The sequence below is a fragment of the Streptomyces sp. OZ13 genome, from assembly GCF_052068155.1.
Taxonomy (GTDB): domain Bacteria; phylum Actinomycetota; class Actinomycetes; order Streptomycetales; family Streptomycetaceae; genus Streptomyces.
The window spans coordinates 228,032-283,794 of the sequence record NZ_JBQHCZ010000004.1 but is presented as its reverse complement, the minus strand read 5'-3'; the positions used below and the strand labels follow the sequence as shown (position 1 = coordinate 283,794).

Genomic DNA, 55,763 nt, shown 5'->3' with positions numbered 1-55,763 from the left:
CGCCCTGGTGCACCCACGGCTTCGGCACGATCCTGCCGACGCCGAGCATCGCGGCCTCGGGGTGGTTGATGATCGGCGTGGATCCGTCCACACCGAACACTCCGTAGTTGTTCAGCGTAAAGGTGCCGCCGGTCAGGTCCGCCGGGGTGAGCGCCCCTTGGCGGGCTGCCTCGGTGAGCCTGGCGAACTCGGCCGTCAGCGACTCCGCCGAGCGCTTGTGGGCGTCCTTCACGACGGGAACGACCAGTCCGCGGTCGGTCTGCGCCGCGAAGCCGAGGTGCACTCCGGGCAGCCGCACGATCTCCCGGGCGTCCATGTCGACCGTGGAGTTGAGCTCCGGGTGGCGCTCCAGGGCGGCGGTGCAGATGCGGGCCAGCAGCGCCAGCAGCGAGATCTTCGGTCCGCCCGCGGCGTTCATCGCCGCGCGTGCGGCCATCAGTTCGGTCGCGTCCGCGTCGACCCAGCAGGTGGCGTCCGGGATCTCGCGACGGCTGCGCGACAGCTTGTCGGCCACCGCGCCGCGCACCCCGCGCAGCGGGACACGCTCGCCCTGCGCCTTGCCGGCAGCTGCCGCGGCGGCGGGCGGCGCGGCGACCGTCTCGGGAGCACGCAGGGCACGCTCGACGTCGGCCCGCAGGATCAGGCCGTCGGGGCCCGAGCCGGTGAGCGCCCGCAGGTCGACGCCGTGCTCGCGTGCGAGCTTGCGGACCAGGGGAGAGATGACGGCCACCGGACCGTCCTGCGGCACGGCCGCGGCGCCGTGGACCTTGCTCGGTGCGACGGTGGACGTCCCGCCGGCAGTGTGGGACGTGGCGGACGACCGGACCTGAGCCGGAGCTGCCGTGTGTCCGGCGTCCCGGCCGGGGCCGTGCGTCTGCTCCACGACCGAGGCCGCCGGAGCCGCGGGCCGGATACGGCGTCGCCGCGCAGCGGGAGCGCCGGTCCCGTAACCGACCAGGACGTTGCCGGACGACTCCGCGCCGTCTCCGGACGACGGGGAGGCTTCCGGACGCGCGGGCGCCGCTCCTCCACCGGCGGAGGCGTCCGCGCCGGGGGTCTCCGTCGCCCCTACCGCCACGGTGATCAGCGGTGCGCCGACGGGCAGCTCCGTGCCTTCCTCGCCGAAGCGAGCGGTCACCACGCCGCCGTACGGGCAGGGCACTTCCACCATGGCCTTGGCCGTCTCGACCTCGACCACGGGCTGGTCGATCGCGACCACGTCGCCGACCGACACCAGCCAGCGGACGATCTCCGCCTCGGTGAGCCCTTCCCCGAGATCGGGAAGCTTGAATTCGAGCACCTGGGCCATCAGCTCGCCGCCTCCCACTGCAACCGCGCCACCGCGTCCAGCACGCGGTCGACTCCCGGCAGATGATGCCGCTCCAGCATCGGCGGCGGGTACGGGATGTCGAAACCGGCGACCCGGAGCACCGGCGCCTCCAGGTGGTGGAAGCAGCGCTCGGTCACCCGGGCCGCGATCTCTCCACCGGGTCCGCCGAAGCCGGTCGACTCATGGACGACGACCGCCCGGCCGGTGCGCCGCACCGACGCGCAGACCGTCTCGTCGTCGAACGGCACCAGGGAACGCAGGTCGACGACCTCCAGGTCCCAGCCCTCCGCCGCCGCGGCCTCCGCCGCCTCCATGCACACCGGCACGGAAGGGCCGTAGGTGATGAGCGTGGCGCTGCGCCCGGAGCGGCGCACCACGGCACGCCCGATCGGCTCCACGGCGGCCGGCGCCTCCGGCGACCACTCCGCCTTGGACCAGTACAGCCGCTTGGGCTCGAGGAAGACGACGGGGTCGTCGGAGGCGATGGAGGCACGGAGCAGTCCGTACGCGTCCTCGACCGTGGCCGGAGTGACGACGTGCAGGCCGGGGGTCGCCATGTAGTACGCCTCGGAGGAGTCGCTGTGGTGCTCGACTCCGCCGATCCCGCCGCCGTACGGCACGCGCACGGTGATCGGCATCGGCATGCCGCCCTTGGTGCGGTTGCGCATGCGGGCGACATGGCTGATGAGCTGCTCGAACGCCGGGTATGCGAAGGCGTCGAACTGCATTTCCACGACCGGCCGCAGTCCGTACATCGCCATGCCGACGGCGGTGCCGAGAATGCCCGCCTCGGCCAGTGGGGTGTCCGTGCACCGGTCCTCGCCGAACTCCTTGGCGAGTCCGTCCGTGACCCGGAAGACGCCGCCGAGCGTGCCGACGTCCTCTCCCATGACATGGACGGTCGGGTCCTCGGCCATCGCGTCGCGCATCGCGCGCTGCAGGGCCTGGGCCATGGTTGCGGGCTTCACCGCGGCCGTGGTCATCGTGCCTCTTCCTCAGCGTCCAGCTCGGCCCGGAGCAGCGCGGCCTGCTCACGCAGCTGCGTGGTCTGCCGGGCGTAGACGTGCTCGAAAAGATCCATCGGGTTCAGTACCGGGTCGGCGTTCATCCGCTCCCGGAGATCGGCCGCCATGGTCTCCGCCGCCTCGGCGGCGGCCTGCCTGGTCCCGTCGTCGAGCAGTCCCCGCTCGGTCAGCTCCCGCTCCAGGAGCTGGATCGGGTCGTGCGCCCGCCAGGTCTCGACCTCGCTGTCCGCGCGGTAGCGGGTGGCGTCGTCCGCGTTGGTGTGGGCGTCCATGCGGTAGGTGACCGCCTCGATCAGGGTGGGTCCGCCGCCGCGACGGGCGCGGGCAACGGCCTGGCCGAGCACTTCGTGCACCGCGACCGCGTCGTTGCCGTCGACGAGCCGGCCCGGCATGCCGTAACCGACGGCCTTGTGGGCGAGGGAGGGCGCAGCGGTCTGCTTGGCCAGCGGGACGGAGATCGCGAAGCCGTTGTTCTGCACGAGGAAGACCACCGGGGCGTTCCACACGGCGGCGAAGTTCAGGGCCTCGTGGAAGTCGCCCTCGCTGGTGCCGCCGTCTCCGATCATGGCCAGCGCCACGACGTCGTCGCCCTTGAGCCGGGCGGCGTGCGCGAGTCCCACCGCGTGGGGCAGCTGCGTGGCGAGGGGTGTGCACAGCGGTGCGACGCGGTGCTCGTGCGGGTCGTATCCGGTGTGCCAGTCGCCGCGGAGCAGTGTCAGGGCCTGGACCGGGTCCAGGCCGCGGGCCACGGCCGCGAGGGTGTCGCGGTAGCTCGGGAAGAGCCAGTCCCGCTCCTCGAGCGCGAGCGCGGCACCGACCTCGCAGGCCTCCTGCCCGGTGCTCGAGGGGTAGACGGCGAGCCGGCCCTGCTTGGTGAGCGCGGTCGCCTGGGTGTTGTACCTGCGGCCGCGCACCAGCTCCGCGTAGAGCCGGAGCAGCAGCTCGGGGTCGGCGGAGGCAGCGGCTTCCGTGCCGAGCACGCGGTACGGCTCGGGATCGGGGAGCAGCGGCGCAGGGTCGGTGCGGGGCTGCCACGCCGGGGGCGGTGTGGGCCGGTAGGCGGCGGCAGCGGAACCGGGCAGCTCCTGGACCGTCATGCTGCTCTTTCTCAACGCGAGCACCTCCTCGTGGGAGCGACGACGAAAGCGATGAAGAACACGGGGCGGCGGCGCACGGGTGTGTGGCGCGCCTCACCTACCGATTGTTCGGTCGTGGACGCATTTTGGCTACAGGCACGGGCAGCCTGTGGACAAACGGTTCTCCACAGCATGAGATGGAGGCAGGTCGTCCAAGCTAGGAAGGCGGGGGGACATGGCAGCTGAACAAATGGCCGACGGTGGGGACCGCACGGGGCAGACCCCGCCGCCGCGCCCGCTGGACGCCATCGACCGCGACATCCTGCGCATGCTCCAGACGGATGGCCGCGCTTCCATACGCTCCGTCGCCGACCGGGTGCATGTGTCCCGTGCCAACGCGTACGCCCGGATCAACCGGCTGATCGACGACGGCGTGATCCGCGGGTTCAGCGCGCGGGTGAACCACGAGCGGGCCGGCCAGGGGGCCTCGGCCTACATCACCCTCAAGATCGTGCAGAACTCGTGGCGGACGGTCAGGGAACAACTGCAGGCGCTCCCCGGCGCCGCGCACATCGCGCTCGTCAGCGGGGACTTCGACGTCCTTCTGCTGGTGCACACGCCCGACAACCGCACCTTGCGGGAACTGGTACTGACCAGGCTCCAGGCCATCCCGGAGGTGCTGTCGACCCGGACGCTGCTGGTGTTCGAGGAGACGGACCTCGATCCCGGCCCGGGCCCGGCCCCCGGTTCCGGGGCCGCGGCGGGTCAGGATGCCGATCCGCTCTGACGGCCGGCCCGGGGAAACCTTCTGATGCCGCTCCCCCGTGCGGCCGGACGGATCAGGTGCGCAGCCCGTCGAACGCGATCTGCACGACCGTCTCCGCCACCTGGTCCGCGTCGTAGCCGCCGCCCGGATGCGGGCGATACCACTCGACCAGCGAGTTCACCATGCCGAAGAGCAGTCGCGTCGCCAGCCGGATGTCGACGTCGGCCCGCAGGTCGCCGTCCGCGGCGGCCGCCTTCAGCAGGTCCGCGACGCGCTGGTCGAACTCACGGCGACGCTCGAGCGCCCAGCGTTCGGTCTTCGTGTTCCCTCTGACCCGCAGCAGCAGTGTCACGTAGGGCAGTTCGGCCACCAGCACCTCGACCGTCCGCCGGGTGACGTACTCCACCCGCTCGATGGCGCGACCATGCCGGGCGCCGTTCTCGTCAAGGATCGCGAACAAGGATTCCAGCGCCCGGCTGACGGCCCGGCGAAGCAACTCTTCCTTGCCCGCGACGTGATGGTAGATCGACGATTTGGAGATGCCGGCCGCCTTGGACAGGTGCTCCATGGAAGTGCCGTCGTAGCCACGCTCGTTGAAGATCCGCACCGCGACGGTCAGCAGCGTCTCCGGCGTGTACGCGTCCCGCCTGACTGTGGTCATCGGCCGGCCGCCTCGTCGTTGTCGGCGTGGGCGCGGCGCGCGGTCGCCAGGGACGGTGCGTACCGGCCGGTGGGGTAGCGCTCGTGAAGGGCGTCGAGCAGCGCACGCACCCGCTCGAAGCCGAGCTTCTCGCCCCACTCCAGCGGCCCGGCCGGGTAGTTGACGCCGAGCTTCATCGCGGTGTCGATGTCCGGGCCCGAAGCGACATCGCGGTCGACGGCGTCGGCTGCCAAATCCGCCAGCATCGCCACCGTACGGGCGACGATCATGCCCGGTACGTCCCCGATCAGCGAGACATCCTTGCCGATGGCCTGGAAGAGGCCGACGGCCTCCTCCACCGCGCCGGGCATGTTCCTGAGCGTGCTCTCGGACGTGGAAAGGGCGATGCGCGTCGCCTTCTCGTAGTCCAGGGCGAGGTCGAAGTACACGATCCCGTCGTCGAACTCGAACGAAGTCTCCCCGTCCACCAGACCGAGTTCCGCGCCGCCGGGGAGGGATATGCAGCCGTCGCCCTCCCTGCGGTGGACGGTGATTCCGGCCCGCTCGATCAGTTCCGCCAACGGCTCCGCGGGTCCGAGACCGCCTTGCACGACCACGCTCGTGGGAGCCGCGGCGGGCGGCTGAGTCTGCGGCCGGGGGCGCTCGGCGCCTTGTGCGTACGAGAACCAGCCGTGCCCGGACTTGCGGCCGTGGCGGCCCGACTCGACGAGCCGGCGCTGCGCCAGCGACGGCGTGAACTTCGGGTTCTGGAAGAAGGAGTCCCAGACGGAACGGGTGACCGCTTCATTGACGTCCTGACCGATCAGATCGGTCAGCTCGAAGGCCCCCATCCGGAAACCGCCGCACTCTCGCAGCACCGCGTCGATGGTCGCCGGGTCGGCGCCACGCTCCTCGTGGACGGCGAAGGCCTCCGCATAGAAGGGGCGCGCGATGCGGTTGACGATGAAGCCGGGCGTGTCCGCGCAGCGCACGGGGGTCTTGCCCCAGGCGGTGACGGTGGCCAGGGCCCGTTCGGCCGCCGCCTCGTCGGTGGCGTGGCCGCTGACGACCTCGACGAGGGGGAGGAGGGGCGCCGGATTGAAGAAGTGCAGGCCGACGAAGCGGCCGGGCCTGCGCAGCGTGCCGGCGACGGCCGTGACGGAGAGAGAAGAGGTGTTGGTGGCGAGAAGGCAGTCGTCGGCGACGGTCTCCTCAAGCGCCGTGAACAGTTCCTGCTTGACCGGGAGCTGTTCCAGTACGGCCTCGATGACGAGCGCCGCGTCGGCGAGCTCCGAGATGTCCGTGGCTGGGAGCAGCCGACCGCGGGCGTCGTCGCGCTCCGCGGGCGTCATCCGCCCCTTCTCGACGAGCCGGTCCAGGCGCCCGCCGATCGTCTCCGCGGCCTCCTGGGCCCGGCCGGGAACGGCGTCGTGGAGGCGTACGGGATGGCCTGCGACCAGGGCCACCTGTGCGATCCCCTGGCCCATGGTTCCGGTGCCGACGACGGCGACGGTGCGGCTCGTGCCGATCGCGGTCGTGGAGTCGATGGCGGTCATGGAGGCGATCCTCCCCGATGAGTTGTCCACAGGTTCGACAGGCCCCCTTGTACCGACCGATCGTTCGGTTACTCTAACTCTGTCATCACTCCCCTGCCCAGCTCGACGAGGAGTTGGTCCGCATGCAGCTGACCGAGACCCACCGGCCCACGCTCGACCAGGCCCTCGAGGCGATCCGTACGCGGGCGTACTGGTCTCCGCACCCTGAGCACCCCAAGGCCTACGGCGAGAGCGCACCCGCCGACGGCCTGGCCGCCTTCGAGGCGCTTCGGGGCTCCCGCTTCGACCTGGACCAGCCGGGCACCGACGGCTGGACCGGCAGCGAGGTCTCTCCGTACGGACCGGAGCTGGGGATCGAGTATCCGCACCCGGACCTGGACGTACTGCTCCCCGCGATGCGCGCCGGGACGGCGGGCTGGCGCGAGGCCGGCCCCGAGACGCGAGCCCTTGTCTGCCTGGAGATCCTCTCCCGGATCAGCGCCCGCACCCATGAGTTCGCGCACGCGGTGATGCACACCAGCGGGCAGGCCTTCATGATGGCGTTCCAGGCCGGCGGCCCGCACGCCCAGGACCGCGGCCTCGAGGCCGTGGCCTACGCGTACGCGGAGCAGACCCGCACCCCCGCCGCCGCGGACTGGTCCAAGCCCCAGGGCAAGCGCGACCCGCTGCAACTCCGGAAGACGTTCACGACCGCTGGACGCGGCATCGCGCTGGTGATCGGCTGCAACACCTTCCCGACGTGGAACGGCTACCCTGGCCTCTTCGCCTCCCTGGCCACGGGCAACCCGGTCCTGGTGAAGCCTCATCCCCGTGCCGTGCTCCCGCTGGCCCTGACCGTGAAGGTGGCCCGCGAGGTGCTCGCAGAGGCCGGCTTCGACCCGAACCTGGTCTGCCTCGCCGTCGAGCGTCCGGACGAGGGCATCGCGAAGATCCTCGCGACTCGCCCCGAAATCAAGATCATCGACTACACGGGCTCCACCGACTTCGGCGAGTGGCTGGAGGCCAACGCCCGTCAGGCGCAGGTCTACACGGAGAAGGCCGGCGTCAACACGATCGTCATCGACTCCACCGACGACTACAAGGGAATGCTGTCCAACCTGGCCTTCTCGCTGTCCCTGTACAGCGGCCAGATGTGCACCACCCCGCAGAACGTCCTGATCCCGAGGGACGGCATCTCCACCGAGTCGGGCCCCAAGAGCTACGACGAGGTCGCATCGGACCTGGCGGCCGCCGTCGGCGGTCTGCTCGGCGACGACGCCCGGGCGAACGCGCTGCTGGGCGCCCTGGTCAACCCCGACGTGAAGGCGCGGCTCGAGGCTGCGGCCGACCTGGGCGAGGTGGCTCTCGAGTCGCGGGAGGTTCCCAACCCCGACTTCCCGGGCGCGACGGTACGTACCCCGGTGATCGTGAAGCTCGACGGCGCCCGTAAGTACTGGGAGTCCACGGACAACGAGCCCGCGTATCTCTCCGAGTGCTTCGGCCCGGTCTCCTTCGTGGTGGCCGTGGACTCCACGGCCGACGCCCTGGACCTCCTGCGCCGCACGGTCCGCGAGAAGGGTGCGATGACGGTCGGGGCGTACACCACGTCAGCGGAGACGGAGCGCGCGATCGAGGACGTCTGTTTCGAGGAGTCGGCGCAGCTCTCGTTGAACCTGACCGGCGGGGTGTACGTCAACCAGACCGCCGCGTTCTCCGACTTCCACGGCTCCGGCGGCAACCCCGCCGCGAACGCGGCCCTGTGCGACGCCGCGTTCGTCGCCAACCGCTTCCGTGTGGTGGAGGTCCGCCGCCAGGCCTGACGCGCCGCGGGGACTGCGGGGGCCGCACCCCCGCAGTCCCTCAGGGCGGGGCCGTGCTCCACCGCACAGGCCCCGTCCGGCAGGTCGCCCTGCCCCCTGAGTTCTCGCTCCCGGGTTCTCAGATGGAAGCCGCGGTCATTCCCGCGGAGCCGGCACATCGGCGTACCGCTGCACCCAGGCATGCATCGCGATGGCAGCCGCCGCGCCCGCGTTGATGGATCGCGTCGAACCGAACTGCGCGATCGAGCACACCATGGACGCGTGCTTGCGGGCCTCCTCGGTGAGTCCGGGGCCCTCCTGGCCGAAGAGAAGCACGCACCGGCGAGGCAGCTCCGTCCGCTCGATGGGCACGGCCCCCGGCAGATTGTCGATTCCGATGATCGGCAGGTCCTCGGCGGCCGCCCAGTCCGTCAGCGAGGCCGTGTCCGGATGGTGCCGCACGTGCTGGTACCGGTCGGTGACCATCGCGCCGCGCCTGTTCCAGCGCCGGCGTCCGACGATGTGGATCTCCCTGGCCAGGAACGCGTTGGCGGTGCGCACCACTGAGCCGATGTTGAAGTCGTGGCCCCAGTTCTCCACGGCCACATGGAACCCGTGCCTGCGGGTGTCCAGGTCGGCGACGATCGCCTCGCGTGTCCAGTAGCGGTACCGGTCCACGACGTTGCGGCGGTCGCCCGCGGCCAGCAGCTCGGGGTCGTAGCGCTCGTCCTGCGGCCAGGGCAGCGGGTGGGGGCCGACGCCGATCTCGGGGGCGTAGCCCTCGTCGTACTGCAGCGGTTCTTCGGTGGTGCTCACCCGACGAGCGTACGGGGCTGGTCCTCGCTTCTGCGCCGCAGCTGGGACGGAACGGCGCTGCCGGCCAGCAGCCGGTCCCGTCTGCGCACCACCACGGCACCCAGGCCGACCAGGAAGCCGGTCGGCAGGAACACGGCGTCCGCCGCGATCATCGCCAGCGAGAAGAACGGCAGCCCCAGCAGTACGGCGATGCCGGCGTGCTCGAGCATCATGATCACCAACAGCACGTTCTTGACGCGCCGGTTGAACAGGGTGAAGGGGAAGGCCACCTGCACGATGACGGTGCCGTAGGTGAGCAGCATGACCACCACCCCGCCGGACGCGAGAAGCCCGGAGAGCGCCGGCCACGGAGCGAAGTAGTCCAGCTTGAGCGGGTAGTACAGGGCGGTGCCGTCCTGCCAGCGTGAACCCTGGATCTTGTACCAGCCGGCGGTCGCGTAGATCACGCAGACCTCGGCCATGATCACGGCGAGGGCGGCGTTGTGCACGAGGTTCGCCAGGACGTCCAGCAAGGTGCGGGGCTCGCTGTCCGGCGCGTAGCGGTTCAGGGCCCACCACAGGCCCTGTGCCGTCCACACGCCCCACAACAGGACCATGATCCATGGCTGCCCGCCGGCTCTGCCCACGATCGTTTCCACGGAGAGCATGGCGCCCAGCACGGACCACAGGACCGGGCCCGTACGGTCCCTCGCGGAAGGGCGTGCCGCACGCCGCGCGTCCAGGGACCAGACCTGCGCGCAGCGCGTCATCACCAGGTAGACGGCCATGAGGTGGACGACGTTGTCGCCCCCGTCGCCCACGAAGATCGACCGGTTCTGCAGGGACAGCACACCGATCATGAACAGCACGGACACGGCGCGGGTACGCCAGCCGAGCACCATGAGCAGGCTGGACAGCACACCGACGCCGTAGACGACTTCGAACCAAAGGGTGCTGTCGGACCACAGGAGGGCGCTGAACGCGTCGTTGTCCGCGATCAGCTCCTTGCCCATTTCCCAGCTCCACGGACCGTCGGGTCCGTAGAGGTCGTGCCGGTGGGGGAACTCGGTCAGCAGGAACAGCAGCCACGTCGCACCGAACCCGATCCGGACGACGGCGCTCTGGTACGGGCCGAGTGCCGTGGACGTGACGCGCTGAACGGCGCGGGCGAACCTGCGCTCCTGGGCCTGCTTCACCGCGCCGCCTCCGTCCGGCCGGTGGCGCGGTCCTTGTTGTCGGCGCCTCCGGGCAGATCCGCCGGGGTGACCGTCCACCACGGGAGCTCCCGGTGGACGGGCCGGGTGTCGATCTTCTCGTCGCTCCACCGAGGGGCCTCGATCGATGTCGTCGAGGCGCGGAGCTGGATGCGCTCGACGGGACCACCGAGGTCGTGCCGCTCGAGGCGCAGCATGACGATGCGGCGGATGTAGCTCTCCGAGAGCCGGCCGCGGAGGCCGTTGGGACTGTCACCGGTGTCGTGGGAGCCCACGTAGAAGTCCCAGGCCCGGCGGAGCTGGTTCTGGTGGACGTGGCTGGGAAGAGGGTTGCCGCGGATTTCCGCACCGTCCTCCGCGGACAGGTCGATCCAGTCGCTGGTGCGGCGGCTGCCGTCGTCGGCCGTGTACTGGGCACGCACCTGAACGGCGATGTTCTGCTGGAGCGGGTTGGGGGCGAAGAGTTTCCAGTTCTGCTCGAACTCGGGATAGACCCAGAAGTCCACCAGCTCGCCGTGCTGCTTCGTCACGGTGTTGGACGGGGCCACGTGGAGGAAAACCATCGCCAGGTGGGTGCAGGCCACCGCCGCTATCAGCGCGAGTGAAAGGGCTGCCGCCACCTGGTACGGGAGGGACAGCCCGGCCATTCCTCGGCCGGAGCCGACCGGCCCGGAATGAGCCGGGACGGCGGCGGAGGATTCGGCGGGATCCTCCGGGCCCGGAGGGTCCACCGGCCCTGCGGGACCGGGGACATGCACGTGGCCCGCGGTGATGCAGGGAGGAGGCTGGAGCCGGGCTATCGGCCAGCTCTCGTGGCGATCGTCCGGACGGCCGCCTTCCGGCTGCCGGTCGGGGGGAAGCGGAGGCGGTTCGGCACCCGGAGAACCGGCGCCTTTGCCTTCCTCATCCTGGTAGGAGTCCATCCCCGCCCCGATCCCCGTCGGTCACCTCGGTCATCCACAGGGGTGACACCCTACGGGCCATCGCCCGACCATTGAAGCCGATGAACCGAACGACCGGTCGGTCGGGGGGTCCGGGCCGGGGCCGGCCACAGCCTCCGTCTTCACAGCGCCGCCGAGACCCTGGGCACCAGCCGCAGCGACACCAGGAGAGCTTCCACGTCGACCACGGTTCCGCGCTGACTCGCGCCGCGACGACCGCGCCCGCCACGCCTCCCTCGACCGACAGGGCCCTCCCGGCCCCCGCGCCCATTCCCTTCCCGCCCCACCTGACCTATCTTGACGGTCCGTCAGAAACGGCGGGTCGCTGGAAGGAGCGGGCAGTGGACTTCACCTTCACCGAGGAACACCTGGCGGCCGCGGAGGCGGCGAAGGCCGTGTTCTCGGCAGTGGCGCCCGACGCGGTACCGAGCCCCGCGATGACCGCCGGTGCGGTCGCCGAGGACTTCGACCGTGGGCTGTGGGCCCAGCTTGCCGATGCCGGCCTGCTGGGGCTGATGCTGTCGCCAGATCACGACGGCGCCGGTCTCGACCCCATCGCGCTCTGCCTGGTACTGCGCGAGTCGGCCAAGGTGCTGGCACGCGTGCCGCTGCTGGAGACGAGCGCCGTCGCCATGGCCGTGGAGCGGCACGGCAGTGCCGAGCTCTGCGAAGAGGTTCTGCCCCGTGTCGGAAGCGGCGGCCTGGTGCTCACAGCCGGAGCCAGCGGCCGCACCGGCCACGATGCCGCCGAACTCGCCGTCACCGCACACCGTGAGGCGGAGTCGGCGGGCGGCTGGATCCTCGACGGGGCGCAGACCGCGGTGCCCTGGGCACAGTACGCGGACCTTCTCGCCGTCCCCGCCCACACGGGCGGCGGCAGGACGGTCCTCGCCCTCGTGCCGCGGATCCACGACGGCCTCACCCTGGCCGAGCAGATCTCCACCAACGGCGAGCGCCTGGCGGAGGTCCGCCTCGACGGGGTGCGGATCGACGAACACCGTCTGATCGACGACAAGCAGGCATGGGAGTTTCTCCGCGGCCTTCTCGCCACGGGCACCTGCGCCCTGGCGCTCGGCCTCGGGGAGCAGGTGCTGGCCATGACCGGTGAATACACCGGCAGGCGGGAGCAGTTCGGCTTCCCGGTGGCCACTTTCCAGGCCGTGGCCGTTCAGGCTGCCGACCGGTACATCGACCTGCGCGCCATGGAGGCCACACTCTGGCAGGCCGCCTGGCGTATCGGCACCGACTCCGGCGGAGCACTGCCGCCCGCGGGTGACATCGCGGTGGCCAAGATCTGGGCGTCGGAAGGGGTGAGGCGTGTGGTGCAGACCGCTCAGCATCTGCACGGCGGGTTCGGCGCCGACGTCGACTATCCGCTCCACCGGTACCACGCCTGGGCAAAGCAGCTCGAGCTCTCACTCGGTCCCGCCGCCGCCCACGAGGAGGCTCTGGGCGACCTTCTCGCCGCCCACCCGCTCGACTAGGCGCCCCGGCGCCGGCGGATCGCGGTCCGCCGGGCCGCGGGCGGTCAGAGCACGAAGGCGGGGCTGCCGTTCTCGGTGACCATGGGGCGTCCCGCCCCGTCCCAGGCGAGCATGCCCCCGTCGACGTTCACCGCGTCGAGGCCCTGCTGCACCAGATACTGAGTGACCTGCGCGGAGCGACCGCCTACCCGGCACATCACAAAGGCACGGCGCCCGTCGGCCAGCGCCTCCGTCACCTGTCCGAACCGGGCCACGAAGTCGCTCATCGGCACATGCAACGCGCCTTCGACATGCCCGGCAGCCCACTCGTCTGACTCCCGGACGTCCAGCACCAGGGCGTCGTCCGGTACCGCCGCGGCTTCCACGGAGGGCAACGGGGCGAAGTTCATGGTGATGCCTTCTCTCTTACGTGTGGGGGGCCGGCCCCGTACCGCAGCGGTCCGGTCCGGGATCCCGACTGCCGAGGGCTCCGGAAAACCTACTGCACGAGCGCGGCCAGCTCGGCCTCACGCTCGGCCACCTGCGCCAGAAGCTGCTCGGCGATCTCCTCCAGCAGCCGGTCCGGATCGTCGGGCGCCATCCGCAGCATCGCGCCGATCGCGCTCTCCTCCAGCTCCCGGGCGACCACGGTCAGCAGCTCCTTGCGCTGCGCCAGCCACTCGAGCCGGGCGTAGAGCTCCTCGCGCTCGCTGGGCCGCGGGGCGGCCGGCGCGGGGCCCGCGGCCCATTCCTCCGCGAGCTCCCTCAGCTTCGCCGCGTCCCCGAGACCGTAGGCGGCGTTCACGCGCGCGATGAACTCGTCGCGCCGCGCCCGCTCCGTCTCGTCCTGCGCCAGGTCCGGGTGCGCCTTGCGGGCCAGCTCGCGGTAGAGCTTGCGTGCCTCTTCGCTCGGCCGGACCCGCTTCGGCGCCTGCACGGGCTGATCGGTGAGCATCGCCGCGGCCTCGGGGGAGAGGCCGTCGGAGTCCATCCAGTCGTGGAACAGCTCATCGACGCCGGGCATCGGAAGCACCAGGGCCCGTGCCTCCTGCGCCTTCCGCAGATCTTCCGGATCGCCGCTGCGCGCCGCCCGGGCTTCCGCGATCTGCGCGTCGAGCTCGTCCAGCCGCGCGTACATCGGTCCGAGCTTCTGGTGATGCAGCCGCGAGAAGTTCTCCACTTCCACCCGGAACGTCTCCACCGCGATCTCGAACTCGATCAGCGCGTGCTCCGCCGCCCCCACTGCCTTCGCCAGCCGCGCCTCGGGCCGGTCCTGCTCGGTAGTCTGTGCGGCATCCTGCACGGACTGGTCGTCGTCGTTGTGGGTCGTCGGTCCCCCGGCGGCATCCTGAGTCACCGCTCCAGCCTACGGGCGTGGCCGGCCGCGTTGTCACACACCCAGCTCAGCGGCTGTCCGGCCACTCTTGATGGCCGTCAGCAGGTCCGCGTGGTCCGCTTCCGTACGGTCCGCGTACGTCACTGCGAACGCGGCGACCGCCTCGTCGAACTCCTCGTTCTTGCCGCAGTAACCGGCGAGCAGCCGCGGATCCGCGCTGTGGGCGTGGGCACGGGCGAGCAGCGCCCCCGTCATCCGGCCGTAGTCGTCGAGCTGGTCGGGGGTGAGAGCCGCGGGGTCGACACTGCCCTTGCGGTTCCTGAACTGCCGCACCTGGAAGGGGCGACCCTCCACCGTCGTCCAGCCCAGCAGGCTGTCGCTGACGACCTGCATCCGCTTCTGTCCCTGCACGACCCGGCGTCCCTCGTGCTCCGGGTCCGGCGCCGGCAGGCCGACGGACGCCAGGTGCGGGAGGAGCGCGGAGGCACGGGCCTCCTTCACCTGCAGCACCAGCGGATCGCCGCGGTGGTCGAGGAGGAGCACCACATACGAGCGCGTCCCTACGCTTCCGGTCCCCACGACACGGAAGGCCACATCGTGGATCGCATAGCGGGCGAGCAGCGGACGACGGTCTTCCGCGACGGTGGTCAGATACTCCCCGAGCGAGGCCGCGACGGCTGCCGCCTCCTCGTCCGACACGCGGCGCAGGACCGGCGGAGCGTCCACGAAGCGACGCCCACCTGCCTCGTCACCCTCCTCGATGACCTCGGTCGACCTGGCCGCGAAGCGCGCACTCGTGTTGTTGCGGGCCTTTGCGGCGACCCGCTCCAGCGTGCCCAGAAGATCCCGCGCGTCCGTGTGCGAGACGAGTTCCTCGTCGGCGATGGCGTTCCACGCGTCCAAGGCCGGCAGCTTGGCCAGCAACCGCATGGTTCGGCGATAGGCACCCACGGCGTCGAAGGCCGCCGCGCGGCAGGAGTCCTCGCTGCCGCCAGCGACCCGCCCGGCCAGCACCAGGGACACCGCCAGCCGCTTGAGGTCCCACTCCCACGGGCCGACGACGGTCTCGTCGAAGTCGTTGAGGTCCATCACGAGCCGGCCGCGGGCGTCTCCGTAGAGGCCGAAGTTCGCGGCGTGCGCATCACCACATATCTGTGCGCCGATACCGGTGACCGGAGTGCCCACCAGATCGTGGGCCATCAGACCGGCCGCGCCCCGCAGGAAGGCGAACGGTGAGGCCGCCATCCGCCCCACCCGTATCGGAGTGAGCTCCGGCACACGTCCGCGGCTCGACTCCTCCACCGCCTGCACGGCGTCGGGACGCCCCGCCGGAGACCGAAGCCCGTCGTGCGAGGACCGTGACACCTTCTTACGCAGCGCCTTGCCGGCGTCCTTCGGAGACGCCACGCCGGCCGACGCCTTGCGCGGCGCGAAGCCCGGCACCACGGGGATACGCGGACGCGGCCCCCCGCCGGAACCGCCGGTGGCCGTGCCACGACTCTCCCCGCCGGACTCGGCCCGACCCTCCGACACCGTCGCCATGGTTTCGCTCATGTCCGCGGCCTCCCCCGGCGACGTGCGCCATCAACATCAAGTGCCCTGACGGTACCGCCGGGTCCCGACGGCCGTCTGCCCCTGTGGAAAACCCCGGTACGGGCCGAGCCGTCAGGGCAGAGTCAACATCCGGATCAGTTGCCGGGCCGCGGACGTTCCACGTGAAACATCAACGGAGCCCGGCGTATCGACGCATGCGTCCCAGCCCGCGCCGAGGCATGCGAAAAGGGCCCCCACCGGGACTTTCGTCCGGTGGAGACCCTTCTTCGCTGTGCGCGAGGGGGGAGTTGAACCCCCACGCCCTTTCGGGCACTGGAACCTGAATCCAGCGCGTCTGCCTATTCCGCCACCCGCGCATTGGGTGTTGTGCTCGAGTGCCTCACCTGTTCGGTGCGACCCCCTGGCGACATGCAGAAGATTAGCACGCTGCACAGGGTGGATTCACATCCGTTTGTTTGGGTGGCCCAGGGAAGGAACAGGGAACGAAGCGAGCGGTCGGGGGAACGAACGGCGGCGCCCCCCACTCCTCCTGTATGCACCCCGGGTGCGGGACACTGTCAGGAGGCCGCCTCTACGATCCGGTGTGAGAGGTGACACTCATCGACGGGGCAGACAAGGGGAACCAGCCGATTTCCCGACGCGTGGATACGATCAGTAAGCAGTACCAGGACGACAGCAACGGAGGAGGTGCCCCATGGGAGTCCTGAAGCGTTTCGAGCAGCGACTCGAAGGTCTGGTCAACGGCACCTTCGCCAAGGTGTTCAAGTCCGAGGTCCAGCCTGTCGAGATCGCGGGCGCCCTCCAGCGGGAGTGCGACAACAACGCGACGATCTGGAACCGCGAGCGGACCGTCGTCCCCAACGACTTCATCGTCGAGCTCAGCGCGCCCGACTTCGAGCGCCTGAGCCCGTACTCGGGCCAGCTCGGCGACGAGCTCTCCGGCCTGGTCCGTGACTACGCCAAGCAGCAGCGCTACACCTTCATGGGCCCGATCAAGGTCCACCTGGAGAAGGCGGACGACCTCGACACGGGTCTGTACCGGGTACGCAGCCGCACTCTCGCGTCGAGTACGTCACAGGCTCCCGGAGGACGGCCCGCCGGAGGCCCTCAGGCAGTGGCCGGCCCCGCCGGAGGCTACGGTTACCCTCCGGCCGGTGCTCCTCCGATGCCGGCCGCACCACCTCCCGGCATGGCAGCGGGTCCGCGTCCCGGCCCCGCTGCGGGCCAGCGCGCAGCCGGCCCGGGCGCCATGCCGAACACACAAGTACGACGCTGGATCGAGATCAATGGCACACGCCATCAGATCTCCCGCCCGACGCTGGTGCTGGGTCGCAGCACCGACGCCGATGTGCGGATCGACGACCCCGGCGTATCGCGCCGGCACTGTGAGATCCGGACCGGAACGCCCTCGACGATCCAGGATCTCGGGTCCACCAACGGCATCGTGGTGGACGGGCAGCACACCACCCGCGCTACGCTCCGCGACGGCTCGCGGATCGTCGTGGGCAGCACCACCATCGTTTACCGGCAAGCCGAAGGGTGAAGCGGGGGCAATGTCAGAGCTGACCCTGACGGTCATGCGGCTAGGTTTCCTGGCCGTTCTGTGGCTGTTCGTCATCGTGGCCGTCCAGGTCATTCGCAGCGATCTGTTCGGTACGCGGGTGACGCAGCGCGGTTCGCGCCGCGGCGCCGACGCGCGTCCGCAGCAGCAGCGCCAGAACGCCGCGCCGCCGCAGCAGCGCCAGCAGGCCGGCGGCCGCCAGCGGCGGGGAGCGCCGACGAAGCTGGTCGTGTCCGAAGGCACACTCACCGGCACCACCGTCGCCCTCCAGGGCCAGACCATCACCCTGGGCCGGGCGCACGACTCCACGATCGTGCTGGACGACGACTACGCGTCCAGCAGGCATGCCAGGATCTACCCGGACCGTGACGGCCAGTGGATCGTCGAGGATCTCGGGTCCACCAACGGCACATATCTCGACCGGACCCGACTCACCACCCCGACACCGATTCCGCTGGGCGCGCCGATCCGCATCGGCAAGACCGTCATCGAGCTGCGGAAGTAGTACGACAATGAGCGAGCGGAGCGAGCGAGCCGCAGCGGTCCCCACCGGCGACCGGCACGGGCTCCCGACCGGAGGGTGGGCAGTGTGGCTCGAGACCGGCTGGCGCGACAGTCGACCGGCGAGCCGACGGGTGAGGTGCGCATGAGTCTTTCTCTGCGTTTCGCCGCCGGATCGCACAAAGGCATGATCCGCGAGGGCAACGAGGACTCCGGTTACGCCGGCCCCCGTCTGCTGGCCATCGCCGACGGCATGGGTGGCCAGGCGGCCGGCGAGGTCGCCTCCTCCGAGGTCATCTCCACGCTCGTCACCCTCGACGACGACGTGCCCGGCTCCGACATCCTCACCTCGCTCGGCACCGCCGTTCAGCGGGCCAACGACCAGCTCCGGATGATGGTCGAGGAGGACCCGCAGCTCGAGGGCATGGGCACCACGCTCACCGCCCTGCTGTGGACCGGCCAGCGTCTCGGCCTCGTCCACGTCGGCGACTCCCGCGCGTACCTTCTGCGCGACGGCGTGCTCACTCAGATCACACAGGACCACACCTGGGTGCAGCGGCTCGTGGACGAGGGCCGGATCACCGAAGAGGAAGCCACCACCCACCCGCAGCGCTCTCTGCTGATGCGGGCGCTCGGCAGTGGCGACCATGTGGAGCCCGACCTCTCCATCCGCGAGGTCCGCGCCGGTGACCGCTATCTGATCTGCTCCGACGGGCTGTCCGGCGTCGTCTCCCACCAGACCATGGAGGAGACGCTCGCCAGCTACCAGGGTCCGCAGGAGACGGTTCAGGACCTGATCCAGCTCGCCCTGCGCGGCGGCGGTCCCGACAACATCACCTGCATCGTCGCCGACGTCCTCGACACCGACTCGGGCGACACCCTGGCCGGGCAGCTGAGCGACACCCCCGTCGTCGTCGGCGCGGTCGCCGAGAACCAGCACCAGCTGAACGACGGCGGCGCCATGCAGACGCCGGCCGGCCGTGCCGCCGGTCTGGGACGTCCCTCGGCACCGGAGGCCCCGGGCGGGAGTTTCGGCCCGCCCGGATCCGGCGACGGCGGCTACGGCGGCATGCCCCCCGAGGGCAGCTTCGGCGCCTACACGGACGACGACTTCGTCAAGCGCGGCGGACGCAAGTGGCTGAAGCGCTCGCTGTACATCGTCCTCGCCATGGCGGTCGTCGGCGGCGGTCTGTACGGCGGCTACCGCTGGACCCAGACCCAGTACTACGTCGGCACCAAGGGCGAGCACGTGGCCCTGTATCGCGGCATCAGCCAGGATCTCGCCTGGCTGTCGCTCTCGGAGGTCGAGAAGGACCACCCCGAGATCGAACTCAAGTACCTACCGCCCTACCAGCGCAAGCAGGTCGAAGCGACGATCACCGAGGACAGCCTCGTCACGGCCCGCGCGAAGATCGACGAGCTCGCCAAGCAGGCAGGCGCCTGCAAGAAGAACGAGGAGCGCCGCGAGGCGGCCGATCGCGCGAGCACCCCGCCTCCGGGCGAGGGCGAGGCCGGCGGCACCGCCGGGACGCCCACCACCCAGGGCGCAAAGACCAAGCCGACCGCAGCCTCTCCCTCCCCGGGTCCCACCCTCTCGGAGGAGGAGCAGAAGCTGGCCTCGAACTGCGGCAAGCAGTAATCGTCCGTAGGGGGCCTTCTCCACCATGAGCGTTGTCACCAACACGACCACGATCGGCGCGATCGACGCACCGAGCCGGCGGAACACCGAGCTGATGCTGCTCGGCTTCGCCGTCGCCATCCCGGTGTTCGCCTACATCAACGTCGGCCTCGCCCTCGACGGCGAACTGCCGGCGGGCGTCCTCGGTTACGGCCTCGGCCTCGGCCTGCTCGCGGGCGTGGCCCACCTCGTGGTGCGCCGGTTCGCCAGGTACGCCGATCCGCTGATGCTGCCGCTGGCGACACTGCTGAACGGTCTCGGCCTGGTGCTCATCTGGCGGCTGGACCAGTCTCCCCGGCTGCTCGCCCGCAGCGACTTCGCCCCGCAGGCCACCAACCAGCTGATGTACTCGGCGCTCGGCATCGCGCTGTTCGTCGGTGTGCTGCTGGTCATGAAGGACCACCGGGTCCTCCAGCGCTTCACATACATCTCGATGGCGGTCTCCATCGTCCTGTTGCTGCTGCCGCTCGTCCCGGGGCTCGGTGCGGACGTCTTCGGCGCCAAGATCTGGATCCGTGTGGGCGGCTTCTCCATCCAGCCCGGTGAGTTCGCGAAGATCGTGATCGCGGTGTTCTTCTCCGGCTACCTGATGGTGAAGCGTGACGCGCTCGCCCTCGCCAGCCGCCGGTTCATGGGGCTCTACCTGCCTCGCGGTCGTGACCTCGGACCGATCCTCACTATCTGGGCGATGAGCCTGCTCATCCTGGTCTTCGAGAACGACCTCGGCACCTCGCTGCTGTTCTTCGGCATGTTCGTGATCATGCTGTACGTCGCCACCGAGCGGACCAGCTGGATCGTCATGGGTCTGCTGATGTCCGCGGGCGGAGCTGTCGTCGTCTCTTCGTTCGCCAGCCATGTCCAGTCCCGCGTGGCAGCGTGGCTCGACCCGTTCGGATGCCTGGAGTCGGCTCCCGAAGGCTCGAACATGCTGAACGCCTGTGACCAGATGACCCAGGTGCTGATGTCGTTCGGCGCCGGCGGAACGCTGGGTACCGGCTGGGGTCAGGGCAACTCCGACCTGATCGCCTTCGCCGCCAACTCCGACTTCATCTTCGCCACCGTCGGCGAAGAGCTCGGCCTGGCGGGCGTGATGGCGTTCCTGCTGCTGTACGGACTCATCATCGAGCGCGGTGTCCGCACCGCCCTCGCCGCGCGCGACCCCTTCGGAAAGCTCTTCGCGATCGGCCTCTCCGGCGCGTTCGCGCTCCAGGTCTTCGTCGTCGCGGGCGGTGTGATGGGCCTCATCCCGCTGACCGGTATGACGATGCCGTTCCTCGCGGCCGGTGGTTCTTCCGTGATCGCCAACTGGGCGCTGATCGGCATCCTGATCCGTATCAGCGACACCGCGCGCCGCCCCGCACCGTCCCCCGCACCGTCCCCTGACGCCGAGATGACCCAGGTGGTCCGACCGTGAACAAGCCTCTGCGCCGGATCGCGATCTTCTGCGGAATCCTGGTCCTCGCCCTGATGATCCGGGACAACTGGCTCCAGTACGTCCGGGCCGACGAGCTCAACGCGAACAAGTACAACAAGCGCGTCGAGATCGAGCGTTACGCGCACGAACGCGGCAACATCATCGTCGACGGCAAGTCGATCACCGGCTCCGTCGAGACGGACGACAACTACTACAAGTACAAGCGGACCTACACCAACGGGCCCATGTGGGCCCCCGTGACCGGTTACGCCTCACAGGTCTTCGGCGCCAATCAGCTCGAGAAGCTCGAGGACGGCATCCTCAGCGGCAATTCGGACCAGCTCTTCTTCGACCGCACGATGGCGATGTTCACCGGCGACAAGAAGAAGGGCGGCAACGCCGTCACCACCCTCAGCGGCAAGGCTCAGGAAGCGGCCTACAAGGGACTCGGCGACAAGAAGGGCGCCGTCGCGGCGATCGACCCGAAGACCGGCAAGATCCTCGCCCTCGCCTCCACCCCTTCGTACGACCCCTCCTCCTTCGCCGGCCGTCTGGAGAAGGACGGGAAGGCGTGGACAGCGCTGACCAACGACCCCGACAAGCCGATGCTCAACCGCGCGCTGCGCGAGACGTACCCTCCGGGTTCCACGTTCAAGGTGCTCACGGCCGCCGCCGCACTCGAATACGGTGCGGTCAAGGACATCAACGCGCCCACGGAAACCCCTGAGCCGTACATCCTCCCCGGCACGCGCACCCCGATGATCAACCACGCCAGTGGCTGCGAGAACGCCACCCTGAACAGGGCCATGGAGGTCTCCTGCAACTCCGTCTTCGCCAAGCTGGGCGACGACGTGAGCCGCGACAAGATGGTCGAGATGGCGGAGAGGTTCGGCTTCAACAACACGGAGATCGACACCCCGATCCGTGCCGCCGCCTCCGTCTACGACAAGAAGATGAGCCGGGACGGCAACGCGCAGTCCTCCATCGGCCAGTTCAACACCGCCGCCACCCCGCTCCAGATGGCGATGGTCACCGCGGCGATCGCCAACGACGGCAGGCTGATGAAGCCGTACATGGTCGACAAGCTGGTCTCCCCCGACCTGGACGTCATCCAGCAGAACGACCCTGAGGAGATGAGCCGGCCGATCTCCGCGGAGAACGCCCAGCTGCTCCAGCAGATGATGGAGAACGTCGTCGAGAACGGCACCGGCGGCAACGCGGCCATCAACGGCGTGAAGGTCGGCGGAAAGACCGGTACGGCGCAGCACGGTGAGAACAACAGCAAGAACCCGTACGCCTGGTTCATCTCGTACGCCAAGACGGACAACGGCTCGCCGGTCGCCGTCGCGGTGGTCGTCGAGGACAGCAACGCCCGCCGTGACGACATCTCGGGCGGCGGCCTCGCCGCCCCGATCGCCAAGGCCGTGATGCAGGCGGTGCTGGGCGACAGGCAGTGACGAGGATCACTCCCGGCCTCCATACCTGCACATTGCGATACCGGTCGGGTATCAGCTGCCGATTGCGGGCGGATCAAGTACGGCGTGCCCGGTAGCCTTTGCGCGAAACAGCACACCGGAGGACCACACACGGGTGCGGTCGGGACTGACGGAGAGGGCTGGAACAGTTATGGAAGAGCCGCGTCGCCTCGGCGGCCGGTATGAACTGGGCTCGGTGCTCGGCCGTGGTGGCATGGCCGAGGTCTACCTCGCCCACGACACCCGGCTCGGCCGCACTGTCGCCGTGAAGACGCTGCGGGCCGACCTCGCCCGCGACCCGTCCTTCCAGGCCCGGTTCCGCCGTGAGGCCCAGTCTGCCGCCTCGCTCAACCACCCCGCGATCGTCGCTGTCTACGACACCGGCGAGGACATGGTGTACGACGGCGCCGCCGGCGGGTCCGGGGTCTCGATCCCGTACATCGTCATGGAGTACGTCGACGGCTCCACGCTGCGTGAGCTGCTTCACTCCGGCCGCAAGCTGCTGCCGGAGCGCACGCTCGAGATGACCGTGGGCATCCTCCAGGCGCTGGAGTACTCGCACCGCGCCGGGATCGTCCACCGCGACATCAAACCGGCCAACGTCATGCTGACGCGCACCGGGCAGGTCAAGGTCATGGACTTCGGCATCGCCCGGGCCATGGGCGACTCCGGTATGACCATGACGCAGACGGCCGCCGTCATCGGCACCGCCCAGTACCTCTCCCCGGAGCAGGCCAAGGGCGAGCAGGTCGACGCCCGCTCGGACCTCTACTCCACCGGCTGCCTGCTCTACGAGCTCCTCACCGTGCGTCCCCCCTTCGTGGGCGACTCCCCGGTGGCGGTGGCCTACCAGCACGTTCGGGAGGAGCCGCAGCCGCCGAGCAACTTCGACCCCGAGATCACGCCCGAGATGGACGCGATCGTGTTGAAGGCGCTCGTCAAGGACCCGGACTACCGCTACCAGTCCGCGGACGAGATGCGCGCGGACATCGAGGCGTGCCTCGACGGCCAGCCGGTCGCGGCCACGGCCGCGATGGGTGCGGTCGGCTACGGCGGCGGTTACGGGGACGACCAGCAGACCACGGCCCTGCGTCAGGCGGACCCGGCCGGCCAGACGTCGATGCTGCCGCCCATGAACCCGGACGACGGCGGCTTCGGCGCCTACGACGACCGTCCGGACCGCCGGCGCCAGAAGAAGTCCAACACCTCGACGATCCTGCTGGTGCTCGCGGGCATCCTGGTGCTGGTCGGCGCGGTGCTCATCGGCAAGTCCCTCTTCGGCAGCACGGACGGCGGCGGCGAGGTGGACGTGCCGCGGCTGGTGGGTCTTTCGATGGCCGACGCACAGAGAGCGGCGGAGAACTCCAAGGTGGAGGTCTCACAGGCCAGCACCGCACGGTGCGAGCAGCCGAAGGGCAGCATCTGCTCCCAGGACCCGGCTCCCCCCGGGAAGATGAACGAGGGCGAGACGATCCAGGTCGTCGTCTCCGAGGGCGCCCCCAAGGTCAAGGTGCCGGACGTCGTGGACAAGGACGTCGAGTCCGCGACCGAGATCCTCGAGGCCGAGAAGTTCAAGGTCGAGACCAAGGAGGTCGAGTCCGCGGACGAGGACCCCGGCACGGTCCTCGAGCAGACCCCCGAAGGCCGCTCCATGGCCGAGACCGGCGCGACGGTGACGCTGACCGTCGCCAAGCAGGCCAAGCGGGATCTGCCCAACGTCGTCGACCAGCAGTTCGAACCGGCGAAGAACCAGCTCGAGCTGCTCGGGTTCGAGGTCGTGAGGGTCGACGTCGACTCGGACAAGCCGGCCAACCAGGTCGTCGCCCAGGACCCGCAGCCCGGCAAGGTCGCCAAGGGCAGCAAGGTCACGCTCCAGGTCTCCAAGGGCCCGGCCCAGACCCAGGTCCCGGTCCCTGCCCAGATCCTTGGCAAGCGGGTCGGTGAGGCGAAGCAGATCCTTGCCCAGGCCGGATTCACCAACGTCCAGGTCGCTCCGGGCAATCCGGGGGACGACAACGCCATCGTCACCGGTTCCAACCCTCCCCCCGGCACTCCCGCGGACCCGGCCACCACCCCGATCGTCCTCACGACGATCGGTGGTGACGGCGGCAACGGCGGCAACGGCGGCAACGGTAACGGCGGCAACGACGGCGGCGGCTTCTTCGGCGGAATCAGCGGCGACGACTGACGCCCGCCTCCGCGAACGGCAAGCAGTGAGCCCCGGCACCTTCGAGGTGCCGGGGCTCACCCGTGTCCGGGGCGGTGGGAAATCAGCGCAGCTCCGCCGGCGGGGTGCGCTTCGCGTCGACCTTCTCGGTGCGCTCCAGCTCGCCCCACACGATGTAGCGGTAGTCCGAGGTGTAGATCGGCGTGCACGTCGTCAGCGTGATGTACCGGCCCGGCTTCGTCTTCCCGGACTCCTTCGGGACCGGCTGCAGCACCTCCACGTTGTACTTCGACGTCTTCGGCAGCGTCTTGTAGACCTTGTAGACGTACCAGGTGTCCTTGGTCTCGAAGACCACCGGATCACCGTTCTTGATCTTGTGGATGTTGTGGAACTTGGCTCCGTGCCCGTCCCTGTGCGCGGCCAGCGTGAAGTTGCCCTTGTCGTCCCAGGGGAGGGCCGACCTGATCGGCTCGGTGTAGTAGCCGGCGATGCCGTTGTTGAGCTCCTTGGTGTTCGTGCCTTTCTTCACCAGGACCTCGTCGTCGCCCATCGCGGGTACGTGGAGGAAGCCGATGCCGTCCTTGGTGTCCAGCGCGCCCGGGCCGCTGTTCGCCCAGTCGTCCCGGATCCGGTCACCCTGCCTGGACGACTCACGGTCGGCCAGGACGTTGGTCCACCACAGCGAGTAGACGACGAAGAGCCCCAGCACCACACCCGCGGTGATCAGCAGCTCTCCGAAGACGCTGATGGCGCCGGCGATCCGGCCTCGTGCACGTGCCACTGCACCTGTTCCCTGTCTTGAGGTGTCTCAGCCGACGAGCGCGTCGGGCTTGCCCTTGCTGCGCGGCCGTTCCTCGACCATCTTGCCCCACACGATCATTCGATATGTACTCGTGAATTCGGGGGTGCAGGTCGTCAATGTGATGTAACGGCCGGGCTCCTTGAACCCGGACTGCTCCGGTACAGGGCTGATCACGCTCACGTTCGACGGCGAGGTCTGCGGAAGGATGTTCGCCATCTCGTACGTGTAGTACGTGTCCTGCGTCTCGACGACGATCGGATCTCCGCGCTCGAGGCGGTTGATGTACCGGAACGGTTCGCCGTGGGTGTTGCGGTGGCCCGCGACGGCGAAGTTGCCCTGCTTGTCCTCGGGCATCGCCGTCTTGAGCTTTCCCTCGCCGTAGTGGCCGACCATGCCCCGGTCGAGCACGCTCTGCTTGTCGATGCCCTCCGCGATCGGCACGACGACGTCCAGCTTGGGGATGTACATGATGGCGAATCCCTGACCCGGCTCGAACGCGTCGGGCTTGCGGCCGTTCGCCCAGTCGTCCTGGATCTTGTTCGCCGCCTTGTCCGCCTGTTGTCCGGCGAGCACGTTCGTCCACCACAGCTGGTAGGTGACGAACAGCAGCATCAACACACCGAAGGTGATGAACAGTTCACCGATAGCACGGCTGGCGATGACCGCCGGACTGTCCTTCGCGGCACGCGCCGCGCGCCGGGCCTCGACACGGGACAGCGGCTTCCCCGGCTCCCCGGCCGCCGGTGCCGCGGCCGGGGCCGCTGTGGCCCGTCTGCGACCGCGGTTCTTGGCGGCGCGGCGCCGCTCGGCCCGCCCCGGACCCGGTGGTGTCTCCGCCGCACGGCGGGTGTCGGACGTTCGCAGGGCCACCGTCTCGTCGTCGGGCACAAGAGTCGGACCCGAGACGGGAGTTCGCCGTTGTTCCTGGCCCGGCGGGGGCCCCTGTGCCGGCAAGGAGGCCGTGACGGGGTCCGCCGCGTCCCCGGACGCGTACCAGTCGTTCAGAGGCTCCTGCGTGGCGCTCAGGGGCTGTTGGAGCGCCGACCACTCCTGCGGCTCCGGCTCCTGCCGCTGTGGCCCGGCCGGTGCCGCCATGTCGGAGGCGCCGAAGTCCTGCGCCGCGTTGTCCGCTGTCGGTGGGATGTTCGTCGCCCGGAACCACGGCGAGCCCTGCCGGTCAGGGGGGACGGGATCCGTCAACGGGTCGTACGCGGGCTCGCTCTGCCCCTCGGGGCCGTACCCGTACCGGCCCTCGTACTCGTATTCGTGCTCGTGCCCGGGGCGCACGGCGCTCACGCCAGAGCCTTGCCCACCACCGGTGCGAGTCCCGCCGAACGCCCGACCGCCCCGGCGTCGCCGCACTGCTCCAGCCAGTTGGCGAGCATCCGATGGCCGTGCTCGGTGAGAACCGACTCCGGGTGGAACTGCACGCCCTCGACCGGCAGTTCACGGTGGCGCAGCCCCATGATGATGCCGTCCGCCGTACGGGCCGTCACTTCCAGCTCGGCCGGGAACCGCGCCGGCTCCGCGGCCAGCGAGTGGTAGCGGGTCGCGATGAAGGGCGACGGCAGGCCCGTGAAGACGCCCGTGCCCTCGTGCGTGACCGGCGAGGTCTTGCCGTGCAGCAGCTCCGGGGCACGGTCCACCACGCCGCCGTACGCGACGGCCATCGACTGCATGCCCAGGCACACGCCGAACACGGGCACGCCGGTGGCCGCGCAGTGCCGCACCATGTCGATGCACACGCCGGCCTCTTCGGGAGCGCCGGGACCGGGTGACAGCAGCACGCCGTCGAAACCGTCCTGCGCGTGCTCGAGGGCGACCTCGTCGTTGCGCACGACCTCGCACTCCGCGCCGAGCTGGTACAGGTACTGGACGAGGTTGAAGACGAAGCTGTCGTAGTTGTCGACGACGAGAATGCGCGCGCTCACCGGGCCGCTCCCTCTCCGTCGACCGTCACGTCGCCGAACGGGAGCAACGGTTCGGCCCACGGGAAGACGTACTGGAACAGCACGTAGACGACCGCCAGGACGAGCACGAGCGAGAGAGCCGCCCGCACCCACGCGTTGCCCGGCAGATGCCGCCAGATCCAGCCGTACATGCCGTCCCTTTCCGTTCGGTACGGCACCAGACTAAAGGGCCGCGGAGGCCTGTGGGTCAGCTGCGCAAAGCCGGTGGTTTGCCGTCGGTCACAGGGTGGGTCGCATCGAGGTGCGCCCAGACGACGAGACGGTGGCTGCTGCCCCACTCCGGCTCGCAGGTGGTGAGTGTCAGATAGCGCCCCGGCTCGCCGAAGGGGGCCGCCTCCCGCCTGAACGGGCGGGGCACCGGTTCGATCACGCCGATGTCTCCGGGGACGGTCCGGTGGGGCCTGTTCGCGATGCGGTAGGTGAACCAGGTCGTACCGTCGGTGAGCACCACCTCGTCACCGGGACGCAGCTCCGGAAAATCCTTGAACGGGTCTCCGTGCGTTCGGCGGTGGCCCGCGACCGCGAAGTTGCCCGTGGCTCCGAGCGTGCCCGTGGAGGCGTAGTGCCCGAGCCCCTTCTTGAGCACTCCCGGCTCCGTGCCCTCGAGGACGGGCCGGTCCCAGTTCTTGCCGAACCGGGGGATGTACATGACCGCGAAGGGCTCACCCGGCTCGTACGCCGCGGTCGTGGGGCGGGGTGCGGGGGCGCCGCCGGGCTCGGGCGCCTTCGCCGCCCAGTCGGCCCGCAGTCTGCCAATCTCGCCGGCCGTGGCCCTGTCGGCCTCGATCCCTGTCCAGAACAGCAGGTGGACGACGAACAGCACGATCAAGGCGCCGATGGTGATGCACAGCTCACTGAAGGTCCTCACGAGCGCACGCACCGATATCGACACCGGCTCCCCCAAGCGCCGAAGGAAGGCTTACCCGACGGGTTTCGCGTAGTGCAGATCCACTGTGCCGGAGTAGCCGGGGAGAGTCACGGTCTCGTTCTCGTCGACCTTCCAGCCGAGGCCGTAGGCCTCCACGTACAGCTGGTAGTTCTGGATCGCGGGAGAGTCGGCGAGCGCCTTCTTGAGCACGTCCTGGTCACCGACAGCGGTGATCTTGTAGGGCGGTGAGTAGACCCGGCCCTGGAGGATCAGCGTGTTGCCCACGCAGCGCACGGCGCTGGTGGAGATCAGCCGCTGGTCCATGACGCGGATGCCCTTGGCGCCGCCCTGCCACAGGGCGTTGACGACGGCCTGAAGGTCCTGCTGGTGGATGACCAGATCGTTGGCCTGCGGCTCGGGGTAGCCGGGCGCGGCACGGGCGTCCGGCGGGGCGTCGTCGAGGGTGACGGTCAGGGCGCTGCCTTTGAGGGGCTCGGTACCCGCCGTTTTCTCCAGCGCCGCCAGCTTCGCGTCCTCGGCCTCCGTGGAGCCGTCGTCGCGCTGTGCGAGGGCGTCCACGTCGCCGCGCACGGCCGAGGTGGATTCCTCGAGGTCGCCGTTCTTCTCGCTGCGCTGCTTGATCAGGTCGGAGAGCCTCAGCAGGGAGTCGTCCGTGCGCAGGTCCGTACCCTTGGCGGTGTTGAAGCTGGTCACGAAGATCAGTCCCGCGAGGGCGAAAACGGCAGCCGTCAGCAGCCGGACCGGTCGCCACTTCGAGCGGCGAACGGGGCCTTGCGGGGAGTCGGCGGAATTGCTCAACGTACCCTTATCTCCTTCGACGCCGCGGAAGCACTACGCTAACGGACGCCCGGGGGCGGCAGTGGCCCCCCTGGCTCCGGCCCCGGCGCCAGCCACAGTTCCCTGCGCGGTAACGCAGCGCATCGACAGGAGAGTCCCTCGTGCCGAAGTCACGTATCCGCAAGAAGGCCGACTTCACGCCGCCTCCGGCCGCGAAGCAGGCGGCGACGATAAAGCTCACCAACCGCAGCTGGGTCGCGCCGGTGATGCTCGCCCTGTTCCTGATCGGGCTCGCCTGGATCGTCCTGTTCTACGTGACCGAGGGCAGCCTGCCGATCAAGAGCTTCGGCAACTGGAACATCGTCGCCGGCTTCGGGTTCATCGCCGCGGGGTTCGGCGTCTCGACCCAGTGGAAGTAGCTGCTCCGCAGCCGGGCACACGGACCGGGTCCCCAGTTGTCCACACCGTTTTCCACAGGCCGGGGAAAAGGTCAGAAGATCTGTGGATAACTCTCGGCCCGTTGACGCCGATGTGACTGCGCCTGTCAGGCCAGTGAAGCGATCAGCCCCTTGCTCCTCCTGGAAAAACCCAGGTCAGAGGCAAGGGGCACGCTTGTTCCACACACGATGCACAAGATCCGCCACACGCTGTGGACAACTCTGGGGAAAGCTCCACTCCCGTTGCTGTCAGGTCATGTGATGGCGGCGGTCCTGGCCACGACAGCGACGACACTGAGAACCACGACCGCCGCGCAGACGGCGAACTGGACGGCGCCGCGGCGCTTCCCCTGCGGGGCGTGCACCAGGCCGTACGCGATCACGATTCCGGCGATCAGGCCGCCGATGTGCGCCTGCCAGGCGATGCCCGCCCAAAGGAACGTGATGACCAGGTTGATCGCGATGAGCACCATGATCGGACGCAGGTCCTGCCGCAGCCTGCGCATCAGCACCACGGTGGCGCCGAGCAGGCCGTAGATCGCGCCGGAGGCGCCCAGCGATCCCTGCGCCGGCATCTCGATCAGATAGGTGAGGGCGCTGCCTGCCAGGCCGGAGATCAGGTAGAGCGCGAGGTAGCGCACCCGCCCGAGCGCCTCCTCCAGCGGACCGCCCAGCCACCACAGCAGCAGCATGTTGAAGAAGATGTGCCACACCTCCTCATGGAGGAACATCGCCGTGGCCAGGCGGTACCACTCGCCGTCCGCGACGCCCACGACCTCCGCGAGGCGCGGATCGTACGCGTAACCGATCATCGTGAACCGGTTGACGAAGTGGTCCTCGAGCCCGAGCGCCAGGCCGAACATGGCGATGTTGAGGGCGAGGATGATCTTGGTCATCAGTCGTGGATCGGCGGCGATCGCACCACCGGCGATGGTCCGCGGCCGGTTCGCGTTCGGATGGTGACCGGTACCGGAACCGGTGCGGACGCACTCCGGGCAGTGAAAGCCGACGGACGCGTCGACCATGCAGTCCGTGCAGATCGGCCGCTCGCAACGGGTGCACGTGATGCCCGTCTCGCGGCCCGGGTGGCGGTAGCAACTGCGCAGGCCGTGGGCGTCCCCCGGCTCCTGCGGACCGCCTGGCGCCTGGTCCATGGGATCACCTCACCAATCTGGGCTCACGACGTCGCCCCGCCCATCCTTACGGATGGACGGGGCGCAAAGGTTCCCCTGGGGAAAACCGCCTGCGGCGGGCGTCAGCGCGTCTCGACGACGACGGACTCGATCACGACGTCGTTGACGGGCCGGTCGGTGCGCGGGTTCGTCTGAGTGCTCACGATCGCGTCGACGACCTTCTTGCCGGCATCGGTGCTGACCTCACCGAAAATGGTGTGCTTGCGCGTCAGCCAGGCGGTCGGGGAGACGGTGATGAAGAACTGGGAACCGTTGGTCCCCGGGCCGGCGTTGGCCATGGCCAGCAGGTACGGCTTGTCGAAGGCCAGGTCCGGGTGGAACTCGTCCTCGAACTCGTAGCCCGGGCCGCCGGTGCCGTTGCCCAGCGGGTCGCCGCCCTGGATCATGAAGCCGCTGATCACGCGGTGGAAGACCGTGCCGTCGTACAACCTGTCCGTGGACTTCTTGCCGGTCGCCGGGTTGATCCACTCCCTCTTGCCCTGCGCGAGCTCGACGAAGTTCTTGACCGTCTTGGGCGCGTGGTTCGGCAGAAGCCGGATCTCGATGTCGCCTTGGTTGGTCTTCAGGGTGGCGTAAAGCTGCTCGGCCACGATCTGCCTTCCGTAAGTCTTCTCTGACGTCTCCCGATCCTTGCACGGAAGAGCCACTCACGGAGAAAGGCCGCCGGGTCGTCGCCCGAGCGGCACGCTTTGGGTGGAACCGTGGCATCGTCGTCCACAAGCTCCCGGCATGACCCGGATGCCCGCCCCGCATGCCGGGGCGGCGTTCAACGGGCATGATTTTCAATCGGGTGGAAAGGCGGGACTGTACCCCAACTGGGGACAACCCCGGTCACCCTCAGAACGCCACCGAGGAGGAGGATCCCGTGACCCGCATGGACAGCGTGCGCGCCGCGACCGGTACGGCGAAGGACAGCGTGCTGCACGCCGCGGACGTGGTGGCGCCTTACGCCGGCACGGCCAAGGACCAGGCCGCGCACTATGCGCACGAGGCCCGCGTACGGCTCGCGCCGAAGGTTTCGCAGGCCGCTACCGCGGCCCGAGTTCAGTACGGCAGTCGTGTCGCACCACGCGTACCGCCGAAAGTCGATTTGGCCGCGCGCCGCGCCGCGGTACAGGCCAGGAGGGCCGCCCGTCAGGCGGCCGACTACACCGTCCCGCGTGTCGAGCACGCGATGGCCGTGGCTCAGCCCGTTCGTGAGGAGGCTACGGCCCGTTCGGCTGCCGCTCTGGCCGCGCTGCGCGGTCAGGTGACGGCCAAGGAGATTCAGAAGCTGGTGAGGAAGCACGAGCGGCGGTCGAAGGCCGGTCGTCTCGCCAAGGGTCTCGCTGCCCTCGGCGTACTCGCCGGCGGAGCTTTCGCCGCATGGAAGTGGTGGGACAAGCAGGCCAATCCCGACTGGCTGGTGGAACCGCCCGCTGCGACGGAGGTCTCCGACCGTGCCCCGCTGGCCTCGGTCGACGGCAGCACCCAGGCCGGGCTGGACCCTGACGTCCAGGTGAAGCAGGACGAGGCCGAGTCGGGCGACGAGGACCGCCGCTGACGGCTTGTCCGTCTTACGTAAGGCGCCGGGAGTGGAGAACGCTCCCGGCGCCTCATGCTGCGAGGAGAGCGGGGCCGTCACCCTGGTCACCGCGCGCGGCCGCGAAGTCGGCCGTGAGAACGAGCGCGGAGCCTTCGGGGGCGTCCGCAGGGGACCCGGCGGGGACGACCGAGAGTGCACGGTGGAACGCTGCGGCGGGCGCGGCGGAGGCGGCGGACGCACCGGTCGGAGCGGCAGCGGAAACGCCGTCGGAGACGCCGGCCGGAGCTGCGGCCGAAGAACCGTCGGAGACGCCGGCCGAGGAGCCTGCGGACGAGGCGGCCGGGGTGGCGGCCGAAGGAGCGGTCCGGCTGTCGGCCTGAGCGTCGGCGCCGGTGGAAGTGCTCATCGAGGGGACGTCCCCGAAGCGGGCGGCGGACCCTGTCGCGGCAGCGGGGGCGGAGGCTGCGGGGGACGGCACCGCGGGGACAGGGGCGGCTGCCGAGGAGGCACCGGTTGATGTGGCGGCGCGGAACGGGCCTGCGTAGGGCGCCGGCGGATACGCGCCACTCGTGTCGGGCCCTGACAGATGCCGCACAGCGGGAGACGATCCGTGCGCCTCGGCGCTGATGCGCTGTTTCATCGTGGGCGGCAGCGACCGGTCGCGCACCGTCGGTGCCGGCCATGTGACCTGTCGCCTGGTCTGAGCCGGCACCGTCGCGCGCAGCGCCTTCGGACGGGCGGCGCCGGCCGGCTCGTCGGGGGACTGCGCGGCGGGCTGTGCCGTGGCGGCGGTGGTGAGCCCCACCGAGGCAAGCAGAGCAAAGAACGCGGTGAGGAACGCGTTCCACAGATTCCTGACCTTGAAGGTGGCCATGACCCCTCGCTTTCGGGTTGAGCGCTTTACATACCTTCCTCATGATGTGTACGCATTCCGAGAAGTGGGGGAGCGACGCCGCCACTGCGCAGTTCTTCTGATGAACAACACTCGGACGGCCCAGCCCGCCGGGGAACAGCCGCCGAGTTGCGCACCTGCCCGAGGCCGTCCATGGATGTTCCCCGACTCCCGCCACTCGCTGATCGTGCAGGTCAGCGCCTACGCGACAGCCCACATCCGCCGGTCCTCCACCGACCGGTGCGGGTGTGGTTCGTCGTTCTCGCACCGGGCTGATCCCCCTTCAGGAGGCAACGCAGGAACGGAAGAAGCACCGGGGTCCGATTCGACAGACGCGGGTCGCGCCGCTACGGGGGCTACTTGCCTACTTTGCTATCCCATTACGATCAGCCCCAACGCCGCGCACGCCACCTGACCAGGCGCGCCGGCAGAAAACCGGGGAGCACGATTTGACCGTCAACGACCTGTCCGTCCTGGGGATCTCCGCACTGGAAGAGTCGATCTACCGGCACTTCCTGCGTAATCCCGACACTTCCGCGGACGACATCCATCTTCTGTTCCACACCTCGCTCGAGTCCGCCGCGGCCGCCAAAGACCGGCTGTGCGAACTGCGACTGCTGAGATCCACGGAAGGCGAAGGCGGCCCGACCCTGTCCGCGGCGGACCCCGCCACGGCCGTCGACCAGCTGATCGACGTACGACTGCGGGACCTGCACCAGGAGTTGCAAGCCGTCACGCAGGCACGCCACTTGACGGCCTCCCTCTGCGCGGAGCAAGGGGTGCACGCGCTCCCGCCGCAGAGCGTGGAGCGGATGGAGAGCATTCCGCAGATCCGCAGCCGACTGGACGACCTTGCCTTCTTCGCCCGTGAGGAAGTGCTGTCCGTCGACCCCTACACCGCGCTGACCGCCGACAGCATCGCGCACTCGCGCCCCCTGGACCTGCGTTGCCTGCGGCGGGGCCTGCGCATCCGGAACATCGTCATCAAGGAGGCCCTCGACGATCCTCCGACGCTCGCCTACCTGCGGGAGATCGCCGCGCACGGGGCCGAGATCCGGGTGACCGAGGAGGTGACGGAGCGCATCATCGTCTTCGACCGGCGTACCGCGCTCGTCCCGCTGGATCCCTCGGACACGGCGCGGGGCGCGCTGATGGCGCGGGAGACGGGGCTCGTCGCCAACATCCTGGCGCTGTTCGAGAAGATCTGGGACCAGGCCCAGCCCCTGGCCGAGCTCACCGATCCGACGGACACCGCCAGCGGCGGACTGTCCGAGACGGAGCGGCTGGTACTGGAATCCATGTGCCGGGTCGAGAAGGACGAGGTCGGCGCCAGGGAGCTGAAGATCTCGGTGCGGACCTATCGGCGGCACATCGCCGACCTGCTCCGCATCCTCGGCGCCGGCAGCCGTGCGCAGGCGGCACTTCTGGCGCGGGAGCGGGGCTGGGTCTGACCGGTGGGTCCGCGGCGGCGGGGTGGCCGGGCAGCCACCCGGCCCGCCGCTGCGGGGCCTTCTAGGACGGCCTGATCCGCCACCCGGTCAGAGCGCTGTCCGTGAGCACCGTCTCCAGCCGACCGCGGATCTCACCGGGGGTGCCGGGGACGGAGTGCAGGGGGATACCCAGGGCGATCTCGTTGTTGCCGACCGTCGACACGCATGCCCAGTCGGCGGGCAGCAGCCCGATGAGCCGGATCGCCGTCGTCTGGCCCGGCGCGGCGTTCTCGTCGGTCCTGACCACCGTGAACAACAGGTGTTCAGCGGTGCCCGGCGGCGCTTCGGCCGGCCCGTCGTCCTTCATTGGTTCCTCCCGGTAGAGCTCGCATGAGCCGTCGTGTCCCCCGTCGTCCTGTCCCCCGCCCGTGCGTGGGGATCAGGGTGAGCCTGGCACCCGGACGAGCCGCGGGGAGGTCCCCTCGCTGACAGCATGCTGCAGCGGGGTGCCATGATCCTGCAGCCGCCGCGGCTGTCCGGCCGGTCCGGGCCCAACTAGCTTTCTGTGCATGGCAAACGAATCAGTGCACCCCCCACACGGCACCGGTCACGGCCGACAGGACGCCTCCTCCGGCAGGAGTCCCTGGTGGTACTACCCGGGGCTCGGCGCGTCGCTCGCCGTCGCCTTCGTCTGCATCGACATCGGTGGCAGCCTTGTGCCCGCCGGCCCGATCGCCGGTGCCGTCCTCGGCCCCTCCCTGCTGACCTGGGCCGCGTCCCGCAGCCGTGGCCGCGCCGCCACGCAGGCTCTTTCCGCGGCCGGTTCGCGCAACCTCTTCGGTCTCTATCTCGTCCTGCTCGGGCTGGTCACCGCGGTGGGCCTCGGGCTCGGCCTGGGCACCGACCTCACCGGCGCGGCGAGTGCCGCCGGTCTTGTGGCCCTCGCCCTGACCGTGGTGCTGGGCCGTCAGGCGGACCGCGCCGTCACCCGACCCGGCCACTCCTGAGCTCCCACCCCTCGTCCTTTCTCCGCCTTCCCGCTTCCGGCGCCACCGGGTCCCGACGGACCCGGTGGCGCTTTCGTCGTCCGCACCTCAGTGGACGGCCGCCGGCACGGCCCGTGGCAGGAACAGCCGCCCGGCCGCCCGGGAGACGTCCTCGGCGGCGACCGCACGCAGCAGACCGGGGAGCAGGAGGGGAAGGCCGGCATCACCTCCGGCGGACACCGTTCGCCGCAGCAGGTCCGCGCGGGCGGCCGGTGAATCGAAGGCGGCGAGCAACTGGGCGGCGCAGAAGTCACGTACGGGCCGCAGTTCCCGTTCCGTGAAGGGCTCGGCCGCAAGCCGGTCGGCCTCGGCACGGATACCGGCCCACGCTTCTTCCAGAGCATCCGAAGGCACTCTTCCGCGCAGAAACGCACGCGGCACCCCGCAGACCGTGTCCCGCCCCGTGTACATCTCGAAGCCCGCGACCGTGCGGTCCGCGAACCGCCCGGCGAGCCGGCCGCCGAAGAAGCCGCCCATGGCGGCCGTGGCGAGGAACCGTGCCGCCTCGTCGGCCGCCCCGGTGACCGGCCGTTCCATGACGGAGAGCAGCAGCCGCACATGCGCGCCGTCGACGGCGTGCGATTCCCGCGGCGCTCCGTCGTCGTGCCCGTAAGGCGGCCTGGCGGTTTCCGGCGCGGACTGCTCGCGCACCCTGCTCCAGGGCTCGAGCGCGTCCGCCGCCCGGGCGACGACGGTGTCCGGGTCCAGTTCCCCTACGGCGATCAGCGTGCCCGCGCCGACCGTGGCGTGCGCAATCAGCTCCGCCCGTACACGGTCGTCGAGCTCCTCTTCCGGGGTACGCGGGGGAACCGGCTTCCCCGGACGATCGAGGGTCGAGTGCTCGGCGAGCATGGCGGGCGCCAGCTCGGCCAGCACGGTCAGCCAGTCGGCTGCCCGTCCGGTCGGTGCGTGACCCGAGACGTCCAGCCATTCGCCGTCGACTGCGACCGCGAGCGTTCCGCCGAAGTCCTCGGTCCGCGCGGCAGCACGGATGTGCCGTGCGCGGGCACGGACCCGTTCACGGGCAGCGCCGGGACTGCGCCATCCGGCCCGCCCGAGCGGCACCCGCCAGCGCAGTTCCACCAGAGGGGAGCGGCGATCGGCGACCGCGACCACACGCGTGCCTCCGGGCAGTTCCACTTCGCGGGTGGGCAGGCGTCCCGGCACGAGGGGCGCACCGGGTCCGGGAACCGGCAGGGCCCCTGGGCGCGGGAACGCGTCCACCGCCTGCGCCGTTCCGCCGACCGCGGCCGATGACGGGCCGGAAGAGTTCGAGCGCACCGGGACAGGACGGGTGCGACGGGCGCCCGGCTCGATGACCAGGACCGCCTTCGGTTGCTGCGCCAGTGAACGCGCCGCATCAGCCACCTGGTCGGTCCGCACCTCCCGTATCAGCCCAGGGATCGCCTCGAGCAGTTCCGCTCTGCCGAACAGCGTCTCCAGCCGGCCGAGCGCGCGGGACCTTGTCTCGATGTCCGCGTGGGCGCGCTCGTGCTCCACCGCCATCAGCCGGGCCGCCCGGGGGACGGCCTCGTTCAGACCGCGATCGTCCGCCCAGGTGCGGAGCCGGTCCGTGATCGCACGGACCACCTCCTCGGGGGTCCGGCCGGCCGGAAGGACGGCCGTCACGACCAGCGGGTCCGGGTCCCTGGCGTCCAGCGGCCCGAAGAATCCGCAGTTCGCGGCGGCCGAGGGGAGGCCGAGGGCGGCGGCCCCGTGGCGGTTCAGCAGTGCGGCCAGTACCGCGTGCGCGAGATAGCCGGACAGGTCCCTCTCCGGATCGGGCAGGCGGTGCCCCAGGGCCAGCACCGTGGCGCTGACTCCGGGCTCCTGGTACCTGGCCCAGCGGTCCGTCGTCGGAAGGGGCTCGTGAAGGGTGGGCGGCAGTGGATGCGGCCGCGCGGGAATGCCGCCGAAATGACGTTCGATCAGCGCACGGGTGACATCCGGCTCGGCCGCGCCGACAACGGTGAGGACCGCGTTCCCGGGTGCGTAGTGCGCGGTGAAGAACTCCTCGCAGTCCTCGATCGTGGTCTTCGCCAGCGTTACGGGATCGCCGTACCCGTCATGGGCGTTGGCGTGCCGGCTGAAGAGAACTCCTGGCAGAAGCGGCCAGGGGAGTCCGCCGTAGGGCCGGTCGGTGGTCGCGCCGTGGATCTCGTCCGCCACGCCTGCCAGTTGTTCGGCCAGGTGGTGTTCTGTGAACAGGGGCGCCCGCATCCGGTCGGCCTCCGCGAAGAGTGCCTGCTCCAGTGCCTCCGCGGGCGCGACCTGGAAGTAGTCCGTGTAGTCCTGGTGCGTGGTCCCGTTGGCACGGCTGCCGAGCCGGTGCACATGGTCGTAGAACCGGCCTCCGGGAAGGCTGACGCTGCCGCGGAACATGAGGTGCTCGAAGAGGTGTGCGAAACCTTCGCGGCCGGGGGGCTCGGAGCGGAATCCGACGCCGTAGTGCACGGACACCGCGGCCCGGGGGATGCCCGGCTGATGCTGCAGCAGAACGCGAAGCCCGTTGGGCAGGGTGAAGCGGTCGAGGCCGGCGGGGCCGGGCAGAGGCGGCGTCATGTCACCGCTCCCCGCAGGCCGATGAGGAAGCGCAGGAAGTCGGCGTACCGCTGGAAGCTGTCCACAGGTTCGTCGAGATACGCGGCGATGTCGTGGACGTGCAGCATGATGCGCAGCACCGCGAGCCACTGCCAGTCGGCGCCAGGATCACGGCCGTACCCCTCGCACAGGGCGTCGATATGGGCCTGCCAGGCGACGGGGTCACCGCCCAACTGCCACTTGAGTTCGACGAGTTCGCCGATGATCCAGCCGATGTCGACGTACCAGGGAAGGACGCTCAGGTCCTCACCCGCCAGCAGCGTCGCCGAACCGTCGGGGCCTGCTATCAGCGAGCCCAGGCCGGCCGCACCGTGCGCCAGCACGGTGGGGGTGTCCCCGACGACCCGCTGGTGCCATCCGCGCACCGTCGCCCATGCCGGGTCACCGAGGGCCTTGCGCATCTGCTCGGCGGCCTGGGCCGCGCGCGGTGTCGGGGCGCGGCCGGTCAGCCAGCTGTCCAGCCGGTCGAGCCCACGGGACCCGTGGGCCCGGGCCGAGGCCGGCGGCGGCACGTCGTGCAGCGCCCGCAGGGTCGTACCGAGGTCCCGCAGCGCCTGCGGCGGGACGGCGCCCGGACCGCCGGTGAGCAGCAGATACGCGACGGAGTGCTCCCCCTCGAGGTGGTACGTGCGGCCGACGCCGTCGGCCGCGCCGAAGACGACGCGGACGCCGGGACCTGTCACGGCGGGCGGTGTGCGCGGCACGGGAACGAACGGAGCGGGGGCATACGGGCCAGGAGCCCTGCGCCACTGGTTGAGCCCTCCGGGGAGCGGACGGACCTCCGTGCGCAACAGGCCGGTGCCGTAGCGGGTCACCGCTTCCGCTTCGAGGGTCGGGAGCGTCACAGCAGTGCCTTTCTTTCCGGGTGGACACGTTGGTCGTCGATGAGCTGAACGCGTCGGCCCTCGAGCCGTTCGATCACCTCGGGCAGGGTCGGTGGGACCCATGCCTCCATACGGCCGGTGGTCAGACTGCGGCCCTGCTCGGGTGGCACCATCACGACATTGGGGCGGGCCGACAACTGCGACCAGTGCTCACGGAAGGCGGGACTGTCGAGACCGCCGGGCGGAAGTGCGGGCGCCACGGCGATCGGAGCGCGGGTGCACTGGGCGGCGAGCAGGGAGGGGCTGTCGGCGAGGCCGAGGGCCAGGCGTGCCGTGTAGTGGAGCGTCGCCGGGTAGACGACGAGTGCCTCGGCCCATTCGGCGAGCGCCACGTGACGGGCGTGCACTTCGTCCTCCGGCCACTCGTCGAAGAGGACGTCGCCGGCGACCCGGTGGGCGAGCGCCTGCCGGGTGACGAATCGCCGGGCGCTGCCGGTGAGGACGACGGACACTTCGAGGCCGGTGTAGGAGGCGCGCAGCCAGTCGAGCCAGAAGGGCAGGCTGGTGGCGTAGGCGGAGCCGGTACTGACCATCAGGAGCCGCTCCACGCCCAGTTCAGGTGCCTGCGGCGTTGGCGCAGGTGACTCCTGTGCTGACGGAGCAGCCGCTGGATGCGCTGCCGACGAGGCATGGACGGATGGGGACGCAGGGCCCGAAGCCGCGGGCGAGCGGGGGAGCGGGGTCCGTACGGGAGAGGCCTGAGGGGACCACAGCGGGGTTCGCGTCATGAGAGCACCTCACGCAGGAGTGTTTCGAGTTCCTTCAGAGCTGTCCGGGTCCCGGTGGTGGCGAAGACCCCCGAGACGTTCAGGACGATCTCGTCGGCACCGGCGCTTCGGTATTCGTCGAAGGCCTCTGCGATGTCCAGCGGTCCGCCGTACACAAAGGCGCCCCCAGCGATCAGAGCCTTGGCGCTGGCCACCGGGTCGGTCTCCATGTCCACATCGATTCCGGACCGGCGCAGCATGTCCCGGTAGTGCGGCAGCGACATGTGGGCCGAGTTGCTCGCGAGCGCCACGTCCGTCGGTTCCCGGCCGTCCGCGGCCAGGGCCACCGGCACCATGGCCACGAGGCGGGGCCGGGTGCGCCCGGCGCGTGCCGCGCCTTCCTCGAGCGCCGGCACCACCACGTCGCGCAGATACGTCGCGGGGGTCAGCCAGGTGATGGCCGTGTCGGCGACCTCACCGGCGAGCTTGGCCATACCTGGGCGCAGCACTCCGAGGCCCACCTCCACCTCGGGCCGGGGCTGCACCGGGAGCCGGCCGCGGACCCGGAAGAACTCGCCGTCCAGGTCGACCGCTTCACCGTCCAGCAACCCGCGTACCGCCGTGACGTACTCCCGGCAGGCGCCGAGCTGGCTGCGATAGGGAGCCCCGAGCAGGTTCTTCTGAAGAACACCGGCACCCGGTCCGAAGCCCGCCACCACGGGATGGTTCATGGTGACCGCCAGCGACTGTGCCTGAAGTGCGGCTTCGTACGGGTGGCGCAACGGCATCACGGTGACTCCGGTTCCGGCCGGGACACGGAAGCCGGACGCGGCCATATAGGCGAACGTCTGGTGCGGTTCACCGACGGAGGACTGGCCCTGCCACAGCCGGTGGGCGCCGGTCCATTGAGTCAGCGCCGCGTACGGCAGCGCCTGCTCCGGACGGGACGGGGTGAAGGGCATCAGCACCGAGTACTGAGGCGTGGCGGCGGAGACGGCGGTGCCGGTCATGAAGGCTCCTGGGAACGGTGTCGGGACGATGTCGGCCCGACCGTGTTTCACGTGAAACGTGGCAGGGCGAAGGCAGGCGGACCGTGTTTCACGTGAAACAAGCCGGCGGTCGGGCCAAGGCGGAGAGTCGGTCAGGCCGCGATGGGTGCTCGGAAATCCGCACCGAGCGACTGGCCTGCCACGAGCTCGGCGTAGGCGGGGCAGCGGTCCACAAGTGCGGCGTGTCCCCCCTCGTCGGTGACGGCACCCCGGTCCATGACGATCACGTGATCGGCGTGCTGGATGGTGGAGATCCGATGGGCGACGACGACCACGGCACGCTCTGCCGCCAGTCGGTCGACGGCAAGTCGCAACCGCTGCTCGTTGACGCTGTCCAGATGCGAGGTGGGCTCGTCGAGGAGCACCAGGTCCGCGTCGGCCAGCACCGCGCGGGCCAGCGCCAGTCGCTGTCGCTGTCCACCGGACAGTCCGGTGGTGCCGTCGAGCACGGTGTCCAGGCCGTCGGGGAGCGCCCGGATGTCTTCGGCGAGACCGACCCTGTCCAGTACGGAGTAGAGGGTGGCGTCGTCGGCAGGTCGCCGCCGGCCGAGGACGAGGTTGGCCCGTACGGACTCCTGAAGGAGGGTGGATGCCTGGTCGACATAGGCGATACGGCTCCGGAGGTCGGCCGGGGACCAGTCGGCCAGGTCCCGGCCGTGGACCTCGATGCGACCGCTGTCGGGCTCCATGAAGCGCTCGATCAGGGACAGGACGGTGGTCTTCCCCGAGCCGGACAGACCTACGACTGCGGTGAGACCCCGGCCCGGAACGGTGAAGCGGGCGCCGCGCAGCACAGGGCGCTCGGCCTCGTAGCCGAACACCACGTCCGCGAAGTGGACTGCCGGAACCTCCGCGGAGGCGACGGCTCGTGTCGGCACGGAGGCGGACCGGGAGGCCGTTGACGACACGGCCGGGGCGTAGGTGCCCTCCTCGGCCGGCAGCGCGAAGACGTCCTCGAAGCGCTTACGGGCCACCAGGCCCAGCTGGATCCCGCTGACCCCGGACGCGGCCATGATCAGCGGAGCGGTCAGCTGCAGCAGGTAAAGCAGGAAGGCGACGAAGTCCGCAAGGAGGAGGTGACCGTCGAGCATTCGCGCACCGCCACCGACGACGACGGCGACCAACGCGATCTGCTGTCCGAGGTTGATCACCGGCACCATCAACGACTCCATGCGCGCGGCATCGGTCTCGAGCTTCGCCACCTTCCGGGCACGCTCCGCCAGGCTCGCGGACACGGCGTCCTCGGCCCGGTACGCCTTGATGACGGTCAGTGAGTCGAGTGCGGCGACGAAGCTCTGGGCGAGTGTGCCGACCTCCTCGCCCACGGCGGCGTACTTGCGGCGAAGCCCCTTGACGACGAGCGTGATGATGCCGACGGCGGCCAGGAACGCGCCGACCGTGATCAGCAGCAGGACCCAGTCGAGCAGCCCCATGACCACGAGCGTGCCGAGAACGGTGATGCCTGCCATCGGCAGCTGCACGGGGCCAATGTCGATCAGATTCTTGATCCGGGCGGCGTCCGAGGTCAGCCGGGCCACGAGGTTGCCGCTGCCCTCACGCCGGGCGTCAGCGAGCCGCAGACCGAGCGAGTGCCGCATGGTCCGCACCCGCAGCCGGCAGATGAGCCGCTGCCCCATCCGGCCGAGCAGGAAGGAGGCCAGCGCTCCGGCGGCGGCGGACCCGAATCCCGCAGCCACCATCACGGTGGCCCACACGCCAAGGCCTTCGCCGCTCTGGATCGCGCCCAGCAGCTTGCCCACGACCAGCGGCAGAGCGAGCGTTGCCCCGGTGGAGACAAGGGCGAGCAGGCCGACGGCCGCCAGTTGCAGTCCGTTGCCGCGGGCGAGTTCCCGCAGCACCTTCAGCTCGGCCACGGGTTCCGCCCCGGCCCCTGCTGTGTGCTTCATGGCAGTCCAACTCCTCTGATCAGTACGGTGGTCGGGCGCGGTGCGCATCGCCGTCATGCCGGCGGGACCGCTGTGCCGAAGCTGTTGACGGCAAGCTCATCCACCGCGCGGCGGGCGTGAGGTGCGGCGCCGCGACGGCGGCGCGAGGCCGGACGAGGTCCGGTTCAGAGACGGGCGCCGCGCAGGGCGTCCTTCACCTTGACGATCCCGCCGTGCTGCAGCAGACCTCCGGCGTAGACCCGTCCGCCGAGGCGGATCAGTACGGCGGCGGTAGTGAGCATCAGGCCGAATGCGGTGCCGATCTGCCACCAGGGCACGTCCTCGTAAGCCATGCGGACAGGCATGGCCGCCCATGAGACGCCCGGCACCAGCGAGAGGATCTCGACGGTGGCCGAGTCGGTGGACCCGGCCAGGGCCAGGCCGGGCCCGATCAGTCCGAGCATCTGGATGCCGTTGACCGGTCCGACGACGTGGTTGACGTCCTCGGGGCGGGAGACCAGCGAGCCGGCCACCGCGTAGAGCGTCACGAAGAGGATGTAGCCGGGGACGAACCAGACCAGCACGTTCAGTCCGGCGCCGACGGCGTCCGCCGGGGCCTCGAAGAGACCGAAGGCGACCGCCGCTCCCAGGCAGGCCGTCGCCAGAACCAGGATCTGGACCAGCGCGGAGGCGCCAAGGCCGACGATCTTCCCTGCCAGCAGGTGGCGGGCTCTGACCTTGGCGAGCAGCACTTCCGCGATCCGGCTGGACTTCTCCTCCGCGACGCCCTGTGCGACGGCGAGGCCGGACACCAGCATCAGCATGAAGAGGATGAAGACCGCGGTGGCCGCGGTGGTCGTGCGCTGGATCGTGCGTACGGCGTCCGGGTCCAGCGTGGTGGTCGGCAGCGGGGGCACCGCGGCGGCCTCGGCGGCCTCCGCCGCGCTCAGCCCGTGCCCGCGCAGCGACGCGTCGAGGACGACGGCCCGGTGGGCCTCCTGGAGCAGGCGGCCCAGTTCCTCCGGCAGTTCACGCTGGACAACGATTCCACCCGGTCCGTCGATCACCGCGGCATCAGCCTTGCCGTCACGCACGGCCGCCCGTGCCGCGTCGGCGTCGGAGGCGGTCGAGACGTCGGCGTGGGGGCGCAGGGCGGGCGCGAGCGCCGACTGCCGGCCGGTGAGGACGACGCTCGGCCGCTCTCCCCCGCCGCTCTGGAAATAGCTGGTGGCGCCGAAGGTGACGGCCATCATGATCGCGGTGATCGCGACCGACATCCAGAAAGCCTTGTTGGTCAGTTGCTGTGCGAGTTCCCTGCGGGCGATGGCGAGGACGAGCTCGCTGTCGCGCACGCGGCGTGGGTCCGTTTTCGCCGCGTCGTCCGGCCGCGGCACGGGTCCGGCACCCCTGTTGTCCGCGGGCTGCTGTCCGGTCCGAGCCGTGGACTGTTGTTCCGTCTGCTGTGCCATGTGATCGTCGCGTTTCATCGTCTGAGGTGCCATCGGGGGGTCAGCCCCCCACTGATTCGCGGAAGATGTCGGCGAGTGCCGGCCTGCGACGCCCGAATCGCTCGATCTCGCCCGCAGCGCCCGCCACGTCGAGGATCCGCGCGGCCGGTACGCCGTCCGCCACGCGGAGCAGGACCGTACGGCCCTGCTTCCCGACGACCTCGACGCCGTCGATGCCTTCAAGAGCGCCGGACCAGTCGTCCTCGGCGCCGCTCAGTTCGACCTCGACCGGTTCGCGGTCGGCGCCGGCGCGCAGCTCCTCGACGGTTCCCTCGGCGACGAGAGTGCCGTCCCTGACGATGCCGACGCGGTCGCAGAGCCGTTCCACGAGGTCGAGCTGGTGGCTGGAGAAGACCACGGGAACCCCGCGGCGTGAGAAGTCCGTCAGTGCGTCGGCCATCGCGTCGACGGCCACCGGGTCGAGTCCGGAGAAGGGCTCGTCGAGCACCAGGACGTCGGGGTCGTGGATGAGGGAGGCGATGAGCTGGACCTTCTGCTGATTGCCCAGCGACAGTTTCTCGAGCGCGTCCTTGGGTGCCGCGACGACGCCCAGCCGCTCCATCCACTCCTCCGCGCGGCGGCGTGCGACCGCGCGCTCGACACCGCTCAGAACAGCGAAGTGCACGAGCTGATCGCGCGGCGTCATCTTGGCGTAGAGGCCCCGCTCTTCCGGCATGTAACCGATGCGGGCCCGTGAGGCGGCGTCGACCGGCCGGCCCTGCCAGCGGACCTCGCCGCTGTCCGCCTGGAGTACGCCGAGTGCGATGCGCATGGCGGTCGTCTTGCCGGCGCCGTTCGCCCCGCAGAAGCCGAAGAGTTCGCCGGGCCGGACGCCGAATGTCAGCCCGCGCAGCACCTTCCGCTCACCGAAGGCCTTGTGCAGCGCGTGGAATTCAAGCATTGCGGAACTCCAGCAGCGAACGGACCGGGGTGGCCGGGCCTTCCCACGAGAGCCGCAGGCCGGCCGTGTCGGCCAGTGCCTTGATCTCCGCGACCGTGCGGACCGGACGCGGCATCACGGCACGGATGTAGAGCTCGGTGGCGGCTGTCGCCGGACCGTCGGCCTCCACCGGAATGTTGACGTCGGCGATCAGGACCCGGCCGTCGCGGCCGGCCGCCTCCGCGACACGGCGCAGGATCGCGACGGCCTGCTCGTCGTTCCAGTCCGCCAGGATCGCCGACAGCAGGTAGACGTCGGAGCCAGGGGTGATGGGGTCGAAGAAGCTGCCGGTCTCCGCGGTGAGCCGGTCACCCAGTCCGCTCTCCTCGAAGCGCAGTGCCGCCACTTCGGAGGCGTTCTTGAGGTCGAGGACCCGGCCGCGCAGGTGCGGGTTGCGCAGGGCGAGTTCAATGAGGAGTGTGCCGTTGTTGCCGCCGACGTCGGTGACCGAGCCCACGTCGGACCAGTCGTAGGCCTCGTGGATCAACTCGGCGCCCCAGCCCAGTTGCTGGGGCCCCTCCTTCCGGAAGGCGGCCGCGAACCGCGGATCCTCGTTGACGGTCTCCCAGTAGCCCTGGCCGAAGACGGAGGCGTGTGCCGGCTCTCCGGTCCGCACGGTGTGCAGGATGTTGATCAGCGCGAGGTCGGTACGGCCGAAGAGCCCGTCCATGCTGAGGTGTTGCCGCAGCCCGGCCGGATCGGAGTCACGCAGGAGCGAGCCGAGACCTGTCACGGAGTAGCTTCCGTCGTGCTCGTCCCGGTCGAGGATGCCCAGCCGCACCAAGTGGCGCAGCAGCATGTCGAGCAGTTCGGAATGCGTGTCGGTCAGCTTCGCGAGCTCGACCGTGCCGGTGGCGCCGGCGTCGATGTGGTCGGCCAGCCGCAGGGTGGCCGCCGTGCGGACGGCGGCGGGACGCAGGATGTCGGCCATCCCCATCAGTTCCTGGGCGCGCTCCTGGGCGGTCCGGAGCGCGTCGTCCCCGGCCCTGCCTTCGGTGCGTTCCGCTGTGGTGACAGACATGCGGTGTCGTGCCTTTCTCGCCCTGGGGGCGGGTCCGTGCCGGGGAAGGGGCCGGGCGGGACCGGGCGGGACCGCCGCTGGTGCGGCGGTGCCACGCCCGGACGCCCGGCTGGTGCCGTCCGCTCAGCAGCCTTCCTTGTACGTCTTCACCGTGAGCTGGCTGCCCAGCCAGGAGATGGTCGCCGCGGCGCAGGTCGGGGTGGACGCCGGAGCGTCCGCCGCAGCCTCCGCGACGAGCTCGCCCGCCTCGCTGTACGTGTCGTAGCCCGCGACGAGCTCGCTGATGGAACCCGTCTGCTGGAGGTCGGCCATGGTCAGCAGCCTTCCTTGTACGTCTTGACGGTGAACTGGCTGGCGAGCCAGGAGACGCTGGCCGCTCCGCACGGGGCGCTGGTGGCCGGGGCCTCGGCGGCGGCGGTGGAGTTGAGCTCCTCCGCTTCGCTGTACGAGTCGTAGCCCTCGATCAGCTCGGTGATCGCACCGGTCTTGTCCATGGAAACTCCTTGTATGTCAGGTACTCGTCAGATGTGGGCGCGCACCGGCGCCCGGAACGCGAGGTGCGGGTGTCAGCAGCCGGCCTCGTAGGTGGCACCGGAGATCGCCGAGGCGGCCGAGGCGCACCAGGTGGAGCTGGCGACGCTCGCGGCGCAGACCGGGGTGGTGGCCGGGGCGTCCGCGGCGGCGGTGACGTTCAGCTCGTCGACGTCGGCGTAGGCGTCGTAGTTGGCGATGAGGTCCATGATCTCGGTGTTGTTCTGCATGGTGTTCTCCTGGAAGCAGGGGCCGGCGTCGGCCGGCCCGGACGAGGCTGAGTCGAAAACAGAGGGCGCTCTGGGTCGCCCCCTGCAACCGCCTCAGCCGTCGGGCGAACGGTTCTTCCTGCCGGAGCCGGGACGGGGGGAAACCGGCTCCGGCAGGGGTCCTCAACGGCGAGGCAGATTCCGGTACGGGGCGGCCGGGTCGGCGCCGGCCTCGCTCAGCGCCTCGGCCAGCAGCTCCTCGAACGGTCCCTCGCCGCGGGCGGCGTCGAGCAGGGCGTGCGCCGTGGCGGTGGCCCGGTGCTGGCCGAAGCTCAGACCGGACATCGCCGGTCGCGGGTCGTCCGGTTCCTCCGCGACGGAGACGCCGGGGGCCAACTCGCGGGTGAACACGGATGTTTCCGTGCCCACGCCGTCGGCACCGCGTACCGCCTCGGCCACAGAGCCGGCCGCGTCCGCCGCCTCCCCCGTCAGATAGACCACCAGCGCGTCACGCCGGGGGTACAGCGCACGGGCCGACAGGGCCTTGCTGCGGTAGGGGACACCGTCGGCCTCGAGACGGGCGAGCACCCGCCCCCACACGGGCGCCGCGTGCCGGGCGGCCGTGACATGCACGTACACCCGTAGCGTGCGGTCGCCGCGCGGCCTGGGGCGCGCTCCGTCGACCATGAAGAAGCCGGGCGACAGGGCGGGCCGCAGCGCGGCGACCCGCAGGGTCAGGACGCTGCCGGGGGCGGTGGGGTCGCCGTCCACGACATGGTCGCGGGGGACCCACACGCGGACGCCGTCCCGTTCCACGAGCAGCGGTCCGTCACCCGCCGCGGTGTGGTCACCGGCGTCGAGCACCCGCACCCGGGTGGTGGTGCCACGGTGCGGGACCACCGAGGCGAGCTGCTTCTCGAAGCTCTCGTCACGCAGGTTGAGAGGCAGGTCCCCCTTGTCCACGTCCTGGCCGGCGTGCAGTACGTCGTACAGCGCTTCGGCGAGGAGCCGGCGCATCTCACGCGGGTTGTCGGAGGTGACCGTACGGGAACCGAGCCGGGCGGTTGCGCCGTTGTCGGTGACGTGGACATCCCGAAGGGCTCTGATGAGCCGGTCCGGCAGTGCCGGGGCGGCGATGATCGCCGTCATCTGCTGATCTCCTCGGAATCGTCGAGGCCGAGCGTGGCCGCGAACTTGTGCGGTGCGAGCAGGGCGGCGCGGCCGATACCCGCGGCTGCGCGCTCGATGCCGGAGAGGCGTGCGCTGCGCTGTGAGCCGGCCATCAGCCGGTCCAGCAGATGCCAGCCGGCGAAGGCGGTCGCCCTGTGGGTCAGTCCCGGGTCGATCTCGGGGCGGGCCTTTCGGTATCCGGACCAGAACTCACGGACGATCGGAAGAAGTCGTTCCAGTTTTTCCGCGCCACGGCTGAGCACGATGTCGTGGGTGAGCTCGACCTCGAACGTCGTCGCGTCGCCGCGATTCGTCACGATGTCCAGCACCGAGCGGTAGAGCCATTCGCCGGCGAACGAACCGACGTCACGGGCGGGATCCGCGAGGCGGAACTCCTCCCAGTCGGTCACATAGAATTCGTCACCCTTGATCAGGAACTGGTCCACGCGCAGATCGCAGTGAGACGGAACCTTGGGAGCTTGCTTCTCCTGTTCGCGCAGCCGGGTGACCCCGCGAACCAATTCCGTGTCCTGCTGCATGAGCCGCCAGGCCTGCGTCTCACCGAAGCTGAGGTTCTCGAACATCGGCAGCGGAATTCCGTGGAGGAGACGTACGGAAGGCTGCGTGGGCGGCGAGTCGTCGAAATCCTGGTATCCGGCGGGCCGTGCCTCGTGCAGCAGGCCGATGGCGGTGCCGATCCGGCGGGCGAGGCCACCGTCGAAAGCCTCGTCGACCATCAGCTCCGCGCCGTTGCGCGCGTCTTCCACCAGCGCGAAGGCGACCAGGGCGCCGGCATCGTCGAAGCCGAGCAGCCGGGGCCCGCGCAGCGCGTCCAGAGGCAGCGTCCGCGCGCACCGTTCGAAGGACCGGAGCCTGCGCATCCTGGCCCGCACATCGTCCTCGGGGCCGACCAGACGCTTGACGAAGACGGGGTGGCCTTGGTCGGTGACCCCTGCCCAGCAGTCGTTGCGACCGACCGGGGCGGTGAGTGTGTCGCGGTCGAAGACCCCGAGTCCGAGGCGCTGGACCAGGTCGTCCACCGCGGGGTACCGGTCCAGGTCCACCGGCTTGTAGCCGGGCTTGGCCGCCTGTTCCGTGGCCTCCAGCATCACTGTCATGATTCCTCGTTCGCGCTTTCTCCGTGGACAGCTTCTTTTCCGAACCGGCCCGCCGGCGTATTACTGCCAGGTGATGGAATCGAGGACCGAAGCGTCCGGCGCCGGGGTCTGCCAGGTGATGGAACCGTCGGACAGGATCGGAGCCGGGGTCTGCCACGTGATGGAACCGTCGGACGGGATCGGAGCCGAGGTCTGCCACGTGATGGAGGAGGAAATTCCGGCACCCGCACCGGGGGCCTCATTCGCCTGCGCCGGAGCGGCGGCGATCGCAAGCCCGCCGATGACGAGGAAGAAAGCGCCTGCGGTGCGGAGAGCGGTGTTCTTCTTCATGATTCCCCCTACTGGACTTTCCGGTTTTTGTTCCCGGCCCGTTTGCCTGTACGAGAAGACTGCCAGCGGGACGGGGGTGCCAGAAGGGAAAGGAGTGTCAGCTTGCTGCAGCCGCTCGTGCAGCATGGTGCAGCACCCTGAAACGGGCATACATCTGCCTGGAAAACAATCAGCGGACGCCCCGCAGAGAACGGGCGCGGCGGCCCGGAGTAAGCGGGGCCTCATGCCTCATGTCAGCAGAGGTCTCATGGGAGCGGAGCGTCGCACGACTCGACGACGGCTCGCGGCGGGCACGGAGAGAGCGCCGGCAGAAACAACGAAGAGGTCCCCCGGCCGCTTCCGCGGTCGGGGGACCTCTTCCTGCTGTGGAGCCTAGGGGAGTCGAACCCCTGACATCTGCCATGCAAAGACAGCGCTCTACCAACTGAGCTAAGGCCCCGGAACGACGGAAGGACCGTGGACAACCGTGTCCCGGCAACCGCCGTGCACAAGAGTACCGGGTCACCCCCGTGATCCTGCAAAAATATCGGGGTTCCGGCCGGGACTCCCCGTCACCGACCACGCTCCGTAAGATGCAGCACAAGGTTCGCAGCAGCGAAGCCGCTTGGGGAAGCGATGGGGAGACGCAATGGACGCAGCGCAGCAGGAAACAACCGCAAGAGCCAGGGAACTGCAGCGCAGCTGGTACGGGGAGCCCCTCGGGGCTCTCTTTCGTCGTCTGATCGATGACCTGGGGCTCAACCAGGCGCGACTCGCCGGCGTCCTAGGTCTCTCGGCTCCGATGCTGTCCCAGCTGATGAGCGGCCAGCGGGCGAAGATCGGAAACCCCGCAGTCGTCCAACGCGTCCAGGCGCTCCAGGAGTTGGCAGGTCAGGTGGCCGACGGCAGTGTGAGTGCCGTGGAGGCGACCGCGCGGATGGACGAGATCAAGAAGTCGCAGGGCGGCTCGGTCCTCACCAGCACCAACCCGTCGACCAGCGGCTCGGGGGCGCCGACGGTCCGTCGTGTGGTGCGCGAGATCCAGTCACTGCTGCGCTCCGTTGCAGCTGCGGGGGACATCATCGATGCGGCGGACTCACTCGCCCCGACGCACCCGGAGCTGGCAGAGTTCCTCCGGGTGTACGGCGCCGGGCGCACCGCCGACGCGGTCTCGCACTTCGAGTCGCACCAGAGCTGAACGAGGCGGACAGTCGCCTTCATGAGGAACGGGGAGCGGGCGCAGCACAATGGGTGAGGTCTTCGCCGGTCGGTACGAACTGATCGATCCGATCGGGCGCGGTGGTGTCGGCGCCGTCTGGCGTGCCTGGGACCACCGTCGTCGTCGCTATGTGGCGGCGAAGGTTCTCCAGCAGAGCGATGCGCACACGCTGCTCCGCTTCGTGCGGGAGCAGGCGATGCGCATCGACCATCCCCATGTGCTCGCCCCGGCCAGCTGGGCCGCGGACGACGACAAGGTGCTGTTCACCATGGACCTGGTGAGCGGCGGTTCGCTTGCCCATGTCATCGGTGACTACGGTGCGCTGCCGCCGCGGTTCGTCTGCACCCTGCTCGACCAGTTGCTGTCCGGTCTTGCCGCGGTCCACGCGGAGGGTGTCGTGCACCGCGACATCAAGCCGGCCAACATCCTGATGGAGGCGACAGGAAAGGGACGGCCCCATCTGCGGGTCTCCGACTTCGGGATCTCGATGCGCAAGGGCGAGCCCCGGCTGACCGAGACCAACTATGTGGTGGGCACGCCGGGTTACTTCGCACCGGAGCAGATGCTCGGCGCGGAGCCCGACTTCACGGCCGACCTGTTCGCGGTGGGCCTGGTCGGCCTCTATCTGTTGCAGGGCCGCAAACCCGACTCCCAGGCCTTGGTGGAGCACTACGCCGCCCACGGCACTCCGAGCGCTCCCCAGGGCATTCCGGAGCCGCTCTGGCAGGTGCTGGCAGGGTTGCTCCAGCCGGATCCGCAGGCGCGGTTCCGTACCGCCACAGGAGCGCGCAAGGCCCTCACGGCGGCCGCGGACCTGCTTCCCGAGCCGCCGCCGGGCGAGGAACCCGTCGAGATCTTCGACCAACTCGGGCCACTGCCCGCGGGTTTCGGCCCGAACGGGCCACAGACGCCGGAGCAGGCCGCCGACCGGAGCACGGCTGTGCAGCCGACTCCTCCCCCTTCGGAGACGGGCAGCTTCCATCTCGCGCCGCCTCCACAGCAGCAGCCCTCCCCGCTGCCGCACACCGGCGGGCCGCACACGCCGCCGGCCTCTCCCGCCGGGACGCAGCCCACACCCGGTCCCATGCCCGTCCCGCCCCCGGTCCCGCGTCCGGCCGGTGCCGCGCCAGGCACCCCCGCCCATGTGCAGACTGCCGATGCTGTCACCGCGCATGCCGCCTCCCCCCATCAGCCGCCGCCGACGCCGTACGGCGGGCCCTCTACCCGTACGTACACCGCTCACGGCCCGCAGGTTCCACCGGCACGCACCGGAAAGCGGCCGGGACCGCCCCCGAAGGTCGCGGTCCCTGTGCTTCTGGTCGCTGTGCTGTGCTTCGCGGTGGGGATCTGGGCGCTGACCCAGGTCTGAGTCCCGCCGGTGGAACGTGCCCTGCGCCCGCCGGGCAGGAGCCGTAATCCCTGACCAGCAGTCGTCGGGAAGGGACCGGCCGTGGCAGCAGTCGCCCGGCCGTAGAGCCGTCCGCCCCGCCGACGCTGACAGCAGGCCCTGTGCCCACTGCCCCCGGCCGGCGGCTACTGCCCCGGCGGGGGCCCGTACTGCCCGTACCCGTAGCCCTGGACGGGGCCGTTCCCCACTCCCTGAGCGGGCCCCTGCGGGCCGCCCTGGCCCGGCACGGAGAAGGTGGCGGGTGCCGCTTCCTCGGGCGTCCGGCGCCGTGCCAGCAGCGTCCAGACGCCCAGCCCGAGCACCAGCACGGTCCCCGCTCCGATCCCCGCGGTCGCGACGATCACCATCGTGTCGCTCTTGCCTGCTTCCTGCGCGCTCGCGCCGCTCTCCGCGGCCGCCTGGTCCTCTTCCGTGACGCGGAAGTCACCGGCCGGCCCGTCGTACGCGGGTGCCTCAGCCGCGTCCCCCTTGACGTTCACGCGCAGGGTCAGCGGGACGGCATTGCCGCCGTACGCCTCCTCGATCTCCGGGTTCAGCGTGACCGCGAGGTAGTACCAGCCGGCGAACCGCATGGCGCTGGTCGCGGTGTCCGAGGCGTAGCGGTTCTCGTACGCCACGGGAGGCAGCGGGTCCAGCGAGATCGACTTCTGCTTGCCGTCGTAGTACATGCCCGACTCGTCGTCGACGAAGCCCCTCGCCGGGTTGTGCAGGGCCAGCACCAGGGCGTTGCTGACGCTCTTCGTCGCGTCGCCGCTCGGGCTGTTGGCCAGGTCGGCGCCGACGAAGATCTGCTGACCCCAGTCGACAGGCACCCGGTAGAAAAGCGTCTCCCCGGGCTTGATGCTGTCCTGCCATTCGCCTTGCTTGAGGCTCGTGGAGTCATGGAAGCTCGTGCCCCCGTGACGCTTCTGCGGCCCGCCGGCCGGCGCCGCGGGCGAGGCGGAGGGCCAGAGCTCGGGAGCCGCGGTGGGACCGGCGGACTTCAGCGCCGGTTCGGAGGCGAAGCGGAGTTCCACGTCCCACGGTTCTGACGAGGACGCGTCGTCCGAGTCCCGCTCCAGCAGCACGTAGTACGCCCCTGCCTCCTGGCAGCTGCTGTTGTCCTTCTCGATCCTTCGGCTCGCGTAGTCGGCCAGCGGCCGGGCGAAGGCCGCCGACCCGAAACGTGCCTCGCCGTCGCTGCACTCGGTGCCCGAGCCGTCCTCGATCGACACCTTGAGCTGGTCCGCATAAGTGACCTTGGTGCCCAGCCGGGGAACCGCGACCGCCGACACATAGGCATTGGACCGGGCGTCCAGGTTGAGGCGGTAGTAGCGCTTCTCACCCGGCTTGATCGAGTCCTTGTAGGCCGAACCGGCCGTCAGCTCCGGGCCGTTGATGTTGACGGGGGTGCCCTTCACCGGCTTGGCCTCGGCGTCGAAGACGTAGGGGCTCGGCCGGCCCGCCGCCCACGCCTGTCCCGGCAGCGCCGCCACCGCACACAACGCCGCCGCCCCGGCCAGCGCCACCCGGGCCCTGCCGCGCTGCCTCTTCACGCGCTTCTCCTTGTGGTCGATGAGTCCGCCGAGAGCCGGACCCGTCCGTGGCCGCCGTGCTCCTCGCCGCACCAGGAACGACGCCCCGGCCGGGGCCTGGACGCACCGCGCCCGGCACCACGCGACCGTGGCCCGGACCATCCTGCCCCGGACTCCGCTCCGCTGTCTTCGCGCGCGGGCGAATCATCCCTCGTTGTCCGGCACCGGGTCCGACCGGCGCCCCCGGCCTCTGATCCACGGCGCCGGTGGCGTGTCCACGCGGCCGGGAGCGATCAGGTTCGCTACCGCAAGCAACTGATTCGCGGAAGCGAAATCCCAGGATTCCGTCACGATCGATGACGTTCAGTGATCCCTCGGGGGCAGCGGCCCCGGGGGCGGACAGCACAGAGCCCCGGCCGCTACGGCGACCGGGGCTCATGTCCAAGAAACGCTGCGTCTCACACACCCGAACCTGCGGGCACGGAGTCGGTCGCCTCCGTCCACAGATCCTGCTCGGCGCGATCCGCCTGGATCTGGCGGTACACGAGGAGCCCGCCGATGGCGGCCAGTGCGACCAGGAGAAGCTTCTTCACCGCGCGACCTCGTCTTTCCTTGACGTATGAGGACTTCTGGCGCCCGACTATACACACCGACCGATACCGATCGGTGACCTACGCCCGGTGGCACCCGCAGCATGCCAACTCACGCCGTACACAAAGCGACAGGCCCGGCGGAGAATCTCCGGCCGGGCCTGTCGTCACTGTGGGGCTAACAGGATTTGAACCTGTGGCCTCATCCTTATCAGGGATGCGCTCTAACCAACTGAGCTATAGCCCCTCCGCGCTGCGCGCTGACCTCTGAAGATTAGCGCACACGCGGTGCAGCGCCAAAATCGGAATCCGAGGACCCCTCCGCGGCGCTACTCGTCCTCGGCGAGCGTGAGCTCCACACCGCCCACAAAACCGGCGGAGAGGTTGTAGATGAAGGCTCCGAGCGTCGCCAGCGCTGTGGCGAGCACCACATCGATCACCGCGATCACCGAGGTGAAGATGAGCACCCGCGGCAGCGAAAGGAACGACTGGAGGTCGAAGCCGTTGCTCTCGTTCGAGCCGGTCGCCTCGCTGATCGTCCCGCCGACGGTCGAGAAGACGCCCATCGCGTCCATGACCATCCACAGCACCGCGGCCGCGACCACGGTGCACACGCCGAGCGCGATGGAGAGCAGGAAGCTGACCTTCATCACCGACCACGGGTCGGCCTTCGCCACCCGCAGCCGTGCCTTGCGCGTACGCGGCGTCGTACGGGCCCCTGTGCGCGGTCTGCGCACCGCGGCACCCGAAGCCGCACCCGCGCCCTGGGCCGGCCGCTGCTGGCCGCCCTGGGTCCCGCCGGGCGAGGGATACGCCTGCGGCGGGTGGTACGGCTGGCCGGCCTGCTGCGGGGCAGGCTGCTCGCCGGAGAACATCTGGTACGGGGGCTGCTGCCCTCGGTTGTCCGTCACTGTGGCCCCCTGGGAGTCCGCGGCAGGGCCACGGGCACCGTTCGCTCCGGATGCTGCCGGTCCGGCGCCCGTGGCTCCACTCACGCTTTACTCCTCGTGCTCCCCGGCCGAGGACTGTGTGCCCTCGGCTGCCGCCTCGGCCGTCGCCTCGACGGCGGCCTCGTCGGTCCCTTCGGCCTCGACGGCCGCCTCGACCTCTTCGGCCTCACGACCGGCCTCGGCGTTGCGAGCGATGCCGACGACGGCATCGCGCTTGCCCAGGTTGATCAGTTGGACGCCCATGGTGTCACGGCCCGTCTCCCTGACTTCATTGACTCGCGTTCGAATCACACCGCCACCGAGCGTGATGGCGAGGATCTCGTCGGACTCCTCCACCACCAGCGCGCCCACGAGGGATCCGCGGTCCTCCACGATCTTGGCGGCCTTGATACCGAGGCCGCCACGGCCCTGGACGCGGTACTCGTCGACGGCGGTCCGCTTCGCGTACCCGCCATCCGTGGCTGTGAACACGAACGTACCGGGCCGGACGACATTCATCGAGAGCAGTTCGTCGCCCTCTCGGAAACTCATTCCCTTGACGCCGGAGGTCGCGCGGCCCATCGGGCGCAGCGCCTCGTCGGTCGCGGTGAACCGGATCGACTGCGCCTTCTTACTGATGAGCAGCAGATCGTCCTCCGCCGACACCAGCTCCGCGCCGATCAGTTCGTCGTCCTCGCCGCTCTCCGTCTCCCGGAGGTTGATCGCGATGACGCCGCCGGAACGGGGTGAGTCGTAGTCCTTCAGGGACGTCTTCTTCACCAGACCGGCCTTGGTGGCGAGCACCAGGTACGGAGCGGCGTCGTAGTCGCGGATCGCCAGGATCTCGGCGATCTGCTCGTCCGGCTGGAAGGCCAGCAGGTTGGCGACGTGCTGGCCACGCGCGTCACGGCCGGCGTCCGGCAGCTCGTACGCCTTGGC

The 55,763-nt window shown here is 70.1% G+C and carries 54 protein-coding genes, 3 tRNA genes and 1 pseudogene (2 of these 58 running past the window's edge); 15 read left to right on the top strand and 43 right to left on the bottom strand.

Annotated elements, in window-relative coordinates; translation table 11 throughout:
* The 3 genes in view from ACTMTU_RS11590 to pdhA are tightly spaced (each overlapping or abutting the next) and all read right to left on the bottom strand, a layout consistent with a single transcriptional unit that may run on beyond the window.
* Positions 1–1,309, bottom strand: the 5' portion of a protein-coding gene (locus ACTMTU_RS11590; protein WP_441263383.1) for a dihydrolipoamide acetyltransferase family protein. It extends 137 nt beyond the left edge of the window; 1,309 of the gene's 1,446 nt are visible here — the first part of the coding sequence; it begins with the start codon at positions 1,307–1,309; its stop codon lies off the left edge, out of view.
* On the bottom strand, positions 1,309–2,313 hold the full coding sequence (locus tag ACTMTU_RS11585) for an alpha-ketoacid dehydrogenase subunit beta (RefSeq protein ID WP_441263382.1): 1,005 nt from the start codon (positions 2,311–2,313) through the stop codon (positions 1,309–1,311). Before ACTMTU_RS11585 ends, ACTMTU_RS11590 begins: the two co-directional genes overlap by 1 nt.
* A complete protein-coding gene (gene pdhA, locus ACTMTU_RS11580; protein WP_441263707.1) occupies positions 2,310–3,452 on the bottom strand; it encodes a pyruvate dehydrogenase (acetyl-transferring) E1 component subunit alpha in 1,143 nt (380 codons plus the stop codon). Before pdhA ends, ACTMTU_RS11585 begins: the two co-directional genes overlap by 4 nt.
* 229 nt (positions 3,453–3,681) lie before the next feature.
* Here pdhA and ACTMTU_RS11575 point away from each other — a divergent pair, with 229 nt between their 5' ends.
* Complete coding sequence (locus ACTMTU_RS11575; RefSeq protein WP_441263706.1) at positions 3,682–4,218, top strand: Lrp/AsnC family transcriptional regulator; 537 nt, start codon at positions 3,682–3,684, stop codon at positions 4,216–4,218.
* A gap of 52 nt (positions 4,219–4,270) precedes the next feature.
* On the opposite strand, the gene ACTMTU_RS11570 is transcribed toward ACTMTU_RS11575, so the two are convergent.
* Positions 4,271–4,858, bottom strand: a complete 588-nt coding sequence (locus tag ACTMTU_RS11570; RefSeq protein WP_441263381.1) for a TetR/AcrR family transcriptional regulator — start codon at positions 4,856–4,858, stop codon at positions 4,271–4,273.
* On the bottom strand, positions 4,855–6,393 hold the full coding sequence (locus ACTMTU_RS11565; RefSeq protein ID WP_441263380.1) for a 3-hydroxyacyl-CoA dehydrogenase: 1,539 nt from the start codon (positions 6,391–6,393) through the stop codon (positions 4,855–4,857). Before ACTMTU_RS11565 ends, ACTMTU_RS11570 begins: the two co-directional genes overlap by 4 nt.
* A 122-nt stretch (positions 6,394–6,515) precedes the next feature.
* Here ACTMTU_RS11565 and paaN point away from each other — a divergent pair, with 122 nt between their 5' ends.
* Positions 6,516–8,192: a phenylacetic acid degradation protein PaaN gene (paaN, locus tag ACTMTU_RS11560; protein ID WP_441263379.1), complete on the top strand. Its 1,677-nt coding sequence runs from the start codon at positions 6,516–6,518 to the stop codon at positions 8,190–8,192.
* A 135-nt stretch (positions 8,193–8,327) separates the two neighbouring features.
* Here paaN and ACTMTU_RS11555 read toward each other — a convergent pair whose 3' ends face one another.
* The 3 genes from ACTMTU_RS11555 to ACTMTU_RS11545 are packed head-to-tail and all read right to left on the bottom strand — an operon-like array spanning position 8,328 to position 11,103.
* Positions 8,328–8,987 (bottom strand): TrmH family RNA methyltransferase, encoded by a 660-nt coding sequence (locus ACTMTU_RS11555; RefSeq protein WP_441263378.1) that lies wholly within the window; start codon positions 8,985–8,987, stop codon positions 8,328–8,330.
* Entirely contained in the window at positions 8,984–10,162 is a 1,179-nt protein-coding gene (locus ACTMTU_RS11550) for an HTTM domain-containing protein (protein ID WP_441263377.1), read from the bottom strand. Before ACTMTU_RS11550 ends, ACTMTU_RS11555 begins: the two co-directional genes overlap by 4 nt.
* Entirely contained in the window at positions 10,159–11,103 is a 945-nt protein-coding gene (locus ACTMTU_RS11545; protein WP_441263376.1) for a DUF5819 family protein, read from the bottom strand. Before ACTMTU_RS11545 ends, ACTMTU_RS11550 begins: the two co-directional genes overlap by 4 nt.
* A 359-nt stretch (positions 11,104–11,462) precedes the next feature.
* Between ACTMTU_RS11545 and ACTMTU_RS11540 the strand changes: the two genes are divergently transcribed.
* Complete coding sequence (locus ACTMTU_RS11540; protein WP_441263375.1) at positions 11,463–12,605, top strand: acyl-CoA dehydrogenase family protein; 1,143 nt, start codon at positions 11,463–11,465, stop codon at positions 12,603–12,605.
* A gap of 44 nt (positions 12,606–12,649) precedes the next feature.
* Here the strand turns inward: ACTMTU_RS11540 and ACTMTU_RS11535 are convergent, their stop codons facing one another.
* The 4 genes from ACTMTU_RS11535 to ACTMTU_RS11520 form a co-directional block, all read right to left on the bottom strand.
* Positions 12,650–12,994, bottom strand: coding sequence for a rhodanese-like domain-containing protein (locus ACTMTU_RS11535; RefSeq protein ID WP_441263374.1), 345 nt, complete (start codon positions 12,992–12,994; stop codon positions 12,650–12,652).
* An 89-nt stretch (positions 12,995–13,083) separates the two neighbouring features.
* Positions 13,084–13,941, bottom strand: coding sequence for a hypothetical protein (locus tag ACTMTU_RS11530; RefSeq protein WP_441263373.1), 858 nt, complete (start codon positions 13,939–13,941; stop codon positions 13,084–13,086).
* Positions 13,942–13,974: 33 nt separating this feature from the next.
* Entirely contained in the window at positions 13,975–15,474 is a 1,500-nt protein-coding gene (locus ACTMTU_RS11525) for a DUF2252 domain-containing protein (RefSeq protein WP_441263372.1), read from the bottom strand.
* Positions 15,475–15,746: 272 nt separating this feature from the next.
* Positions 15,747–15,830, bottom strand: a tRNA-Leu gene (locus ACTMTU_RS11520).
* Between the two features lie 338 nt (positions 15,831–16,168).
* Between ACTMTU_RS11520 and ACTMTU_RS11515 the strand changes: the two genes are divergently transcribed.
* From ACTMTU_RS11515 to pknB, 6 genes are all read left to right on the top strand, one after another.
* Positions 16,169–17,017 carry an FhaA domain-containing protein gene (locus ACTMTU_RS11515; protein ID WP_441263371.1) on the top strand — a complete coding sequence of 283 codons (849 nt, stop codon included), beginning with the start codon at positions 16,169–16,171 and terminating at the stop codon, positions 17,015–17,017.
* A 10-nt stretch (positions 17,018–17,027) separates the two neighbouring features.
* Positions 17,028–17,540 carry an FHA domain-containing protein FhaB/FipA gene (locus ACTMTU_RS11510; protein WP_441263370.1) on the top strand — a complete coding sequence of 171 codons (513 nt, stop codon included), beginning with the start codon at positions 17,028–17,030 and terminating at the stop codon, positions 17,538–17,540.
* Positions 17,541–17,681: 141 nt separating this feature from the next.
* Positions 17,682–19,175, top strand: a complete 1,494-nt coding sequence (locus tag ACTMTU_RS11505; RefSeq protein ID WP_441263369.1) for a Stp1/IreP family PP2C-type Ser/Thr phosphatase — start codon at positions 17,682–17,684, stop codon at positions 19,173–19,175.
* A gap of 25 nt (positions 19,176–19,200) precedes the next feature.
* The gene (locus tag ACTMTU_RS11500; RefSeq protein WP_441263368.1) at positions 19,201–20,628 is read left to right on the top strand and encodes an FtsW/RodA/SpoVE family cell cycle protein; all 1,428 of its coding nucleotides are present in this window, start codon (positions 19,201–19,203) and stop codon (positions 20,626–20,628) included.
* Positions 20,625–22,085, top strand: coding sequence for a peptidoglycan D,D-transpeptidase FtsI family protein (locus ACTMTU_RS11495; protein WP_441263367.1), 1,461 nt, complete (start codon positions 20,625–20,627; stop codon positions 22,083–22,085). The genes ACTMTU_RS11500 and ACTMTU_RS11495 overlap by 4 nt, the downstream gene beginning before the upstream one ends.
* A 169-nt stretch (positions 22,086–22,254) precedes the next feature.
* Complete coding sequence (gene pknB, locus ACTMTU_RS11490) at positions 22,255–24,291, top strand: Stk1 family PASTA domain-containing Ser/Thr kinase (protein ID WP_441263366.1); 2,037 nt, start codon at positions 22,255–22,257, stop codon at positions 24,289–24,291.
* A gap of 82 nt (positions 24,292–24,373) precedes the next feature.
* Here the strand turns inward: pknB and ACTMTU_RS11485 are convergent, their stop codons facing one another.
* From ACTMTU_RS11485 to ACTMTU_RS11460, 6 genes are read right to left on the bottom strand one after another with little or no spacing between them, the layout of a single operon-like run.
* Positions 24,374–25,051, bottom strand: coding sequence for a class E sortase (locus ACTMTU_RS11485; RefSeq protein ID WP_356623436.1), 678 nt, complete (start codon positions 25,049–25,051; stop codon positions 24,374–24,376).
* Between the two features lie 27 nt (positions 25,052–25,078).
* Positions 25,079–26,368, bottom strand: coding sequence for a class E sortase (locus ACTMTU_RS11480; RefSeq protein ID WP_441263365.1), 1,290 nt, complete (start codon positions 26,366–26,368; stop codon positions 25,079–25,081).
* Entirely contained in the window at positions 26,365–27,003 is a 639-nt protein-coding gene (locus ACTMTU_RS11475; RefSeq protein WP_441263364.1) for an aminodeoxychorismate/anthranilate synthase component II, read from the bottom strand. Before ACTMTU_RS11475 ends, ACTMTU_RS11480 begins: the two co-directional genes overlap by 4 nt.
* Positions 27,000–27,173, bottom strand: coding sequence for a hypothetical protein (locus ACTMTU_RS11470; RefSeq protein ID WP_159689746.1), 174 nt, complete (start codon positions 27,171–27,173; stop codon positions 27,000–27,002). Before ACTMTU_RS11470 ends, ACTMTU_RS11475 begins: the two co-directional genes overlap by 4 nt.
* 56 nt (positions 27,174–27,229) lie before the next feature.
* Positions 27,230–27,928, bottom strand: coding sequence for a class E sortase (locus ACTMTU_RS11465; protein ID WP_441263705.1), 699 nt, complete (start codon positions 27,926–27,928; stop codon positions 27,230–27,232).
* A 33-nt stretch (positions 27,929–27,961) separates the two neighbouring features.
* Complete coding sequence (locus ACTMTU_RS11460; protein ID WP_441263363.1) at positions 27,962–28,729, bottom strand: DUF881 domain-containing protein; 768 nt, start codon at positions 28,727–28,729, stop codon at positions 27,962–27,964.
* 140 nt (positions 28,730–28,869) lie between these two features.
* Between ACTMTU_RS11460 and crgA the strand changes: the two genes are divergently transcribed.
* On the top strand, positions 28,870–29,127 hold the full coding sequence (crgA, locus tag ACTMTU_RS11455; RefSeq protein WP_441263362.1) for a cell division protein CrgA: 258 nt from the start codon (positions 28,870–28,872) through the stop codon (positions 29,125–29,127).
* 272 nt (positions 29,128–29,399) lie between these two features.
* On the opposite strand, the gene ACTMTU_RS11450 is transcribed toward crgA, so the two are convergent.
* On the bottom strand, positions 29,400–30,299 hold the full coding sequence (locus ACTMTU_RS11450) for a rhomboid family intramembrane serine protease (protein WP_441263361.1): 900 nt from the start codon (positions 30,297–30,299) through the stop codon (positions 29,400–29,402).
* 101 nt (positions 30,300–30,400) lie between these two features.
* Positions 30,401–30,928: a peptidylprolyl isomerase gene (locus ACTMTU_RS11445; protein WP_441263360.1), complete on the bottom strand. Its 528-nt coding sequence runs from the start codon at positions 30,926–30,928 to the stop codon at positions 30,401–30,403.
* Between the two features lie 275 nt (positions 30,929–31,203).
* On the opposite strand from ACTMTU_RS11445, the gene ACTMTU_RS11440 reads away from it, so the two are divergent.
* Complete coding sequence (locus ACTMTU_RS11440; protein WP_441263359.1) at positions 31,204–31,881, top strand: DUF5324 family protein; 678 nt, start codon at positions 31,204–31,206, stop codon at positions 31,879–31,881.
* Between the two features lie 52 nt (positions 31,882–31,933).
* On the opposite strand, the gene ACTMTU_RS11435 is transcribed toward ACTMTU_RS11440, so the two are convergent.
* On the bottom strand, positions 31,934–32,269 hold the full coding sequence (locus ACTMTU_RS11435; protein WP_441263358.1) for a hypothetical protein: 336 nt from the start codon (positions 32,267–32,269) through the stop codon (positions 31,934–31,936).
* Positions 32,270–32,435: 166 nt separating this feature from the next.
* Positions 32,436–32,737, bottom strand: a pseudogene (locus tag ACTMTU_RS11430) (DUF6344 domain-containing protein); the annotation flags it as partial.
* A gap of 467 nt (positions 32,738–33,204) precedes the next feature.
* Here ACTMTU_RS11430 and ACTMTU_RS11425 point away from each other — a divergent pair.
* Entirely contained in the window at positions 33,205–34,206 is a 1,002-nt protein-coding gene (locus ACTMTU_RS11425; RefSeq protein ID WP_441263357.1) for a helix-turn-helix transcriptional regulator, read from the top strand.
* A 61-nt stretch (positions 34,207–34,267) separates the two neighbouring features.
* Here ACTMTU_RS11425 and ACTMTU_RS11420 read toward each other — a convergent pair whose 3' ends face one another.
* Positions 34,268–34,552: a hypothetical protein gene (locus tag ACTMTU_RS11420; protein ID WP_441263356.1), complete on the bottom strand. Its 285-nt coding sequence runs from the start codon at positions 34,550–34,552 to the stop codon at positions 34,268–34,270.
* 202 nt (positions 34,553–34,754) lie between these two features.
* Between ACTMTU_RS11420 and ACTMTU_RS11415 the strand changes: the two genes are divergently transcribed.
* Entirely contained in the window at positions 34,755–35,192 is a 438-nt protein-coding gene (locus ACTMTU_RS11415; protein WP_441263355.1) for a hypothetical protein, read from the top strand.
* An 87-nt stretch (positions 35,193–35,279) separates the two neighbouring features.
* Here ACTMTU_RS11415 and ACTMTU_RS11410 read toward each other — a convergent pair whose 3' ends face one another.
* The 15 genes from ACTMTU_RS11410 to ACTMTU_RS11340 form a co-directional block, all read right to left on the bottom strand.
* Positions 35,280–37,793 carry an insulinase family protein gene (locus ACTMTU_RS11410; protein ID WP_441263354.1) on the bottom strand — a complete coding sequence of 838 codons (2,514 nt, stop codon included), beginning with the start codon at positions 37,791–37,793 and terminating at the stop codon, positions 35,280–35,282.
* Positions 37,790–38,677: a hypothetical protein gene (locus ACTMTU_RS11405; RefSeq protein WP_441263353.1), complete on the bottom strand. Its 888-nt coding sequence runs from the start codon at positions 38,675–38,677 to the stop codon at positions 37,790–37,792. The genes ACTMTU_RS11410 and ACTMTU_RS11405 overlap by 4 nt, the downstream gene beginning before the upstream one ends.
* Entirely contained in the window at positions 38,674–39,249 is a 576-nt protein-coding gene (locus tag ACTMTU_RS11400) for a flavoprotein (protein ID WP_441263352.1), read from the bottom strand. The genes ACTMTU_RS11405 and ACTMTU_RS11400 overlap by 4 nt, the downstream gene beginning before the upstream one ends.
* A 191-nt stretch (positions 39,250–39,440) precedes the next feature.
* Positions 39,441–40,433 carry an LLM class flavin-dependent oxidoreductase gene (locus tag ACTMTU_RS11395; protein ID WP_441263351.1) on the bottom strand — a complete coding sequence of 331 codons (993 nt, stop codon included), beginning with the start codon at positions 40,431–40,433 and terminating at the stop codon, positions 39,441–39,443.
* A gap of 131 nt (positions 40,434–40,564) precedes the next feature.
* Positions 40,565–42,379, bottom strand: a complete 1,815-nt coding sequence (locus ACTMTU_RS11390; RefSeq protein WP_441263350.1) for an ABC transporter ATP-binding protein — start codon at positions 42,377–42,379, stop codon at positions 40,565–40,567.
* A gap of 164 nt (positions 42,380–42,543) precedes the next feature.
* Positions 42,544–43,710, bottom strand: a complete 1,167-nt coding sequence (locus ACTMTU_RS11385; protein ID WP_441263349.1) for an ABC transporter permease — start codon at positions 43,708–43,710, stop codon at positions 42,544–42,546.
* A 157-nt stretch (positions 43,711–43,867) separates the two neighbouring features.
* A complete protein-coding gene (locus ACTMTU_RS11380; protein ID WP_441263348.1) occupies positions 43,868–44,767 on the bottom strand; it encodes an ABC transporter ATP-binding protein in 900 nt (299 codons plus the stop codon).
* The gene (locus ACTMTU_RS11375) at positions 44,760–45,827 is read right to left on the bottom strand and encodes a methyltransferase (RefSeq protein WP_441263347.1); all 1,068 of its coding nucleotides are present in this window, start codon (positions 45,825–45,827) and stop codon (positions 44,760–44,762) included. Before ACTMTU_RS11375 ends, ACTMTU_RS11380 begins: the two co-directional genes overlap by 8 nt.
* Before the next feature lie 123 nt (positions 45,828–45,950).
* Positions 45,951–46,139: an LxmA leader domain family RiPP gene (locus ACTMTU_RS11370; RefSeq protein ID WP_005314919.1), complete on the bottom strand. Its 189-nt coding sequence runs from the start codon at positions 46,137–46,139 to the stop codon at positions 45,951–45,953.
* Between the two features lie 2 nt (positions 46,140–46,141).
* Positions 46,142–46,321: an LxmA leader domain family RiPP gene (locus ACTMTU_RS11365; RefSeq protein WP_441263346.1), complete on the bottom strand. Its 180-nt coding sequence runs from the start codon at positions 46,319–46,321 to the stop codon at positions 46,142–46,144.
* A 72-nt stretch (positions 46,322–46,393) separates the two neighbouring features.
* A complete protein-coding gene (locus tag ACTMTU_RS11360; RefSeq protein WP_037774183.1) occupies positions 46,394–46,588 on the bottom strand; it encodes an LxmA leader domain family RiPP in 195 nt (64 codons plus the stop codon).
* A gap of 162 nt (positions 46,589–46,750) precedes the next feature.
* Positions 46,751–47,716 (bottom strand): T3SS effector HopA1 family protein, encoded by a 966-nt coding sequence (locus ACTMTU_RS11355; protein WP_441263345.1) that lies wholly within the window; start codon positions 47,714–47,716, stop codon positions 46,751–46,753.
* On the bottom strand, positions 47,713–48,855 hold the full coding sequence (gene lxmK / locus ACTMTU_RS11350) for a class V lanthionine synthetase subunit LxmK (RefSeq protein ID WP_441263344.1): 1,143 nt from the start codon (positions 48,853–48,855) through the stop codon (positions 47,713–47,715). Before lxmK ends, ACTMTU_RS11355 begins: the two co-directional genes overlap by 4 nt.
* A gap of 60 nt (positions 48,856–48,915) precedes the next feature.
* Entirely contained in the window at positions 48,916–49,311 is a 396-nt protein-coding gene (locus tag ACTMTU_RS11345) for a hypothetical protein (protein WP_441263343.1), read from the bottom strand.
* A 240-nt stretch (positions 49,312–49,551) separates the two neighbouring features.
* Positions 49,552–49,624: transfer RNA gene (locus ACTMTU_RS11340), tRNA-Ala, on the bottom strand.
* A 189-nt stretch (positions 49,625–49,813) separates the two neighbouring features.
* On the opposite strand from ACTMTU_RS11340, the gene ACTMTU_RS11335 reads away from it, so the two are divergent.
* Positions 49,814–50,362, top strand: coding sequence for a helix-turn-helix domain-containing protein (locus ACTMTU_RS11335; RefSeq protein ID WP_159689773.1), 549 nt, complete (start codon positions 49,814–49,816; stop codon positions 50,360–50,362).
* Between the two features lie 49 nt (positions 50,363–50,411).
* Positions 50,412–51,752, top strand: a complete 1,341-nt coding sequence (locus ACTMTU_RS11330) for a serine/threonine-protein kinase (RefSeq protein WP_441263342.1) — start codon at positions 50,412–50,414, stop codon at positions 51,750–51,752.
* Between the two features lie 164 nt (positions 51,753–51,916).
* Here ACTMTU_RS11330 and ACTMTU_RS11325 read toward each other — a convergent pair whose 3' ends face one another.
* The 5 genes from ACTMTU_RS11325 to gyrA form a co-directional block, all read right to left on the bottom strand.
* Complete coding sequence (locus ACTMTU_RS11325) at positions 51,917–53,326, bottom strand: hypothetical protein (RefSeq protein ID WP_441263341.1); 1,410 nt, start codon at positions 53,324–53,326, stop codon at positions 51,917–51,919.
* Between the two features lie 437 nt (positions 53,327–53,763).
* Entirely contained in the window at positions 53,764–53,898 is a 135-nt protein-coding gene (locus tag ACTMTU_RS11320; RefSeq protein ID WP_003958712.1) for a DLW-39 family protein, read from the bottom strand.
* Between the two features lie 170 nt (positions 53,899–54,068).
* Positions 54,069–54,142, bottom strand: a tRNA-Ile gene (locus ACTMTU_RS11315).
* Positions 54,143–54,224: 82 nt separating this feature from the next.
* Complete coding sequence (locus ACTMTU_RS11310) at positions 54,225–54,806, bottom strand: DUF3566 domain-containing protein (RefSeq protein WP_441263340.1); 582 nt, start codon at positions 54,804–54,806, stop codon at positions 54,225–54,227.
* An 87-nt stretch (positions 54,807–54,893) separates the two neighbouring features.
* Positions 54,894–55,763 carry the final stretch of a DNA gyrase subunit A gene (gyrA, locus tag ACTMTU_RS11305; RefSeq protein ID WP_441263339.1) on the bottom strand. It continues 1,755 nt past the right edge of the window, so 870 of the gene's 2,625 nt are visible here — the last part of the coding sequence; the start codon falls outside the window, past its right edge — the gene reads right to left on this strand; the stop codon is at positions 54,894–54,896.

Coding starts and splice junctions, on each gene's coding strand:
- ACTMTU_RS11435 (WP_441263358.1), bottom strand. CDS start 32,269: ATGAGCACTTCCACCGGCGCCGACGCTCAGGCCGACAGCCGGACCGCT.
- ACTMTU_RS11505 (WP_441263369.1), top strand. CDS start 17,682: ATGAGTCTTTCTCTGCGTTTCGCCGCCGGATCGCACAAAGGCATGATC.
- ACTMTU_RS11585 (WP_441263382.1), bottom strand. CDS start 2,313: ATGACCACGGCCGCGGTGAAGCCCGCAACCATGGCCCAGGCCCTGCAG.
- ACTMTU_RS11470 (WP_159689746.1), bottom strand. CDS start 27,173: ATGTACGGCTGGATCTGGCGGCATCTGCCGGGCAACGCGTGGGTGCGG.
- ACTMTU_RS11545 (WP_441263376.1), bottom strand. CDS start 11,103: ATGGACTCCTACCAGGATGAGGAAGGCAAAGGCGCCGGTTCTCCGGGT.
- ACTMTU_RS11525 (WP_441263372.1), bottom strand. CDS start 15,474: ATGAGCGAAACCATGGCGACGGTGTCGGAGGGTCGGGCCGAGTCCGGC.
- ACTMTU_RS11360 (WP_037774183.1), bottom strand. CDS start 46,588: ATGCAGAACAACACCGAGATCATGGACCTCATCGCCAACTACGACGCC.
- ACTMTU_RS11515 (WP_441263371.1), top strand. CDS start 16,169: ATGGGAGTCCTGAAGCGTTTCGAGCAGCGACTCGAAGGTCTGGTCAAC.
- ACTMTU_RS11570 (WP_441263381.1), bottom strand. CDS start 4,858: ATGACCACAGTCAGGCGGGACGCGTACACGCCGGAGACGCTGCTGACC.
- ACTMTU_RS11355 (WP_441263345.1), bottom strand. CDS start 47,716: ATGACGGCGATCATCGCCGCCCCGGCACTGCCGGACCGGCTCATCAGA.
- ACTMTU_RS11450 (WP_441263361.1), bottom strand. CDS start 30,299: ATGGACCAGGCGCCAGGCGGTCCGCAGGAGCCGGGGGACGCCCACGGC.
- pknB (WP_441263366.1), top strand. CDS start 22,255: ATGGAAGAGCCGCGTCGCCTCGGCGGCCGGTATGAACTGGGCTCGGTG.
- ACTMTU_RS11335 (WP_159689773.1), top strand. CDS start 49,814: ATGGACGCAGCGCAGCAGGAAACAACCGCAAGAGCCAGGGAACTGCAG.
- ACTMTU_RS11420 (WP_441263356.1), bottom strand. CDS start 34,552: ATGAAGGACGACGGGCCGGCCGAAGCGCCGCCGGGCACCGCTGAACAC.
- pdhA (WP_441263707.1), bottom strand. CDS start 3,452: ATGACGGTCCAGGAGCTGCCCGGTTCCGCTGCCGCCGCCTACCGGCCC.
- ACTMTU_RS11390 (WP_441263350.1), bottom strand. CDS start 42,379: ATGAAGCACACAGCAGGGGCCGGGGCGGAACCCGTGGCCGAGCTGAAG.
- ACTMTU_RS11370 (WP_005314919.1), bottom strand. CDS start 46,139: ATGGCCGACCTCCAGCAGACGGGTTCCATCAGCGAGCTCGTCGCGGGC.
- ACTMTU_RS11415 (WP_441263355.1), top strand. CDS start 34,755: ATGGCAAACGAATCAGTGCACCCCCCACACGGCACCGGTCACGGCCGA.
- ACTMTU_RS11410 (WP_441263354.1), bottom strand. CDS start 37,793: ATGACGCCGCCTCTGCCCGGCCCCGCCGGCCTCGACCGCTTCACCCTG.
- ACTMTU_RS11380 (WP_441263348.1), bottom strand. CDS start 44,767: ATGCTTGAATTCCACGCGCTGCACAAGGCCTTCGGTGAGCGGAAGGTG.
- ACTMTU_RS11365 (WP_441263346.1), bottom strand. CDS start 46,321: ATGGACAAGACCGGTGCGATCACCGAGCTGATCGAGGGCTACGACTCG.
- ACTMTU_RS11575 (WP_441263706.1), top strand. CDS start 3,682: ATGGCCGACGGTGGGGACCGCACGGGGCAGACCCCGCCGCCGCGCCCG.
- ACTMTU_RS11345 (WP_441263343.1), bottom strand. CDS start 49,311: ATGCTGCACGAGCGGCTGCAGCAAGCTGACACTCCTTTCCCTTCTGGC.
- ACTMTU_RS11395 (WP_441263351.1), bottom strand. CDS start 40,433: ATGACCGGCACCGCCGTCTCCGCCGCCACGCCTCAGTACTCGGTGCTG.
- ACTMTU_RS11500 (WP_441263368.1), top strand. CDS start 19,201: ATGAGCGTTGTCACCAACACGACCACGATCGGCGCGATCGACGCACCG.
- ACTMTU_RS11535 (WP_441263374.1), bottom strand. CDS start 12,994: ATGAACTTCGCCCCGTTGCCCTCCGTGGAAGCCGCGGCGGTACCGGAC.
- ACTMTU_RS11510 (WP_441263370.1), top strand. CDS start 17,028: ATGTCAGAGCTGACCCTGACGGTCATGCGGCTAGGTTTCCTGGCCGTT.
- ACTMTU_RS11330 (WP_441263342.1), top strand. CDS start 50,412: ATGGGTGAGGTCTTCGCCGGTCGGTACGAACTGATCGATCCGATCGGG.
- lxmK (WP_441263344.1), bottom strand. CDS start 48,855: ATGACAGTGATGCTGGAGGCCACGGAACAGGCGGCCAAGCCCGGCTAC.
- ACTMTU_RS11565 (WP_441263380.1), bottom strand. CDS start 6,393: ATGACCGCCATCGACTCCACGACCGCGATCGGCACGAGCCGCACCGTC.
- paaN (WP_441263379.1), top strand. CDS start 6,516: ATGCAGCTGACCGAGACCCACCGGCCCACGCTCGACCAGGCCCTCGAG.
- ACTMTU_RS11400 (WP_441263352.1), bottom strand. CDS start 39,249: ATGGTCAGTACCGGCTCCGCCTACGCCACCAGCCTGCCCTTCTGGCTC.
- ACTMTU_RS11375 (WP_441263347.1), bottom strand. CDS start 45,827: ATGTCTGTCACCACAGCGGAACGCACCGAAGGCAGGGCCGGGGACGAC.